This window comes from Polynucleobacter sp. VK25, assembly GCF_018687355.1.
Lineage (GTDB): Bacteria > Pseudomonadota > Gammaproteobacteria > Burkholderiales > Burkholderiaceae > Polynucleobacter.
The window spans coordinates 1,600,236-1,657,906 of the sequence record NZ_CP061288.1 but is presented as its reverse complement, the minus strand read 5'-3'; the positions used below and the strand labels follow the sequence as shown (position 1 = coordinate 1,657,906).

Annotated in this window: 50 protein-coding genes and 1 tRNA gene (2 of these 51 cut by a window edge); 28 read left to right on the top strand and 23 right to left on the bottom strand. The window is 46.3% G+C overall.

Annotated elements, in window-relative coordinates; translation table 11 throughout:
• Nucleotides 1–1,196: the beginning of an isoleucine--tRNA ligase gene (ileS, locus tag AOC21_RS08355; protein WP_371817818.1), read on the bottom strand. The gene continues 1,684 nt to the left of window position 1, outside the view; only the first 1,196 of its 2,880 coding nucleotides appear in the window; it begins with the start codon at nt 1,194–1,196; its stop codon lies beyond the left edge, outside the window.
• Nucleotides 1,171–2,121: a bifunctional riboflavin kinase/FAD synthetase gene (locus AOC21_RS08350; RefSeq protein ID WP_215391537.1), complete on the bottom strand. Its 951-nt coding sequence runs from the start codon at nt 2,119–2,121 to the stop codon at nt 1,171–1,173. The genes ileS and AOC21_RS08350 overlap by 26 nt, the downstream gene beginning before the upstream one ends.
• A 39-nt stretch (nt 2,122–2,160) precedes the next feature.
• Here AOC21_RS08350 and purN point away from each other — a divergent pair, with 39 nt between their 5' ends.
• Genes purN through AOC21_RS08335 form a run of 3 tightly spaced genes read left to right on the top strand, consistent with a single transcriptional unit; the run spans nt 2,161 to nt 5,568 of the window.
• On the top strand, nt 2,161–2,790 hold the full coding sequence (gene purN, locus AOC21_RS08345) for a phosphoribosylglycinamide formyltransferase (RefSeq protein WP_215391536.1): 630 nt from the start codon (nt 2,161–2,163) through the stop codon (nt 2,788–2,790).
• Nucleotides 2,787–4,346: an RsmB/NOP family class I SAM-dependent RNA methyltransferase gene (locus tag AOC21_RS08340; RefSeq protein WP_215391535.1), complete on the top strand. Its 1,560-nt coding sequence runs from the start codon at nt 2,787–2,789 to the stop codon at nt 4,344–4,346. The genes purN and AOC21_RS08340 overlap by 4 nt, the downstream gene beginning before the upstream one ends.
• Before the next feature lie 28 nt (nt 4,347–4,374).
• Nucleotides 4,375–5,568, top strand: coding sequence for an acyl-CoA desaturase (locus AOC21_RS08335; protein WP_215391534.1), 1,194 nt, complete (start codon nt 4,375–4,377; stop codon nt 5,566–5,568).
• 63 nt (nt 5,569–5,631) lie between these two features.
• On the opposite strand, the gene rpmG is transcribed toward AOC21_RS08335, so the two are convergent.
• The 3 genes from rpmG to radC form a co-directional block, all read right to left on the bottom strand.
• On the bottom strand, nt 5,632–5,799 hold the full coding sequence (rpmG, locus tag AOC21_RS08330; protein ID WP_015421876.1) for a 50S ribosomal protein L33: 168 nt from the start codon (nt 5,797–5,799) through the stop codon (nt 5,632–5,634).
• A gap of 11 nt (nt 5,800–5,810) precedes the next feature.
• Complete coding sequence (gene rpmB, locus AOC21_RS08325; protein ID WP_011903570.1) at nt 5,811–6,044, bottom strand: 50S ribosomal protein L28; 234 nt, start codon at nt 6,042–6,044, stop codon at nt 5,811–5,813.
• 141 nt (nt 6,045–6,185) lie between these two features.
• Complete coding sequence (gene radC / locus AOC21_RS08320) at nt 6,186–6,884, bottom strand: DNA repair protein RadC (protein WP_251371494.1); 699 nt, start codon at nt 6,882–6,884, stop codon at nt 6,186–6,188.
• Nucleotides 6,885–6,914: 30 nt separating this feature from the next.
• Between radC and AOC21_RS08315 the strand changes: the two genes are divergently transcribed.
• Both AOC21_RS08315 and ispH read left to right on the top strand, forming a co-directional pair.
• Entirely contained in the window at nt 6,915–7,361 is a 447-nt protein-coding gene (locus tag AOC21_RS08315; protein WP_215391532.1) for a peptidylprolyl isomerase, read from the top strand.
• 3 nt (nt 7,362–7,364) lie between these two features.
• Nucleotides 7,365–8,306 (top strand): 4-hydroxy-3-methylbut-2-enyl diphosphate reductase, encoded by a 942-nt coding sequence (gene ispH / locus AOC21_RS08310; protein ID WP_215391531.1) that lies wholly within the window; start codon nt 7,365–7,367, stop codon nt 8,304–8,306.
• 3 nt (nt 8,307–8,309) lie between these two features.
• On the opposite strand, the gene AOC21_RS08305 is transcribed toward ispH, so the two are convergent.
• Entirely contained in the window at nt 8,310–9,503 is a 1,194-nt protein-coding gene (locus AOC21_RS08305; RefSeq protein ID WP_215391530.1) for an acetylornithine transaminase, read from the bottom strand.
• 71 nt (nt 9,504–9,574) lie between these two features.
• Nucleotides 9,575–10,615 carry a CDP-6-deoxy-delta-3,4-glucoseen reductase gene (locus tag AOC21_RS08300; RefSeq protein WP_215391529.1) on the bottom strand — a complete coding sequence of 347 codons (1,041 nt, stop codon included), beginning with the start codon at nt 10,613–10,615 and terminating at the stop codon, nt 9,575–9,577.
• Nucleotides 10,616–10,642: 27 nt separating this feature from the next.
• On the opposite strand from AOC21_RS08300, the gene AOC21_RS08295 reads away from it, so the two are divergent.
• A complete protein-coding gene (locus AOC21_RS08295) occupies nt 10,643–11,539 on the top strand; it encodes an SDR family oxidoreductase (protein ID WP_251371493.1) in 897 nt (298 codons plus the stop codon).
• On the opposite strand, the gene AOC21_RS08290 is transcribed toward AOC21_RS08295, so the two are convergent.
• From AOC21_RS08290 to AOC21_RS08280, 3 genes are all read right to left on the bottom strand, one after another.
• Nucleotides 11,520–13,292, bottom strand: coding sequence for a glutamine--tRNA ligase/YqeY domain fusion protein (locus AOC21_RS08290; protein WP_215391528.1), 1,773 nt, complete (start codon nt 13,290–13,292; stop codon nt 11,520–11,522). The two genes, AOC21_RS08295 and AOC21_RS08290, sit on opposite strands and share 20 nt — an antisense overlap.
• Before the next feature lie 84 nt (nt 13,293–13,376).
• Nucleotides 13,377–14,879: a tripartite tricarboxylate transporter permease gene (locus AOC21_RS08285; protein ID WP_215391527.1), complete on the bottom strand. Its 1,503-nt coding sequence runs from the start codon at nt 14,877–14,879 to the stop codon at nt 13,377–13,379.
• Between the two features lie 19 nt (nt 14,880–14,898).
• Nucleotides 14,899–15,360: a tripartite tricarboxylate transporter TctB family protein gene (locus AOC21_RS08280; protein ID WP_215391526.1), complete on the bottom strand. Its 462-nt coding sequence runs from the start codon at nt 15,358–15,360 to the stop codon at nt 14,899–14,901.
• A 121-nt stretch (nt 15,361–15,481) separates the two neighbouring features.
• On the opposite strand from AOC21_RS08280, the gene alaS reads away from it, so the two are divergent.
• Together alaS and AOC21_RS08270 are read left to right on the top strand one after the other, a co-directional pair.
• Entirely contained in the window at nt 15,482–18,106 is a 2,625-nt protein-coding gene (gene alaS, locus AOC21_RS08275; RefSeq protein ID WP_215391525.1) for an alanine--tRNA ligase, read from the top strand.
• Complete coding sequence (locus AOC21_RS08270) at nt 18,103–18,348, top strand: sulfurtransferase TusA family protein (RefSeq protein ID WP_216859952.1); 246 nt, start codon at nt 18,103–18,105, stop codon at nt 18,346–18,348. Before alaS ends, AOC21_RS08270 begins: the two co-directional genes overlap by 4 nt.
• 65 nt (nt 18,349–18,413) lie before the next feature.
• Here the strand turns inward: AOC21_RS08270 and galU are convergent, their stop codons facing one another.
• Both galU and AOC21_RS08260 read right to left on the bottom strand, forming a co-directional pair.
• Nucleotides 18,414–19,298, bottom strand: coding sequence for a UTP--glucose-1-phosphate uridylyltransferase GalU (gene galU / locus AOC21_RS08265; protein ID WP_215391524.1), 885 nt, complete (start codon nt 19,296–19,298; stop codon nt 18,414–18,416).
• A 30-nt stretch (nt 19,299–19,328) separates the two neighbouring features.
• The gene (locus tag AOC21_RS08260) at nt 19,329–22,220 is read right to left on the bottom strand and encodes a valine--tRNA ligase (protein ID WP_215391523.1); all 2,892 of its coding nucleotides are present in this window, start codon (nt 22,218–22,220) and stop codon (nt 19,329–19,331) included.
• A gap of 24 nt (nt 22,221–22,244) precedes the next feature.
• Between AOC21_RS08260 and AOC21_RS08255 the strand changes: the two genes are divergently transcribed.
• The gene (locus AOC21_RS08255; RefSeq protein WP_215391522.1) at nt 22,245–24,620 is read left to right on the top strand and encodes a UvrD-helicase domain-containing protein; all 2,376 of its coding nucleotides are present in this window, start codon (nt 22,245–22,247) and stop codon (nt 24,618–24,620) included.
• 8 nt (nt 24,621–24,628) lie between these two features.
• Here the strand turns inward: AOC21_RS08255 and AOC21_RS08250 are convergent, their stop codons facing one another.
• From AOC21_RS08250 to AOC21_RS08240, 3 genes are read right to left on the bottom strand one after another with little or no spacing between them, the layout of a single operon-like run.
• Nucleotides 24,629–25,405, bottom strand: coding sequence for a BPSS1780 family membrane protein (locus tag AOC21_RS08250; protein ID WP_215391521.1), 777 nt, complete (start codon nt 25,403–25,405; stop codon nt 24,629–24,631).
• Nucleotides 25,402–26,376 carry a homoserine kinase gene (locus tag AOC21_RS08245; RefSeq protein WP_215391520.1) on the bottom strand — a complete coding sequence of 325 codons (975 nt, stop codon included), beginning with the start codon at nt 26,374–26,376 and terminating at the stop codon, nt 25,402–25,404. The genes AOC21_RS08250 and AOC21_RS08245 overlap by 4 nt, the downstream gene beginning before the upstream one ends.
• Before the next feature lie 18 nt (nt 26,377–26,394).
• Nucleotides 26,395–26,769 carry a hypothetical protein gene (locus AOC21_RS08240; RefSeq protein WP_251371492.1) on the bottom strand — a complete coding sequence of 125 codons (375 nt, stop codon included), beginning with the start codon at nt 26,767–26,769 and terminating at the stop codon, nt 26,395–26,397.
• A gap of 116 nt (nt 26,770–26,885) precedes the next feature.
• Between AOC21_RS08240 and polA the strand changes: the two genes are divergently transcribed.
• The 3 genes from polA to AOC21_RS08225 are packed head-to-tail and all read left to right on the top strand — an operon-like array spanning nt 26,886 to nt 31,408.
• Nucleotides 26,886–29,717 carry a DNA polymerase I gene (polA, locus tag AOC21_RS08235; protein ID WP_215391518.1) on the top strand — a complete coding sequence of 944 codons (2,832 nt, stop codon included), beginning with the start codon at nt 26,886–26,888 and terminating at the stop codon, nt 29,715–29,717.
• A gap of 36 nt (nt 29,718–29,753) precedes the next feature.
• Nucleotides 29,754–30,629, top strand: coding sequence for a dienelactone hydrolase family protein (locus AOC21_RS08230; protein ID WP_215391517.1), 876 nt, complete (start codon nt 29,754–29,756; stop codon nt 30,627–30,629).
• Nucleotides 30,630–30,634: 5 nt separating this feature from the next.
• A complete protein-coding gene (locus AOC21_RS08225) occupies nt 30,635–31,408 on the top strand; it encodes a ZIP family metal transporter (RefSeq protein WP_215391516.1) in 774 nt (257 codons plus the stop codon).
• A 16-nt stretch (nt 31,409–31,424) separates the two neighbouring features.
• Here the strand turns inward: AOC21_RS08225 and AOC21_RS08220 are convergent, their stop codons facing one another.
• Both AOC21_RS08220 and AOC21_RS08215 read right to left on the bottom strand, forming a co-directional pair.
• Complete coding sequence (locus AOC21_RS08220; RefSeq protein ID WP_215391515.1) at nt 31,425–32,255, bottom strand: sulfurtransferase; 831 nt, start codon at nt 32,253–32,255, stop codon at nt 31,425–31,427.
• Between the two features lie 58 nt (nt 32,256–32,313).
• Entirely contained in the window at nt 32,314–33,420 is a 1,107-nt protein-coding gene (locus AOC21_RS08215; protein WP_215391514.1) for an SRPBCC family protein, read from the bottom strand.
• A gap of 162 nt (nt 33,421–33,582) precedes the next feature.
• Here AOC21_RS08215 and xseB point away from each other — a divergent pair, with 162 nt between their 5' ends.
• From xseB to folE2, 4 genes are all read left to right on the top strand, one after another.
• Nucleotides 33,583–33,816: an exodeoxyribonuclease VII small subunit gene (gene xseB, locus AOC21_RS08210; protein ID WP_072582862.1), complete on the top strand. Its 234-nt coding sequence runs from the start codon at nt 33,583–33,585 to the stop codon at nt 33,814–33,816.
• Nucleotides 33,817–34,713: a polyprenyl synthetase family protein gene (locus tag AOC21_RS08205; protein WP_251371491.1), complete on the top strand. Its 897-nt coding sequence runs from the start codon at nt 33,817–33,819 to the stop codon at nt 34,711–34,713.
• Between the two features lie 66 nt (nt 34,714–34,779).
• Nucleotides 34,780–36,681, top strand: coding sequence for a 1-deoxy-D-xylulose-5-phosphate synthase (gene dxs / locus AOC21_RS08200; protein ID WP_215391513.1), 1,902 nt, complete (start codon nt 34,780–34,782; stop codon nt 36,679–36,681).
• A 25-nt stretch (nt 36,682–36,706) separates the two neighbouring features.
• Nucleotides 36,707–37,534 (top strand): GTP cyclohydrolase FolE2, encoded by an 828-nt coding sequence (folE2, locus tag AOC21_RS08195; protein ID WP_215391512.1) that lies wholly within the window; start codon nt 36,707–36,709, stop codon nt 37,532–37,534.
• A gap of 23 nt (nt 37,535–37,557) precedes the next feature.
• Here folE2 and tsaD read toward each other — a convergent pair whose 3' ends face one another.
• On the bottom strand, nt 37,558–38,631 hold the full coding sequence (gene tsaD, locus AOC21_RS08190) for a tRNA (adenosine(37)-N6)-threonylcarbamoyltransferase complex transferase subunit TsaD (RefSeq protein ID WP_215391511.1): 1,074 nt from the start codon (nt 38,629–38,631) through the stop codon (nt 37,558–37,560).
• 77 nt (nt 38,632–38,708) lie between these two features.
• On the opposite strand from tsaD, the gene rpsU reads away from it, so the two are divergent.
• The 8 genes from rpsU to AOC21_RS08150 all read left to right on the top strand — a co-directional run bounded on the left by rpsU (nt 38,709) and on the right by AOC21_RS08150 (nt 47,828).
• Entirely contained in the window at nt 38,709–38,921 is a 213-nt protein-coding gene (gene rpsU / locus AOC21_RS08185) for a 30S ribosomal protein S21 (RefSeq protein ID WP_011903537.1), read from the top strand.
• A gap of 121 nt (nt 38,922–39,042) precedes the next feature.
• Entirely contained in the window at nt 39,043–39,489 is a 447-nt protein-coding gene (locus tag AOC21_RS08180; protein ID WP_215391510.1) for a GatB/YqeY domain-containing protein, read from the top strand.
• 49 nt (nt 39,490–39,538) lie between these two features.
• On the top strand, nt 39,539–41,503 hold the full coding sequence (dnaG, locus tag AOC21_RS08175; RefSeq protein ID WP_215391509.1) for a DNA primase: 1,965 nt from the start codon (nt 39,539–39,541) through the stop codon (nt 41,501–41,503).
• A gap of 234 nt (nt 41,504–41,737) precedes the next feature.
• Entirely contained in the window at nt 41,738–44,317 is a 2,580-nt protein-coding gene (gene rpoD / locus AOC21_RS08170; RefSeq protein ID WP_215391508.1) for an RNA polymerase sigma factor RpoD, read from the top strand.
• Between the two features lie 12 nt (nt 44,318–44,329).
• Nucleotides 44,330–44,406: transfer RNA gene (locus AOC21_RS08165), tRNA-Ile, on the top strand.
• Nucleotides 44,407–44,554: 148 nt separating this feature from the next.
• Entirely contained in the window at nt 44,555–45,553 is a 999-nt protein-coding gene (locus AOC21_RS08160; RefSeq protein ID WP_256437818.1) for a calcium:proton antiporter, read from the top strand.
• A gap of 232 nt (nt 45,554–45,785) precedes the next feature.
• A complete protein-coding gene (locus AOC21_RS08155) occupies nt 45,786–46,754 on the top strand; it encodes a tripartite tricarboxylate transporter substrate binding protein (RefSeq protein ID WP_251371489.1) in 969 nt (322 codons plus the stop codon).
• A 3-nt stretch (nt 46,755–46,757) separates the two neighbouring features.
• Nucleotides 46,758–47,828, top strand: a complete 1,071-nt coding sequence (locus AOC21_RS08150) for an isocitrate/isopropylmalate dehydrogenase family protein (protein ID WP_215391505.1) — start codon at nt 46,758–46,760, stop codon at nt 47,826–47,828.
• Nucleotides 47,829–48,053: 225 nt separating this feature from the next.
• Here the strand turns inward: AOC21_RS08150 and AOC21_RS08145 are convergent, their stop codons facing one another.
• From AOC21_RS08145 to AOC21_RS08135, 3 genes are read right to left on the bottom strand one after another with little or no spacing between them, the layout of a single operon-like run.
• Nucleotides 48,054–48,818, bottom strand: a complete 765-nt coding sequence (locus AOC21_RS08145) for an enoyl-CoA hydratase/isomerase family protein (RefSeq protein WP_215391504.1) — start codon at nt 48,816–48,818, stop codon at nt 48,054–48,056.
• A 27-nt stretch (nt 48,819–48,845) separates the two neighbouring features.
• Complete coding sequence (locus AOC21_RS08140; protein ID WP_215391503.1) at nt 48,846–49,805, bottom strand: tripartite tricarboxylate transporter substrate binding protein; 960 nt, start codon at nt 49,803–49,805, stop codon at nt 48,846–48,848.
• 36 nt (nt 49,806–49,841) lie between these two features.
• Nucleotides 49,842–50,753 (bottom strand): SMP-30/gluconolactonase/LRE family protein, encoded by a 912-nt coding sequence (locus tag AOC21_RS08135; RefSeq protein ID WP_215391502.1) that lies wholly within the window; start codon nt 50,751–50,753, stop codon nt 49,842–49,844.
• Nucleotides 50,754–50,856: 103 nt separating this feature from the next.
• Between AOC21_RS08135 and AOC21_RS08130 the strand changes: the two genes are divergently transcribed.
• From AOC21_RS08130 to AOC21_RS08120, 3 genes are all read left to right on the top strand, one after another.
• On the top strand, nt 50,857–51,810 hold the full coding sequence (locus AOC21_RS08130) for a tripartite tricarboxylate transporter substrate binding protein (RefSeq protein ID WP_215391501.1): 954 nt from the start codon (nt 50,857–50,859) through the stop codon (nt 51,808–51,810).
• A 312-nt stretch (nt 51,811–52,122) separates the two neighbouring features.
• Nucleotides 52,123–53,100 (top strand): tripartite tricarboxylate transporter substrate binding protein, encoded by a 978-nt coding sequence (locus AOC21_RS08125; protein ID WP_215391500.1) that lies wholly within the window; start codon nt 52,123–52,125, stop codon nt 53,098–53,100.
• Nucleotides 53,101–53,107: 7 nt separating this feature from the next.
• The gene (locus AOC21_RS08120; protein ID WP_215391499.1) at nt 53,108–53,866 is read left to right on the top strand and encodes a class II aldolase/adducin family protein; all 759 of its coding nucleotides are present in this window, start codon (nt 53,108–53,110) and stop codon (nt 53,864–53,866) included.
• 18 nt (nt 53,867–53,884) lie between these two features.
• Here the strand turns inward: AOC21_RS08120 and AOC21_RS08115 are convergent, their stop codons facing one another.
• Entirely contained in the window at nt 53,885–54,892 is a 1,008-nt protein-coding gene (locus tag AOC21_RS08115) for a 2-hydroxyacid dehydrogenase (RefSeq protein WP_215391498.1), read from the bottom strand.
• A gap of 224 nt (nt 54,893–55,116) precedes the next feature.
• On the opposite strand from AOC21_RS08115, the gene AOC21_RS08110 reads away from it, so the two are divergent.
• Nucleotides 55,117–56,385, top strand: a complete 1,269-nt coding sequence (locus tag AOC21_RS08110; RefSeq protein ID WP_215391497.1) for an amidohydrolase family protein — start codon at nt 55,117–55,119, stop codon at nt 56,383–56,385.
• A gap of 106 nt (nt 56,386–56,491) precedes the next feature.
• On the opposite strand, the gene AOC21_RS08105 is transcribed toward AOC21_RS08110, so the two are convergent.
• A protein-coding gene (locus AOC21_RS08105; RefSeq protein WP_215391496.1) for a CaiB/BaiF CoA-transferase family protein crosses the window boundary here: on the bottom strand, nt 56,492–57,671 show its 3' portion. Its footprint extends 47 nt past the window's final position; only the last 1,180 of its 1,227 coding nucleotides appear in the window; the start codon falls outside the window, past its right edge; the stop codon is at nt 56,492–56,494.

Genomic DNA, 57,671 nt, shown 5'->3' with positions numbered 1-57,671 from the left:
ACAATTTTAGGATTGGCTTTCCAAATATATTCGTTGGCGAAGAGTGGTAGCCAGGATGCATACACACCATTACCCATCACTGGATTCAGAATATCTTTGTCAGCAAGCTTGTTGGCTTTGCAGGATTTAAAGTCTTCCTCACCGTAAGCTGGTGCTGAGTGAACAATGCCTGTGCCAGTATCAAGCGTGACGTATTCAGCGGGATAGATTGGTGAGAGGCGTTTGTAGCCTTCATGCAATGAAGCAAGCGGATGCCAGAAGGAGATATTCGCTAATTGAGCACCTTGGCAAGCGGCAATTACCTTGCCCTCCAAGCCGTAATCTTGCAAGCAAGTTTCAACGCGATCTTTTGCCAGAATCAGCAACTTATCACCAACATCCACCAGTGCATAAGCTAGTTCTGGATGAACGTTCATTGCCTGATTGGCAGGAATAGTCCATGGAGTAGTTGTCCAGATGACAATTTGACCTGGCTTGTTTGGAAGCTCGGTAAGGTTGAATGCTTTAGCTAATTGTGGGCGCTGCGCATCATCGAATGCAAAACCAACGTCCACAGTTGGATCAGTCTTGTCCTGGTATTCCACTTCAGCTTCTGCAAGTGCAGAGCCACAATCAAAGCACCAGTTCACCGGCTTTAAGCCACGGAATACATAACCTTTTTCCCAGATCTTCCCAAGGGCGCGGATTTCATCGGCCTCGTTACGGAAGTTCATGGTGAGATAGGGGTTATTCCAATCTCCCAGTACACCCAAGCGCTCAAAATCTTTCTTCTGTTTTTCTACCTGAACATGAGCATAAGCACGCGCCTTCGACTGCACTTCGGCAGTAGGTAAATTTTTGCCGAACTCTTTTTCAATCTGAATTTCAATTGGCATGCCATGGCAATCCCAGCCAGGTACATACACAGAATCAAAACCCATGAGCCAGCGAGACTTGACGATCATGTCTTTCAGAATCTTATTGACTGCATGACCAATATGAATATCGCCGTTGGCATATGGAGGACCATCATGCAAGATGAACTTCGGTTGATTGGCATGAGCAGCACGAATTTTTTCGTAGAGCTTATTTTTCTGCCATCCAGCAACCCACTGTGGCTCGCGCTTAGCTAGATCTCCTCGCATGGGGAAGGAGGTGTCTAGAAGATTGACGGGATATGAGTTTTCTTTTTCAGACATAAGCTTTTTTCTGGAAATAATTTCTGGCATGCGCTGCATCTGCTGCAATCGCTTGTGTAAGGGTTTCGAGGTCGGGATACTTTGCCTCGTCACGGATTTTTTCTAAGAGTTCTACGGTAATAATTTTTCCGTAAACATCCGCGTTGTAATCAAAAATATGGGTCTCTAGCAAGACTCTGCCTTCATCCTCTACTGTGGGCCTTACGCCCAAGCTGGCAACCGCAGGCAGGGGCTGATCACCCAAGCCTAAAACCTGCGCAGTAAAGATTCCAGTTGTTGCTAGTTTGCGATGGTGTAGATGATTGGCAACCGCTAAGTTGAGGGTAGGGAAGCCAAGTTGACGTCCAAGTTGCTGACCATGAATAACATGACCAGAAATTCCGTAAGGACGACCCAATAACTTTTCAGCTAGCTCCATGTCTCCATTTGCAAGCGCAGCTCGCAATGCCGAGCTGGAGATGCGTTCGCCATTTTCTTGAATGGTTTGGATGCTAGATACTTCAAAACCATATTTTTCACCAGCAGCTTTTAAGCTAGCAAAGTTGCCGGCGCGTTTCGCCCCATAGCAAAAATCATCGCCAATCAAAATCCATTTGGCATTCAGTCGCTTGACAATAATTTCTGAAACAAATTCTTCGGGTGAAAGCTTGGCAAATGCAGAATTGAAATGTTCGACAACAACACGATCAATTCCAAGGTCGGCAAGCGCAGCCAATTTATCGCGCAAATTCAGAATGCGTGGTGGCGCCTGCTCTGGGGAGAAGAATTCTTTTGGATGCGGCTCAAAGGTCATGACGCAAGTGACGAGCCCCCGCTCTTTGGCGCCATCAACGAGCTCTTTCAGCAGGGCGCGATGACCCCTGTGCACGCCATCGAAATTACCGATGCTGAGGGCACAAGCTGGTCCTGCAGAAAACTGGGTGGGGCCACGGAATACGTTCACAAAATCGCTTTCAGGGTAGCCATCAATTATATTGTGGGCATGCCTTCTATCGTCACCTTAATCTCCGGCCGCGGATCTAATTTCGAGGCCATTGTTAAAACTGCCCAAAAAGAGCAATGGCCGGTCACATTTGCTGGGGTCATAGCGAATCACTCTGCGGCTAAGGGCCTTGATTTTGCTCGTTCGCAGGGTATTCCGGCCTTTGCCATTGACCATAAGGCACACGCCACTCGCGAAGCCTTTGATGCCGCCTTAATTGAGCAGATTGATGCTTTGGGGGCTGATTTAGTCGTATTGGCCGGCTTTATGAGAATTCTGACCCCAGGCTTTATTCGCCATTTTGAGGGCCGATTGATCAATATTCACCCTGCTTTATTGCCTGCCTTCCCTGGTTTGCATACCCACGAGCGAGCTCTGGAGGCCGGGGTCAAGGAGCACGGTGCCACCGTTCACTTTGTGAATGAAGGCGTAGATGAGGGGCCGATTATTTGTCAGGCCTCCGTTCCGGTGCTTGAGGATGATGATCCTGACACTCTAGCTGCCCGTGTTTTAGCTGCTGAGCATCAAATTTACCCGCGGGCCGTAAAATGGTTCCTCGATGGACGATTGCGAATAGAAGGTAATCAAGTGAAGTTACAACCCCCGGAGTCGCAATTTTTTAAATTATGAGTGCAGAACGTCCACCCCGCAGATCTGGCAGCAGACTAGCCCCCCACAAAAGTTACGCAACGAAATCGAAAGATCCGCTGCGTCGTCCTGAGCGTCGTAATGCCAGTGGCAACTTGATTGCACCTGAAGGTCAAAAGAATTTCTCTAATGCAAAAGCATTGCCACAGCATGCAATTCATCTAGAGCGCTTGCTTCCTGAATTGCTGAGTTTTGAACAGCCGGCTGACCGAGTTGTCAGTCGTTATTTCAGAGAAGAGAAACAGCTTGGAAATCGTGATCGTGCATTGATTGCGGAGAGTGCTTTTGCAATCTTGCGTCGTAAAAATGAGTTCTCTCAGTTTGCCTCTAGTGGTGAAGGGTCACAGCCCAGACGCTTAGCCCTATTGGGCTTGCTGTCCGCTTTATCTGAAGGTGGATTGGGTTCTGCCAATCGTGCAGAGAGTGCCATTGCTGACTTAGCACATGTACTCAAGCCTGGCGAATACGAATGGTTGCAACGTTTTGCGACGGTAGATCCTGCTGCATTAAATCCCCTCGTTCGTAATAATTTGCCAGAGTGGTTGTGGGATGCGTTTGGTCAATATCCCGGTGAAGATACTCGTGAAGAGCTTGCGAAATCTTTAATGTATCCAGCGCTGTTGGACCTCCGTGCAAACACCATGAAAACCAATCGCGAAGAATTGCTCGCGCAAATGAATGCATTGGGTGGTCGCTACCAAGCAATCCCAACTCCATACGCGCCTGATGGTGTTCGTATCATGGGTAAACCTGCTTTACAAAACACTCCAGGCTTTAAAGCGGGTATGTTTGAGGTCCAGGATGAAGGTAGTCAACTCTTGGCGTACTTGCTTGCACCAAAGCGTGGTGAGATGGTTGTGGACTTTTGTGCCGGAGCCGGCGGCAAGACTTTGGCAATTGGAGCGATCATGCGCTCCACAGGCCGTTTGTATGCCTTAGATACATCAGAGCGTCGCTTGGCCAATTTAAAGCCGCGACAGGCCCGCAGTGGGCTCTCAAACGTGCATCCCGTGTGGATTGATAGTGAGAATGACGCCAAGATCAAACGCTTGGCTGGCAAGATTGATCGCGTTTTAGTTGATGCCCCTTGTAGTGGCATGGGTACTTTACGACGCAATCCTGACCTAAAGTGGCGCCAAACCCCAGCAGGGGTGCTGGAACTTAACCAAAAGCAGAGAAGTATCTTGGCCTCTGCAGCCCGTTTATTAAAACCAGGCGGACGCTTGGTGTATGCCACCTGCAGCTTATTGCCTCAAGAAAACCAGGCCATTGCAGAGGAATTTTTGGCAAACCATCCGCAATTTGAGGCTGTTCCAGCCGCAGAAGTTCTTAAGCCATTGTTTCCAAAGGAAAAATTACCTTTAGGGTGCAGTCTAGATAATCCTTGGTGGCAATTGTGGCCACATATTCATGGCACTGACGGTTTCTTTGGCGCAGTGTTCCAAAAGAAAGCCGCCGCCCCAGTTCCTGAGTCTGAAAAAGACGATCAAAAAGAGACTAAGGTCAAAAACAAGAAGACCCCTAAAGAACTAAAATAGAGTTTTAGACCTCTTTAGGGATTCCCTTTTGAATACAGCTTCAGGTTTTGATTTATTCCTCCATTGGATCGCGAATGGATATTTAGATTGGTCGTGGTGGCAGATTCTTGTTTTCACTCTGATCGTCACTCACATCACGATTGCAGCAGTAACTATTTTCTTGCACCGTTGCCAAGCTCATCGTGCTTTAGATCTGCATCCCATCGTTTCTCATTTTTTCCGCTTTTGGCTTTGGCTAACTACAGGCATGGTTACCAAAGAATGGGCTGCGATTCATCGCAAGCATCATGCCAAATGTGAAACGGTTGACGATCCACATAGCCCACAAGTTTTAGGAATCAATACCGTGCTCTCTCGTGGTGCTGAGCTCTATAAAAAGGAAGCCGCCAACCAGGAGACTTTAGATAAGTTTGGTCACGGCACTCCAGATGACTGGGTCGAGCACAACATTTACTCTAAGTTCTCTTGGCAGGGTGTTGCCATCATGCTCATCATTGATGTGTTTTTGTTTGGCGCAATTGGCTTGACCGTATGGGCGGTGCAAATGCTGTGGATCCCCATTACTGCTGCTGGAGTAATTAACGGCATCGGCCACTATTGGGGCTATCGCAATTTTGATAACGAAGATGCATCCAGAAATATTGTGCCTTGGGGTATTTTGATTGGTGGCGAAGAGTTGCACAATAATCACCACACTTTTGCAACCAGTGCGAAGCTATCTAATAAATGGTACGAGTTTGATATTGGTTGGATGTATATCCAAATCATGAGCGCGGTTGGCTTGGCAACTGTGAAGAAGACTCCACCTAAGCCAGTGTTAAGCGACTTGCGTCCTGCCGATCAAAATACTCTTGAAGCCATTATTGCGAACCGCTATGAAATTATGGCGCGCTATAGCAAGACATTGCGCAGTTTTTTCAATAATGAAGTGCAGCACATGCAGGTGTTGGCATCCCATTTAAGTGATGCTCGCACATGGTTAGCTAAAGATGAAACTCGTTTAACTGAGCAAGAAAAAGCAAAGCTAGAAGAGTTAATGGCAAGCAATGCGCAGTTACGCAAGATGATTGAGATGCGCCGTGATCTACAAGCTATCTGGGGTCGCTCTAATGCCACCAAAGAGCAATTGCTCTCTCAGTTGCATACATGGTGTCAGCATGCAGAAGAAAGTGGTTTAACGAGTCTGCGTGAGTTCTCTTTGAGATTGCGTCGTTACGCTTAAGGAATTTCTAGATAATAAAAAACCCGCTGATGTAGCGGGTTTTTTATTTGCTGAAAGAAGTAATTACTTCAGCTTTGTTTCTTTGTAAGCAACGTGCTTGCGAATGGTTGGATCAAACTTCATGATCTCCATTTTCTCAGGCTTAGTACGCTTGTTTTTTGAAGTTGTGTAGAAGTGACCAGTACCTGCTGATGACTCTAACTTGATTTTTTCTCTGCCGCCTTTAGCCATTTATGCGCTCCTTAAATTTCGCCACGTGCACGTAGATCAGACAACACAGCATCGATGCCGTTCTTGTCGATAACGCGCAAACCAGCATTGGTTAAGCGCAAGCTAATCCAGCGGTTTTCAGATTCAACCCAAAAACGGCGATTTTGCAAATTCGGCAAAAAGCGACGCTTCGTTTTATTGTTTGCATGGGATACATTGTTGCCAACCATCGGCTTCTTCCCAGTGACTTGGCAAACTTTTGCCATGACATAACTCCATTAATTGCGAAAAAAGAAGATTGTATCAGTCCCAGCCTATTTTGGGCTAGCTCTAATTCGCTTTGTTGGCCGAGATGTTGATATAACAAGTAGATCGGGGGGTGAAATAAGCAAATAAGTTAGTAATTACTATCGTTTATTGGCATTATTCATAAGACCAGAGTCTGAAAAAGAGAAAAAACCACTGCCACTGACAATGCAGTGGTCTAGGAGCTGAATATCTACCATTTGCAAGGCGTTTTCTAGCACCTTGGTAAGTTCTTGGTCTGCATCGCTAGGTAATGGGTTGCCGCTGGGATGGTTGTGAGCCACGATCAAGGCGCTAGCATTCTTGGCCAGAGCTTCTTTCAGGATTTCGCGGGGGTAGATCGCCGTCTGGGTAATGGAGCCCCTAAAAAGCTCCTCGCATTCGATGAGATGGAGGCGTGAGTCTAGGTAGAGGCATAGAAAGACCTCGTGCGGCAGGCGGCCAATTTTGGCCTGTAAGAACTCCCTAACGTGGTTCGGTGATGAAAAGATGGGGTCCTGGCTAAGACCATCCTCCAGGCTGCGTTTAACCAGCTCATATGCCGCTTGAATTTGAGACCATTTAGATAGCCCCATGCCATGAATGCGGGTGAGCTCTTCAGGAGTGCTGGCTAACAGTCGAGGCAGGCTTCCAAAGTGATGTAGTAGATCCTTAGCTAGGGCAACGGCACTTTTACCCTTTACCCCAACACGTAAAAAGATGGCAAGAAGTTCAGCGTCAGAAAGTGCTGCGGCGCCTTTTAAACGAAGCTTCTCCCTGGGCTGTTCATTTTTTGGCCAGTTCGTAATGGGGGAGTGCACAGCAGGCGCAGGCCTAGATACAATCACCTTATGACTAAGCTTACCGTTTTGCCTAATTCCTTTCTGACTCTCAACTATCGGCTTACCTTGCCTAGCGGGGATGATTACATCAACACATTTATCGATCGTCCTGCGACGGTTTTGATGGGATCTGGACAATTTGCTCCTTGCTTTGAAAAGGTCTTGCTGGGTTTGGGTGTGGGTGAGAAAAAAAGTGCGCTGCTTGCGCCTGAAGAAAGTTTTGGGGAGCGTAAAGAAGATTTAGTGCAATGGGTTTCTCTGCAAGCGCTCAAAGAGGGTCGCGATGATGATGCGGAATTTAATCCAGGTGATGTGATTGAGTTCAATGCGCCAGGCGGTGCTCAATATGCCGGTGTACTGCAATCGATTAATGATGAGGGTGCTTGGTTCGACTTTAATCACCCCTTGGCAGGTAGGCCCGTAACATTCGAAGCAGAGATTGTGGCGATTCTGTAAAACATGGGTACTTCTAATAACGCAGAAATTTTGATGGCTCAACCGCGTGGCTTTTGCGCGGGGGTTGATCGTGCGATTAATATCGTCAATGAGGCACTCATTCGTTTTGGTGCCCCTATATATGTACGTCATGAAATTGTTCATAACGCTTATGTGGTGAATGAGTTGCGCGATAAAGGCGCAGTATTTGTCGATGAACTGCACGAGGTTCCTAAAGGGGGCATCGTTGTATTCAGTGCTCACGGCGTTTCTCAGGAAGTGCGCAAAGACGCTGAAGCAAGGGGTTTGCAGGTGTATGACGCTACCTGCCCCTTGGTTACCAAGGTTCACCTCGAAGTTGTCAAAATGTGTAAGGACGGCTTTACTGTATTGATGATTGGACATGCGGGTCACCCTGAGGTTGAGGGGACTATGGGGCAGGTCAAGGAAGGCGTGTTCTTAATTGAAAAGATTGGTGATGTGAGCTCTTTGCCATTCCCGTCTGATGAGAAGATCGCATTTGTTACCCAGACGACACTCTCAGTAGATGAGACGAAAGAAATTGTCGAAGCATTAACTAAAAAGTTTCCCAATATTGTTCAGCCTCGCAAACAAGATATTTGTTATGCCACTCAGAATCGTCAAGATGCTGTGAAATTTATGGCGCCTCAGGTTGAGGTGGTCATTGTGGTGGGAAGTGCGACGAGCTCGAACTCTAATCGTTTGCGTGAGCTTTCTGAAAAGCTGGGCGTACCGTCTTACATGGTAGATGCCCCAGAGCAACTCAAGCCGGAATGGTTTGCTGGAAAAAAACGGGTTGGTTTAACTGCCGGCGCATCAGCGCCAGAGAGTCTAGCCCAATCTATTGTTAATCGAATTCAGGAGTTTGGTCCGAGACAGGTTCGGGCGCTTGATGGAGTGGTAGAGGAGGTTACTTTTTCTCTACCAAAAAACTTGGTTGGATAGAAATTAGCTAGCCTGCTTCAAGAGTTCACGCAGCATGCCACACATCTGACGAATTTCATCATCAGACACATTTAAGGCTGGCATAAAGCGTAATAAGTTTGGTCTAGGCGAGTTAATCAACAAGCCTTCAGGGCTGCGGTCACGTGCAAGTTCAACGAGTTTTGGGCCAATGTCTTTTCCAAGCATCAATGCGCGCAATAAGCCTTCACCACGCTCACCTTCGAGGTTAAATTCTGCACAAAGCTTGAGTAATTCAGACTTCAGTAACTCGCCTTTGGCTTTGACACTATCCAAAAAGCCTGGGGCTAACAGTTGCTCAATCACGCTAATGCCAACAGCAGTCATGAGAGGATTGCCGTTATAGGTTCCACCTTGATCACCCGGCACAAAGCAAGCCACTGCATCGGTTGCCAATAGTGCTGCCAGAGGCACGCCACCACCAATACCTTTACCCAAGGTCATGATGTCTGGCTCAATGCCGTAGTTTTGATAAGCAAAGAGTGTGCCGGTGCGCCCACAACCAGCTTGCACTTCATCGGCAATTAACAGAATATTATTTTCTTTGGTGAACTTACGTAGCTCACGCATAAATTCTTGAGTAGCTGGAATGACGCCGCCTTCGCCCTGAACAGGCTCAAGCATTACCGCAACCGTTTTATCGGTCACCAGTTTTTTAACTGACTCCAAATCATTTAAATCTGCCTTAGGAAAGCCCGCTACTTGTGGAGCAAACATCGTATCCCAGTTAGGTTTGCCGGAAGCGCTCATCGTTGCCAATGTGCGCCCGTGAAAGCTGTGATCAAAGGTAATGATTTCAAAAGCACCAGATTTATTAATCTGACCCCATTTGCGAGCGAGCTTAATCGCGCCTTCGTTTGCTTCTGCTCCACTATTGGCAAAGAAGACTTTGTCAAAGCAGCTATTTTGTGTGAGTAGATTGGATAAACCAATCATGGGGTCGTTATAAAACGCCGGGCTTGGATTAATGAGCTTTTTTGCTTGCGCATTAAGTGCCTCAATCATTCCTGGATTGCCGTGACCCAAGCAATTAACTGCCCAACCTTGCAGGAAATCCAGATAGCGTTTGCCATTGTTGTCTGTCAGCCATGAGCCATTGCCTTCGACCATGATCACTTCAGGGCGTGGGGTAATGAACATCACTGAATGATGATCGATGGCTTGAGTTGGCTTATTCATGCTGATTTAGTGGTCAATAAGGTCAAATGAGGTGTCTATTATCCAACTGAATGGGATTTATGGCGCAGGACTTATACAGTCGCCAAATCAGCTGCACTGGTGAAGGAGTCGGCAAAGAACTCTTCTTCTGGCAATTGACACTTAGCTGAGAAGTCATTTCTGGCGGCATTGACCATTACTGGGGCGCCGCAGGCATAAACCTGAAAGCTCTTCATATCCGGATGATCCGTCATTACGGCTTGGTGCACAAATCCTGTGCGACCCTGCCAAGCATCTTCCGGTAAGGCATCAGAAATCACGGGGATGTACTTAAAGTCAGGTATTTCTGTTTCCCAGGATTTACACAAATCTTCTAAATACAAATCGCTTGGGCGACGACCACCCCAGTACAGATGAATAGGTCGATGAATTTTCTTTGCCTGCATTTGTTCAATGATGGATTTGATTGGTGCAAAGCCTGTGCCAGCAGCGACAAAGATGATGGGTTTTTTAGAATCTTCTCTTAAGAAGAAGCTTCCCAATGGACCCTCAAAGCGAAGAATATCTTTTTCTTTAAGGGCTGGTGTAACAGAACCAAATACGAAGTCGGTGAATAGGCCGCCAGGCAAATGACGGATATGCAATTCGAGAGGGCCCTCTTGCTCAGGCGCATTGGCAATCGAGTAAGCACGGCGTTGACCATCTTTGAGTAGAAACTCTAAATATTGCCCAGCTAGGAATTGGAAGCGTTCGGCAGCGGGCAATTGCAGTTTCAGGATAGCAACATCGCTGCTAGGCTTGCTAATCGTGTTGACGCGACAGGGCACCTTCCGAATCGCAATATCGCCCGCACCTTGGACTTCACGCGCTTCAATCAAAAGGTCTGATTGGGGATGGGAGCAGCAAAATAGAATGCCACCTGCAGTCTCTTCAGCTTTACCCAGAGCACTTTCACTATGCTGGCCATGAGTCACTTGACCCTCTAAAACCTTACCCTTGCAGGAGCCGCAGGCACCATTTTTACAGCCATAAGGCAGATTAATGCCTTGACGAAGAGCGGCCTCCAGGAGATTTTCATCTGGATTAACGGTAAATTGTTTGCCGCTCGTTTTGAGCGTGACTTGGTAGGACACTCTCATTCCTTTCAATAAATCGTTACGATGTCACTTATGCAATCTTTTGGTAAACCTTCAATCCTGATTATTGGCTGCGGAGATATTGGTCTTCGGGTAGCTAAACAGCTTTCTCGAAGTCATCGTGTATTTGCACTCACTTCTCAACAGAATCGCTTTCAGGAGTTGAGGGAGGTTGGCGCGATTCCTGTTTTGGGTAATCTGGATCATCCAGAGTCTTTGTGGCGCCTCAGTGGTTTAGCTCAAACCGTGATTCATCTGGCGCCACCTCAAAATGGTGGAAATCGTGATTGCCGAACCCGCAACCTAATGCGAATTTTAGCCCAAGGATCCAATGCCGTCAGGCGCCTAATCTACATCAGCACCACAGGCGTCTATGGTGACCATAGGGGCGGCAAGGTGAGTGAAGCAACCCCAGTGAGCCCCCAAAGTGAGCGTGCTCAAAGAAGGGTTGATGCAGAGCGGGCGCTCCGTTTGTGGGCGCCAGCCCATGGGGTGGCTTTAACGATTCTGCGTGTCCCAGGGATTTACGCTGCTGACCGTCTGCCAATTGAACGACTACAGGCCAAAACACCGGCGCTACTCCCTGCAGAGGATGCTTACTCAAACCATATCCATAGTGAAGATTTGGCGAGGCTAGTATGCGCTGCGGTCTATCACGGCAAACCCCAGCGCATCATTAATACCTGTGATGGTGGTGAAACCAAAATGGGTGATTACTTCGATGAAGTGGCAGATGCTTTTGGGCTGGAAAGACCGGCTCGCTTGCCTGGTAATGAGTTGCAAAAAATCGTTAGCCCGATGCTGTGGTCTTTTATGCGCGAGTCACGCAGAGTGACTAATAGTCGCTTGCATGAACTCAAAACACCACTTCGCTATCCCAGCGTGGGACATTTTCTGAAAACTATTTCCAGGAATCCTTAAGGCCAACAGTACGGTTAAACACCGGCTTGCCAGGTTTGGAATCATTCTTATCAGCAACAAAGTATCCATGTCTCTCAAACTGAAGACGATCTTCAGCTTTGATATCTTTCATGCAAGGCTCTAAATAAGCGTCAATGGTTTGCATGGAGTTTGGATTGATTGCGTCCAAGAAATTCTTATCACCGCTATCTGGATGCGGGTCCGTAAAGAGGTGATCGTATAAGCGCACTTCAGCTGGAATCGCTTCAGCAGCGCTGATCCAATGAATATTGCCCTTAACCTTGTAATTGTTGGAGCCGGCGGTACCGCTTTTACTGTCAGGGAAGTGAGTCACATTGACTTGGGTCACATTACCTTGTGCATCAGTTTCAAAACCAGTGCACTCAACTACAAATCCATGGCGTAAGCGGACGCGGCTACCAGGCTGATCGCCAATAGGTGGATACAGTCTGAAGAATCCTTTAATAGGCTCTTGCATAAAGTCATCCGCTTCAATCCACAGTTCACGCGTGAAATTAAATTCGCGATTGCCCCACTCTGGATGGTTAGGGTGGCGCGGAGCAGAACAAGCTTCTTTTGCTGAGGCATCAAAGTTTTCCACAACGAGCTTGAGTGGTTTGAGTACTGCAGTAGCGCGCGGCGCTCTTGCCTCTAGATCGTCACGCAAGGCCTGATCTAAGGTGCTCATATCAATCCAGCTATCTGCTTTAGAAACACCGATACGCTCGCAGAACAAACGAATACTCTCCGGGGTGTAGCCGCGACGACGAATACCAACGATCGTTGGCATGCGTGGATCATCCCAGCCATCTACATGTTTTTCTTCAACCAGCTGCAAGAGTTTGCGCTTGCTGGTGATGGTGTAAGTCAGATTGAGACGAGCGAATTCATATTGATGCGGCACTGGGTCTTTAAAGACACCAAGTTCCTTTAGGGAATTCACAATCCAATCATAGAGTGGACGGTTATTCTCAAACTCTAGGGTGCATATGGAATGAGAGACGTTTTCTAGGGCATCTGAGATGCAATGGGTAAAGTCATAAAGCGGGTAAATACACCATTTGCTACCGGTACGATGGTGATCAGTATGGCGAATGCGATAAACCACAGGGTCGCGCATCACGATGTTCGGGTGCGCCATATCAATCTTCAGGCGCAGAACATGTTCGCCATCTTTGAACTTGCCATCACGCATGTCACGGAACAGTTGTAGATTTTCTTCTGGGCTGCGATCACGATAAGGACTATTTTTCCCTGCTTGACCAAAGTTGCCGCGATTAGTGTGGATGTCATCCGCGCTTTGGCTATCAACATATGCTTTGCCATTCTGAATCAGGATCTCGGCAAGCTCATACAGTTTGTCAAAGTAGTCACTTGCGTGATAAAGATGGGTTCCCCAATCAAAGCCTAACCATTTCACTGCATCCAAAATACTGTCAGCGTACTCAACATCCTCTTTTACCGGATTAGTGTCATCCAGGCGCATATTGCAACGAGCGCCGCCAGCTTGATTGTTGTAATCAGCGGCTAAACCAAAGTTCAGGCAAATACTTTTGGCGTGACCAATATGCAGGTAGCCATTTGGCTCAGGCGGAAAACGGGTAATGATGGATGGAATAGCTTCCCCAGCCAAATTCGTGCGCTGTGAAAAGGCTCCGCTTGCCAAGTCATGGTCAATGATCTGGCGTAAGAAGTTAGACGGTTCGGCTACAGCGCCGGTATTTGCTTTGGAGGGCTTGCTATCTTGGGACATAGCCACATTGTAGAGAAAACCCCTGGCCCATAAAGAAAAAGCCCGCAAACTGCTGCGGGCTCATTTTTGGAGAGGTGCGGGGAATTATTCCTCCACAAACGCCTCTTCACGAGTTTTCTTCACTGCTGGCAGAGCCACGATCACTACCAAGAGGGCTGCTGCAATCAGCAAACCTAAAGAAAGTGGGCGGGTTACGAAGGTAGTGAAGTCACCGCGAGATAACAATAGTGCGCGACGGAAGTTTTCTTCCATCATTGGTCCAAGTACGAAGCCCAACAGCAATGGAGGAGGTTCGCAACCGAGCTTGAAGAACAGGTAACCAATCAAACCAAAGCCTGCGGTTACATAAACGTCAAACACAGTGTTGTTTACGGTGTACACGCCGATACAGCAGAACACCAAGATAGCTGGATAAAGGAAACGATAAGGAATCTTCAAGAGCTTGACCCAAATACCAATCAAAGGCAAGTTCAAGAGGATCAACATTACGTTACCGATCCACATGGAAGCAATCAGACCCCAGAAGAGTGCTGGGTTGCTAGTCATTACTTGTGGGCCTGGCTGAATGTTATGAATGGTCATCGCGCCAACCATCAAAGCCATCACAGCATTTGGTGGGATACCTAATGTGAGCAATGGAATGAATGAGGTTTGAGCAGCAGCATTGTTTGCCGCTTCTGGACCAGCAACGCCTTCAATTGCACCCTTACCAAACTCGTGGCTGTACTTGGAGGATTTTTTCTCAACAGAGTAAGCGCCAAACGCTGCCAAAGCTGCGCCGCCGCCTGGCAAGATACCCAAGATAGAACCAATCGTTGTGCCACGCAAGATTGAAGGAATCATGCGCTTGATATCGGTCTTGGTTGGCATCATGGTGGTGAGCTTGTTGAGGAAGCCTTCGTCATCGCCAGTCTTTTCAAGGTTACCCATGATTTCTGCGAAACCGAACACGCCCATCGCAACAGCTACGAAGCCAATACCGTCGCTTAATTCAGGAATATCAAACGCATAGCGCGATACACCAGAGTTCACGTCAGTACCAATCAAGCCCATCAAGAGACCCAAGATGATCATGCCAATCGCTTTGATCAAAGAGCCGGATGCCAATACAACTGCACCGATCAAACCTAAGACCATCAAGGAGAAGTATTCAGCAGGACCAAACTTAAATGCGAGTTGAGAGAGTGGGGCGGCAAATGCAGCCAATACTAAAGTTGCTACGCAACCTGCAAAGAATGAGCCCATACCTGCAGTAAAGAGTGCAACACCAGCGCGACCATTTCGGGCCATTTGATAGCCGTCGATCGCCGTCACCACCGAGGACGTCTCCCCCGGAATGTTCAGAAGAATCGCTGTTGTAGAGCCGCCGTACTGTGAGCCGTAGTAAATACCAGCCAACATAATCAATGCTGCAATTGGAGGCAATGCATAGGTTGCTGGCAATAACATCGCGATCGTTGCGATCGGGCCAAGGCCTGGCAATACGCCAATCAAGGTTCCTAGAATACAGCCGATAAGACAGTACAGAAGGTTTTGTAATGTGAACGCGGTATCAAAACCGAGAGCTAAGTTAGCAAATAAATCCATTTTTCAGAGTCCCGGTTCGTTATTGTTGTAGGAATACAGGCAGGAGTGGGAACTGAAGTTTCAGACCCAACACAAACACTGAATAAGTAAATGCAACGAGGAAGCCAGCATTAATTAATGAGCCCTTCCAAGTGAATTCTTTGCTGGCGCTTGCAGATACCAATACCAAGACAACCACAGCAATTAAGAAGCCCATGCGCGGTAAGAGTAGTCCATATAGCACTACAGAGCCAGTAATCTGGGCAATGATGCGCCAATTGAATTTTGGAATACTTTCAATCGCTGCTTTTGCATTTAGTGACTGCAGTAATACCAGTACGCCTAATAAAGCCATTAGGATCCCAAGGAAGAATGGGAAATAACCTGGGCCCATTTTGGCAGCAGTTCCCATGGGGTACTGGGTAGCCATAATGGCGAAGAAGAGGCCAATAATCATATACATGATTCCGGCCCCAAAATCCCGTTGATTGCGAATTTTCAAGATGCTCTCCTTATTGTCGACTTAAAGCCGATTTTTATTGATGTTGTCGGATTGTAAGGCAGGTTTGGAGCTTCCTGCCTAGCGTTTGCCCTAGGCTAGTGCCAATGCGATAATTATTGACATGAAAGTCTCCCAAATTCGCCAGGCTTACCTGGACTTCTTCGCCCAAAAAGGCCACCAAATTGTCCCATCCAGCCCTGTAGTGCCGGGGGATGACCCTACCCTGCTATTTACCAATGCCGGTATGAATCAGTTCAAGGACGTGTTTTTAGGGTTCGATAAGCGCCCTTATAACCGCGCTACAACTGCTCAAAAGTGCATTCGGGCGGGTGGAAAACACAACGACTTGGATAACGTAGGCTATACAGCCCGTCACCATACTTTTTTTGAAATGCTCGGAAATTTCTCCTTTGGTGACTATTTCAAGAAGGATGCAATTCAGTTTGCCTGGGACTTATTGACCCAGACATTTAAATTGCCCAAGGAAAAGCTCTTGGTAACGGTGTACGCCGAAGACGATGAGGCTTTTGAGATTTGGAATAAGCAAATTGGCGTGCCTGCAGATCGCATTATTCGGATTGGCGATAACAAGGGAGCGCGTTACGCATCAGATAATTTTTGGATGATGGGTGACACAGGCCCATGCGGTCCTTGCACCGAAATTTTTTATGATCACGGCGATCATATTCCCGGCGGACCTCCTGGTAGCCCTGATGAAGATGGTGATCGTTATATTGAAATTTGGAATAACGTTTTTATGCAGTTCAACCGCGATGAAGCGGGGGTAATGCATCCACTGCCTAAGCCTAGTGTTGACACTGGCATGGGTCTTGAGCGTATTGCAGCTGTTCTACAGCACGTTCACTCTAATTATGAAATCGACCTCTTCGTCAATCTCCTCAAGGCTTCCAAGGAAGCGGTTGATGCGGCTGGTGGCGAGAGCTGCGATGCAGAGAGCCCATCATTGAAGGTCATCGCTGACCACATTCGCGCATGTAGCTTCATTGTCGTTGATGGCGTGATTCCAGGTAACGCAGGTCGTGGTTATGTATTGCGTCGGATTGCTCGTCGTGCGATTCGTCACGGTTATAAACTCGGTGCTCGCAAACCATTCTTCTATCAGTTGGTACCTGCGCTCGTAAAAGAAATGGGTGAAGCTTATCCAGAGTTGCGCGCTGCACAAGACAAAGTTGGCGAAGTGATTAAGCAGGAAGAAGAGCGCTTCTTCCAAACGATTGCTAACGGCATGGAAATTTTGGATGGTGCTTTAGCCGGCGGTGCAAAAGTAGTCGATGGTGAAACTGCTTTCCGTTTACACGACACATTTGGCTTTCCTTTGGATTTAACAGCAGACGTTTGTCGTGAGCGCGGAGTGACTGTTGATGCTGATGGTTTTGAAGTGGCGATGCAAAAGCAACGCGACCAAGCCAGGGCTGCCGGTAAGTTCAAAGTAGCCCAAGGATTGGATTACAAGGGCAAACCAACCCAGTTTCATGGCTATGACACCCTAAAACATGAGGGTGCGAAAGTCACCGCCCTTTATGTAGATGGTTCGGCTGTTCCGTCCGTCAAGGCAGGCGATGCAGCCGTAATTGTTTTGGATAACACCCCGTTTTATGCTGAATCTGGCGGTCAAGTTGGCGACAAGGGCGAACTCCGTAATGAAAGCATTCGTTTTGCGGTTGAAGATACCTTCAAGATCCAGGCTGATGTATTTGGTCATCAGGGTGAAGTCCTTGAGGGCGAGCTCAAGGTGGGTGATGCAATCAGTGCCTTAGTGGATACCCAGCAGCGAACTGACACCATGCGCAATCACAGCGCTACTCATATTTTGCATAAAGCATTGCGTGAGGTATTAGGTGATCACGTGCAGCAAAAGGGCTCTTTGGTTGATGCTACCAAGACCCGTTTTGACTTTACGCACAATGCACCTATCACTGCAGAACAAATTCGCCGCATTGAAGATATTGTGAATCAAGAGATTCTGGACAACACTGCCACTTCTGGCAAAGTCATGTCATTAGATGATGCACAAAAGACTGGCGCCATGATGCTCTTCGGTGAGAAGTATGGGGATGAGGTGCGAGTCCTTGAGATCGGTAGCTCTAAAGAGCTGTGTGGCGGTACGCATGTATCTCGCACTGGCGATATCGGTAGCCTGAAGATTGTCTCTGAGGGTGGCGTTGCCGCTGGTATCCGCCGTGTTGAGGCGGTAACTGGAAACAATGCGTTGCACTTCTTGCAAGGTTTGGAAGATAAGATTAATGAAGCGGCAGCGATTCTGAAAACTCACCCAGGGGATTTGGTAAATCGCGTTGCACAACTTCAAGACAGCCTGCGCCAAGCTGAGCGTGAATTAGAGAAAGTGAACTCTAAGTTAGCCGCAAGTCAGGGTGACGAATTGGCTGGACAGGCAATTGATGTGAATGGCATCAAAGTACTTGCTGCACGTCTTGATGGTGCTGATGCTGGCGTTCTGCGTGAAACCATGGACGCCCTCAAGGCCAAGCTTAAAACTGCTGCCATTGTGTTGGCCTCAGTTCAGGGTGATAAGGTGAGTTTGATTGCCGGCGTAACTGCTGACTCGATTGGCAAGGTTAAAGCAGGTGATCTCGTGAACTTCGTGGCTCAGCAAGTGGGTGGTAAAGGTGGCGGCAAGCCGGAGATGGCGATGGCCGGCGGAACCGATCCAAGCAAGCTGGGCGCTGCTTTGGCAGGTGTTAAAGATTGGGTAGCAAGCAAATGAGTGAGTCAGTAAATATTGCTTTCAATGCAGAAGTAGATGCCATCGGCATGAACTGCCCTTTGCCGATCTTGCGTACCAAAAAGGCCTTGGCAACCATGCAGTCAGGTGAAGTCTTAAAGATTAAGGCAACCGATGCGGGGGCAGCACATGACTTCCCGGCTTTCGCTAAGCAAACCGGCAATGAGTTGCTTGCAAGCACTACTGAAGGTGATGTGTTGGTGTTTTTCATGAAGCGCAGGTAGTAGCTCTCAATCACAATAAAAAAGGCAGAGATCTCTCTGCCTTTTTTATTTCAGCCAAAAGCGAATTAAGTCAATGAGCGGCTCTTGAGATAAGCAGCAAAGTCAGCAGAGACTTCAGGGTGGCGCAGGGCAAACTCCACGGATGCCTTGAGGTAGCCCAGCTTGCTGCCGCAGTCATAGCGCACTCCATCGTATTCATACGCAAATACTGGCTCTTCTTTAAGTAAAGAGGCGATCGCATCGGTGAGTTGGATCTCGCCGCCTGCTCCAGGCTTGAGGTTGCGAATATGGCTAAAGATATCTGAAGAAAGAACGTAGCGTCCTACAACGGCCAAATTAGATGGGGCATCTTTAGGTTGAGGCTTTTCTACGATACCGTTCAAGCGGTAAATACCTTTTGTAACCTCGGAGCCTGAAACAATGCCGTAGGAGCTGCTCTTTGCCGGATCGATTTTTTCCACAGCAACTACAGAGCCATTTTGCTCGTCAAATACTTTGAGCATTTGCTTAAGTACAGGAGGCTGACCATCTAATAAGTCATCAGCCAAAATAATGGCAAATGGCTCATCACGCACTAACTTTTCTGCGCATAAAACTGCGTGACCTAAACCGAGTGCTTCAGGTTGACGTACATAAATACAATCAACGTGACTAGGTTTAACGCTACGAACGATATCTAAAAGGGCTTGCTTGTTTTTAGCCTCAAGCTCAGCCTCTAATTCATAGGCTTTATCAAAGTGATCTTCAATAGCGCGTTTACTGCGACCGGTAACGAAAATCATTTCGGTAATGCCTGCGGCAATTGCTTCTTCAACAGCATATTGAATGAGTGGTTTATCGACCACATTGAGCATCTCTTTTGGGCTTGCCTTGGTAGCTGGCAAGAAGCGCGTCCCTAATCCTGCGACTGGGAAAACCGCTTTTGTGACCGCTTTAGTTTTTAATGGCATATAACTTCCAATCGCATTATTTAACCGCTTTTATTTAATACGCTCTAATTGTGCAACAAGCTTCTCATGATTCTGCTCAAAGCCGGCAAGACGTTGTTTTTCTTGGGCAACAACCTCAGCTGGAGCGCGAGCTACAAAGCTTTCATTGGTCAGTTTGCCTTTGGCCTTATTAATTTCGTTGGCTAAACGCTCAATTTCCTTGCCAAGACGAATCCGCTCAGCAGCAACGTCCACTTCAATCTTCAGTAGGAGTTTGATATCGCCCACTAGAGCGATTGGTGCGCCAGGAGCATCTTTTTCTAAGGCGGATTCATCGCTATAGATTTTGACTTCCGCCAACTTCGCTAGCGCCATCAAATACGGCGTTGCCTTCTCTAAAAATGATTGTGGCCCAAAAATCCAGAGTGGCACTTTTTGGCCTGGAGGCACTTGCATCTCGCCGCGCAGGTTGCGGCAAGCATCCACAATCGCTTTGATCTGTGCAACCCAAGCTTCACTCTGTTCATCAATCTTTTCAGGCTGAGCAACAGGGTAGGGTTGAAGCGCAATCGTTTGTTTGGTTTGTTTGGCAAGCTCTTTTCCAGACTTCGGGCCAACGGTTTGCCAAAGCGTTTCAGTGATGAACGGAATCAATGGATGCGCCATACGCAAGATCGTTTCCAAAACACGCAATAGGGTACGGCGTGTAGCGCGTTGCTGAGCTGGCGTTCCAGTTTGTAGCTGCACTTTAGCGAGCTCTAAATACCAATCGCAATACTCATCCCAGACAAATTGGTAAATGCTGCTTGCAATATTGTCAAAGCGATAGTTCTCAAAGCCTTTGGCAACATCAGCCTCGGTTCTTTGGAGCTGGGAAACAATCCATTTGTCTGCAGGCGAAAAGTCTAAATAGCCTTCTGGACCGCATTGGTTGTCACATGGTGCTAAACCATTGTCCTCATCACTGCCAGAGCAGTTCATCAATACAAAGCGAGTAGCGTTCCAAAGTTTGTTGCAGAAATTGCGATAGCCTTCGCAACGCTTTTGATCAAAATTAATATTGCGACCAAGTGAGGCTAATGAGGCAAAGGTGAAGCGTAAGGCATCTGTACCAAACGCTGGAATACCATCTGGAAACTCTTTTTTGGTTTTCTTGCTAATACTCTCTGCCTGCTTTGGATTCATGAGGCCAGTAGTTCGCTTGCCTACTAATTCCTCAATCTTGATGCCATCAATTAAATCAATTGGATCCAAAGTATTACCTTTGGATTTACTCATCTTTTGACCTTCGGCATCACGCACTAGGCCGTGGACATAAACAGTATGGAATGGCACTTTGCCAGTGAAGTGGCAGGTCATCATGACCATCCGCGCCACCCAGAAGAAGATGATGTCAAAGCCAGTTACCAAGACCGAGGAAGGTAGGAAGTGATTTAATGCAGGCGTTTCTTCGGGCCAACCTAAGGAGCTAAATGGGACGAGAGCGGAACTAAACCAGGTATCTAGGACATCGGGGTCGCGATTGAGTTTGCCGGTATAACCCGCAGCAGCAGCTTTCGCTTTAGCCTCTTCCTCGGAGCGCCCTACGAAAATTTGTCCATCATCGCCATACCAAGCGGGTATTTGATGACCCCACCAAAGTTGGCGAGAGATGCACCAGTCCTGAATATTCTCCAACCACTGGGTGTAGGTATTAATCCAATTCTCTGGGACAAGTTTGATATCGCCCTTAGTCACGGCATCTAATGCTGCGCCCGCAATAGATGAGCCGGGTTGATATTTGTTATCTGGACTTGGCTTGGACATCGCCACAAACCATTGGTCCGTCAACATCGGCTCAATAATCGTTTGAGTGCGATCACCACGAGGCACCATCAATTTATGGGGCTGCACTTTATCTAGTAAGCCAGCCGCATCTAAATCGGCAACCACTTGTTTGCGTGCTGCAAAACGTTCCATGCCTTGATAAGTAGCCGGAGCATTTTCATTAATTTTGGCATCCAAAGTGAGGATGTTGATCATTGGTAGTTGATGGCGTTGGCCTACGGCATAGTCATTAAAGTCATGTGCAGGAGTTACCTTTACAACGCCAGTACCAAAGTTCAAGTCAACGTAGTCATCTGCAACGATCGGAATTTGACGATCACATAAAGGCAGATTTACTGACTTACCAATGAGGTGTTTGTAACGTTCATCTTCTGGGTTCACCATGACGGCAACGTCACCCAGTAGGGTCTCTGGGCGTGTTGTAGCAACCGTGAGATGGCCAGAGCCATCAGTTAATGGATAGCGAATGTGCCACATCGACCCATCTTCTTCTTCGCTCACCACTTCTAAATCTGAAACTGCGGTACCTAGAACAGGATCCCAGTTCACTAAACGTTTGCCGCGATAAATCAAACCTTGCTCATGTAGGCGTACAAAAACTTCCACCACTGCTTTGGACATCTTGCTGTCCATTGTGAAATATTCTTTACCCCAATCGATCGAAGCACCTAGGCGACGAATTTGCCTAGTAATTGTGTTGCCAGAAGCTTCTTTCCACTCCCACACTTTTTCTAAAAACTTTTCACGACCCAAATCGTGACGAGACACTTTCTGTCCATCAAGTTGGCGCTCAACAACAATTTGAGTGGCGATACCAGCGTGATCGGTGCCAGGTACCCATAAAGTGTTTTTGCCCGACATCCGAGCATGACGAATCAAGCCATCCATGATGGTTTGATTGAAGGCATGACCCATGTGAAGGGTGCCGGTCACGTTTGGAGGTGGCAGTTGAATAGAAAAATCACCCTTACCCTCATCCATGGTGGAATCGGCAATTCCTCGGCGTTCCCACTCTGGACCCCAGTAGGCCTCGATCGGGGCGGGTTCGTAGGATTTGGCGAGCTCGTCTGCTGAGCTGGCCGCTGGTGAATTAGGGGTATTTGAGGCATTTGGCATAAGAGGCAAATTATAATTGGGCTGATGTACTCAGACTTGCTCGCGAACCTCAACCCAGAACAGCGCGAGGCAGTGACCCTCCCGCCCGTAAATGAAAATGGCCAAGCCCAATCAGCCATGATTTTGGCTGGGGCAGGGAGCGGCAAGACCCGTGTCCTCACCACCCGTATAGCCTGGTTGATTCAGACCGGCCAGGTATCCCCAATTGGTGTCCTAGCGGTGACCTTTACCAATAAGGCCGCTAAAGAGATGATGCTCCGCCTGAGCGCTATGTTGCCGATTAATACGCGCGGGATGTGGATTGGCACCTTTCATGGACTTTGTAACCGTTTATTGCGAGCTCACCATAAAGAAGCGGGTTTGCCATCTACTTTCCAAATTCTGGACACCCAAGACCAACTTTCTGCGATTAAGCGTCTGTTAAAGGGTTTAAAGGTTGATGATGAAAAGTATCCCGCAAAGCAACTGCAGTACTTCATTGCTCATGCCAAAGAGCGCGGTCAGCGCGCAAAAGATTTAGCACTTGGCGATGATTTTCAAGCCAAGATGGCGCAACTCTATGCTGCTTATGATGAGCAGTGTCAGCGCGAAGGCGTAGTTGATTTTGCTGAGCTCTTATTGCGCAGCTACGAATTACTGAAACATAGTGAAGCGATTCGTACGCATTACCAAGAACGCTTCCGTCACATCTTGATTGACGAGTTTCAAGATACCAATGCTTTGCAATATGCATGGCTTAAATTGTTATCGGGTCATGACGCAAGTCGCATCAATGTCAGCGGCATGGGTAGTAGTTCAGTATTTGCGGTCGGGGATGATGACCAAAGTATTTATGCTTTCCGTGGCGCTGATGTTGAAAACATGCGCCTTTATGAGAAGCAATATCACCCTTTGATGGTCAAGCTAGAGCAGAACTATCGCTCGCACGGCCATATTTTGGATACTGCAAATCACCTGATTGCGAACAACTCTGAGCGTCTTGGCAAGAACCTACGAACCGATGCTGGACATGGCGAGCCAGTCCGTATCTATGAGGCGCCAAGCGATCATGCCGAAGCCGCTTGGCTGGTAGATGAGATTAAGGCTCTAGTAAATAGCGGTATCAAACGTACAGAGATCGCATTGCTCTATCGCAGTAACGCCCAGTCACGCATTATTGAGCACGCATTATTTTCTGCAGCTATTCCGTACCGTGTTTATGGTGGCTTGCGATTCTTTGAGCGCGCTGAAATTAAACATGCACTAGCTTATTTGCGCTTGCTCGAGAATCCGAATGACGACACCTCGTTCTCTAGGGTGGTGAATTTTCCAACTCGCGGAATTGGTGCCAGATCAATCGAGGCATTACAAGATGCTGCTCGAGCACAGCAATGCTCTTTGTATTTGGCTGCCTCTTCTTTAGAGGGTAAAGCCGGTGCAGCTTTGGGTGGATTTGTACGCTTGGTAGACCATATGCGTGAAGCCACTCGCCACAATACTTTGCCTGAAACAGTCGAATTTGTGATTCAGAACAGCGGCTTGATTCAGCATTACCTCTCAGAGCGTGAAGGGCAAGATCGCGTCGAGAACTTACAAGAATTGATTAATGCTGCCACGGCATTTATTGCCGAAGAAGGTTATGGTCAGGATGCTGCGGCTGCCATGTTGCCGGGTGAGAATGCTCCAGGCGTAGTTGAGGTATCGCCCTTGGCTGCCTTCCTATCCCATGCTTCACTGGAGGCGGGTGATAACCAAGCTCAAGCTGGTCAAGATGCCGTGCAGTTAATGACAGTGCACTCCGCTAAAGGTTTGGAGTTCACTTCTGTCTTCATTACTGGCCTTGAGGAGGGTTTATTTCCTCATGAGAATAGTGTGAATGAACAAAATGGCTTGGAAGAAGAGCGTCGCTTGATGTACGTAGCGATAACACGTGCCAAGGAGCGTTTATATCTCTCGCACACCCAATCACGCATGCTGCATGGCCAAGTCCGCTACAACATGCCATCCCGCTTCTTAGAAGAACTTCCCTCGGATTCATTGAAATGGCTCACCCCTAAAGCAAGAGATGCGCGCTGGGGCGGTAGTGGTAACAGTAACTCAAGATCGGGATCTACCTGGCAAGATGGCTATACCCGTCAACGCGAATACGAATCCAATGACTTTTTTGATTCAGGCTCTGAGCGTCAAAGGCCGGCCAAGAGAGTTGGCTCTGCCTCAATGGAAGTGAAGAGGTTGGCTTCACCCCCACGTGGAAATTATCCATTCACTATCGGACAAAATGTGTTCCATACTAAGTTTGGTGAAGGGCGTGTAACTGGGCTTGAAGGTGTAGATGCTGACGCCCGTGCGCAAGTGAACTTCAAGCGCCACGGCATTAAGTGGTTACAACTCAGTATTGCGAAACTTGCTGCGATCGACTGATACGTCAGTTAGGTTGGCAATACTTCGTCTTCAGTGAAGCAAGCCTTCCAGGTGGCGTAGAAAGAACAGTGCATCACTGTCAATCCCGCCATGGAGATGGGCGCGATGATGAAGGAGGCCGCTTGGCCCAAATCGAGCGCATCAAAAATCATTCCGACAGTAAGTGGAATAGCAATCAGAATGGCACTCCAAATCGAGAGATACAAACAGAATGCGGCTTTGTTAGCCCAACATGCCAAGCAGCTAGAGAAGAGTGCTTGGGGTACAGGCATATCAGCCCATGCCACTAAGACTGGTGAGAACCACATCAGCATCGCCACTGGCACGTAGAGCATTGCGCCAAAGAAAAGTACCATGTAAACCTGACGCAATGCTTCGGGGGTGATCGGCTTTTCGCTTGTCATTAAGGGAAGCAGCAATTCAAAGTCAACCAAGAGACTTAAGATAAAGCTCAGTAGCAAAATCATGCCCGCATATACCAATCCCAATTGCAGAATTCTTTTACGCACGATAGGGCTGGACCGAAGCGCCACTAAATACACCATTGGTTTAATGCGCTCTTTTTGAATTGCTTGACGACAGGCGGTCATGAAGCCAACAGAGAGAGTTGGCGTGAGAAGTAGCACAGCAAAAACACCAATCACTGGAATGATCACTGCTAATTGCGCAGCAAAGACATACATAAAGACCAGCATCAAGAAGCCCAAAGGATTTTGTTTGAAGAGCCAGATACCTTGCCTAATCCAGGTGTAGCCATCTTTTGGTGCTACGGAATTGAGTTTCATAGTGAGCGACGACTTAAAAGAATACGTTCAAAGTGCGTGGGGTCATGAGGAGTCAGCATCTGCGCATCCCGTGGCAAATAAAAGTCCCATAGCCTAGAGACCCAGAAGCGCAAGGCTGCTGCACGTAACATTAGCGGCCAGCTAGCTTGCTCTTCTTTGGTGAGGGGGCGAACCGACTGGTAGGCCTTCATAAATGCATCCAAGCGCGCAGGATCTAAATCTTCTTTATTTTCAGCAAGACACCAATCATTTGCGGTTACAGCGACATCAAACAACCATTTATCAGTGCCAGCAAAATAGAAATCAAAGAAGCCGCCTAATTGATCTTGGGCTACATTTGATCCCTTTGGATCAAATAAGACGTTGTCACGAAACAAATCGCAATGACTAGCGCCCTGCGGCATGCCATCATAAGCGCCTGACGAGAAGAATTCTTCTTGAGTTTTTAGCTCATGGGTAATGAGTTCTTTTTGAGATGTATTGAGATGCGCTAGCACTTGAGGGATCGTTTTTTGCCACCAAACAAGACTGCGAAGATTTTCTTGTGACTTAGAAAAATCTTTTCCAGCTAGGTGCATCTTGGCAAGCATCTCACCTACGAGGGCGCAATGGTTTGCTTCTGGCTGGAGTCTAGAGAGGCCGGGCAGCTTTGTCACAATGGCTGCCGGCTTACCTTTGAGGGTAAATAGAATCTCACCTTGCTTGTTCTCAAGCGGTTTTGGAACAGGAACCCCTTTATTGGCTAGATGGCGCATGAGCTCTAGATAAAACGGGAGCTGTTCTGCTGACAATCTTTCAAAGATGGTTAAAACATATTCCTGTTTCTTGCCATCCTTAGTGGTATCTAAAAAGAAATTAGAGTTCTCAATACCGCCATGAATGCCGCGAATTTCACTCGCCTGACCAATGTCAAAGTCTTGAGTAATCCATTGAGAAATATCCTCAAGCTCGATTGGAGTAAATACAGCCATAAACTATGTCAACAGATCTTATTGGAAGGGAATGCTGATACTAGGAACGCTAATCAGATCTGTTTCTTTTGGAGGTCCTGGCATTACTGATGTAGGCGGCGCCATTTCATAGCTGGTGTATGGTGTTTTTACGTCGACTTGAGTTGGTGAATTAACGTCTTTGTATTCTGTAATGGTGGTGCCATTTTTATCTTTGTACTGATAATTCGGCTTGCGTTGTTCTGGCGCATTCAAGCCGCCAGCTGCACTCACTGTTGGAGCAAGTGGTTGATTATTGATACGGTTTAATTCCGAAGGGCTGAGTGCCTGGCTGTTATTCTGAGCTTGGGCTGAAGAAAGGCCAAAAAGACCAAAAACCACTAAAACGCTCATTAGGGCTAGGCTTTGACTCATTGCGTGGCTAATTAAGTTCGTTAAATAATGCATTTTTTCACCTTTTTAAACCTACTCTCGGACGGTTCCTTAACCAGACCTGTAGGCAATTCACAACTAGATTGTACGATTGCGGTATGACTAAACATAGACTCTTGTTGGTAGACGGCTCAAGTTACCTCTATCGCGCCTTCCACGCCATGCCAGACCTCAGAAATGGGGCTGGAGAGCCCACTGGGGCTATCTATGGGATGGTGAATATGATGCGCCGGGCCCGCTCAGAGCTCAAGGCTGACCATATAGCCTGTGTTTTTGATGCCAAAGGTAAGACTTTTCGTGACGAGATGTATTCGGAGTACAAGGCGCATCGCTCGCCGATGCCAGAGGATTTGGTTAAGCAGATCGAACCTATTCATGCCATGGTCAAGGCTTTGGGCTGGCCAGTATTAATGGTTTCGGGTGTGGAAGCGGACGATGTTATTGGAACTTTAGCCTGCCAAGCAACTCAAGCGGGTTGGGAAACCATCATCTCTACTGGCGATAAAGATTTGGCTCAATTGGTAAATCCTTCGGTCACCCTGATTAATACGATGACGAATGAAAAGTTAGACATCGAAGGTGTGAAGGAAAAGTTTGGTGTGCCCCCAGAATTGATCGTAGATTATTTGTCCATCATTGGCGATACGGTTGACAACGTTCCAGGCGTTCCTAAGGCGGGACCAAAGACCGCAAATAAATGGTTGGCAGAATTTGGCAATCTAGATAACTTGATGGCAAATGCCGATCAGGTTAAAGGCGTGGTCGGCGAAAACTTACGAGCTACACTTCCTTGGTTACCGCAAGCGCGTCAACTCATTACTGTAAAAACAGATTGTGATTTATCGCCGCATTTACCTAGCTTAGATGATTTGCATGCCAAATCTGAAGACGCGCCCTTACTGCGTGAGTTGTTTGATCGTTATGCGTTTAAGACTTGGTTACGTGATGTAGAAAAACAGCTCACAAGCCCAGATAATCAGGGGTCTGAGACGGTTTCCTTTGATCTGGCGGGTAGCCCTATTGCAAATGGTTCAGAAGAAAATTTAGATGGAGCAAGGAAGGCGCGCGTGATTGCCAGCTCGCCAACTAGAGACTTGTCACAAGCAACTCGCGATTCTCAAGATTCAATTGAGCGTCATTACGAATGTGTGGTTGATGAGGTCGGTTTAGAGAAGTGGCTAAAGAAGATTGAGTCTTCTGCACTAACGGCAGTCGACACTGAAACCACTAGTCTGGATGCGCTTGCTGCAGAATTGGTTGGCATTTCTTTATCAGTAAAGCCAGGTGAAGCTTGTTACATTCCAGTTGCGCATCGCAATGGTGAAGTTCAGCTTGATCGTGATTTGGTGCTAGCGCGCATGAAGCCTTGGTTAGAAAGCACGACAAATCTAAAAGTAGGACAAAACTTAAAGTACGACACCCATATTTTTGCAAACTATGGCATTACTTTAAAAGGCGTTGCATTCGATACCTTGCTCGAATCGTATGTGCTCGAATCACACATGCCGCACAACATGGATAGCTTGGCTGAGCGTCATCTGGGCATGAAAACCATTCGCTATGAAGAAGTCTGCGGTAAAGGCGTTCACCAGATTGGCTTTGATCAAGTTGATCTCAAGATTGCTACGGATTACGCCGCTGAGGATGCTGACATTACCCTGCGTCTCCATCTGGAGCTGTGGCCACAGATTCAGGAAAGCCCAGGATTGCTCTATATCTACGAAAACGTCGAGATGCCGGCTATGCGAGTGCTCGGTATTATGGAGCGCAATGGTATTCGGATTGATTCCGCACTACTGGCGAAACAAGGGCAGCAAGTAGGTAAGCGCCTGCTTGAGCTGGAAGGGGAGATACATCAGTTAGCGGGTCAGCCTTTTAATATTCAGTCACCCAAACAAATCGCAGAAATCTTATTTGGACAGCTAGAGCTGCCAGTGATTAAAAAGACACCATCGGGTGCGCCATCTACTGATGAGGAAGTGTTGCAGAAGTTGGCGGAAGACTATCCGCTGCCAGCACGCATCTTGGACTACCGCAGTTTGGCGAAGTTGATGTCGACTTATATTGAGAAACTCCCGCGCATGGCCGATCCTAAGACGGGACGTGTGCATACTAACTTTTCTCAGGCTACAGCAGTTACTGGTCGCCTGGCATCAAGCGATCCCAATATACAAAATATCCCTGTACGTACAGAAGAGGGTCGTCGCATTCGGGAAGCATTTGTTCCGGCTGAAGGATGTAAGTTGTTGTCTGCGGATTACTCACAAATTGAGTTGCGCATCATGGCGCATATCGCAGAAGATGAAAATCTATTAACCGCATTTAGAGAAGGTAAAGACGTTCACCAAGCTACTGCAGCAGAGATCTTTGGCATTCCTTTGGATGACGTCAATTCTGAACAACGTCGTTATGCCAAAGTGATTAACTTTGGTCTTATTTACGGCATGAGTGCATTTGGTTTGGCTGGTAACTTGGGTATTGAGCGTTCAGCTGCGCAAAACTACATCGCCAAATACTTTGATCGTTATCCAGGGGTCGCTCAATATATGGAGCGCACCCGTCTCGAAGCAAGAGAGAATGGCTATGTGGAAACGGTTTTCGGTAGACGTCTTTGGTTGCCGGAAATCAAGGGGTCGAATGGTCCCCGCCGCCAAGGCGCCGAACGTGCAGCAATTAATGCACCCATGCAAGGTACTGCGGCAGATTTAATTAAGTTGGCGATGATTGCTGTGGAGAATTGGCTAGAAAAAGAGCAGTTAAAAACCAAAATGCTGCTTCAAGTCCATGATGAATTGGTATTTGACGTGCCCTTGGACGAAATTGAGCTACTGCAGGCAAAGTTACCGGATTTAATGTGTCATGTTGCCGATCTCAAGGTGCCTTTGGTGGTTAGTATTGGGATTGGCGATAATTGGGAAGAAGCGCATTAAGTATTCAACGAGAAAGAAAAGCTGGGAGACAAGGTCATGAGCAACGATATTCAAAATAGTCGACGCAGTTTCATAAAGACATCTGCACTGACTGCAACTGCTATTGGGGTCGGATTTGTGGCTGCGTCTGAACCTGTCATGGCTGCGGCTATCGAAACCGATTTCAAGGGCCTCAAAGCCGGAGAGCAGATGATTCCGGTAGGTAGTTTTCAGATGCCTGCATATGTCTCTCGTCCTGAAAAGGCGAAAGGCTCCCTGCCCATCATTATTGTCGCCAGCGAAATCTTTGGCGTACATGAATATATTGCCGACGTCACAAGACGCTTTGCCAAGCTAGGTTATCTTGCGATTGCCCCAGAATTCTTTACTCGCGCTGGTGATCCAAATACCTATGGAACGATTGCGGAGATTCAGCAAAACATCGTTGCTAAAACGACGGATGCGCAAGTATTAAATGATTTGCAAGCTGCTTTGGTGTGGGCGGGTAAAAATGGCGGCGATCTTAAACGAGTTGGCGTTACTGGCTTTTGTTGGGGTGGTCGAATTACATGGCTCTCAGCAACCTTGCCACAAGTGCGTGCAGGTGTAGCTTGGTATGGTCGTCTCATTGGAGAAAAGACCGAAGGTAGCCCACGTCATCCAGTAGATATTGCTATGGACTTAAAGGCCCCAGTCCTTGGTTTATATGGTGCAGCAGATACCGGCATCTCCTTGGAGAGTGTTGATCAGATGCGTACCGCATTGGCGCAAGCAGCCCCAAAAAATCCAGCAGCCAAGGCTTGTCAGTTTGAAGTGTATCCAGATGCTCCGCACGCTTTCCATGCGGACTATCGCGCCACATATCGCGAAGGCCCTGCCAAAGATGGCTGGGAAAAATGTCTTGCCTGGTTTAAGAAAATGGGAGTGGTGTAAACGCAATGACGGTTTTACAAACTATTCTCTTAGTCACTGCCCTAGCAGGCACTGCTAGCGTCCTGGTTGCTGCAAGCTGCTCCTTGGCCATGCTGTCGAAAATGGTCAACAATATGGTGAGCTTGTCCGTTGGAATTTTGTTAGCTACCGCCTTGCTTCACTCATTGCCTGAGGCATTTAGTATGGAGGGTGCAAATCCCCAGTTCTTATTTGCTACTTTGCTGGCTGGATTATTGGGCTTCTTCTTGTTAGAGAAAATCGCTTTACTGCGTCACGATCACCATCATGAAGGTGATGGTCACCAGCACCACCATGGCCATGATGCGGAAAATGCTGGGCGTAGTGGCTGGATGATTTTGGTTGGGGATGGCATTCACAATTTTGTTGATGGTATTTTGATCGCTGCGGCCTTTATGGCTGATTATCAGGTGGGCATCTTTACTGCCATCGCAATCATTGCTCATGAGATTCCACAAGAAATCGGTGATTTCATTGTGCTACTCAATGCCGGCTTCTCACGTGCACGGGCTTTGTTATACAACTTTATTTGCGGCTTATCAGCGGTAGTAGGCGGCGTGCTTGCCTATTTCTTTCTTGAACGTGCGCACGCAGCGATGCCTTACTTGCTGGTGATTGCATCTAGTAGTTTTATTTACATTGCAGTGAGTGATTTGATCCCACAAATGCACCGTCGCCCACACTGGGTGGAGTCTTTGCGTCAAACGGTATTGATTGCTTGTGGCGTAGGGTTTGTAATTCTGTTATCCCTGTCGCACTAATTTAGACTCAATAAAATTAGAGCTCTACGGGCCTAGCAGGATCTGCACACCATTCGCTCCAGCTACCCGCATAAAGGCGGGAGCCTTTAAATCCAGCAAGCTCCATTGCTAAAAGATTATGGCAAGCAGTGACACCAGATCCACATTGATGAATGATTTCAGACGCCTTGATAGGACCAAGAAATTCTGAAAACTCTTTGAACAATTGTTCTGGAGTTTTGAATGCAGTTGCGTTGAGATTATTTTTAAAGAAGCGATTCATTGCGCCGGGAATGTGTCCGCCAACTGGATCTAGCGTTTCATTTTGACCATGAAAACGTTCTTCTGTACGCGCATCAATAATTTTGTTCTTCTGGGTTTGCAGGTTGCCTACAACTTCATCAACCAGAACGAGTCCTGCAAAAGGCATTATTCCAACAGCTTGAGTACAGGGGGTAGGTGATCTAGGAATATTGCCCATAGGCCCATTCCAGGCATCTAATCCTCCATCCAACACCTGTACATTGGCATGACCAGTGGCTTTGAGCATCCACCATAAGCGGCTGGCATAGACGGAGCCTTGTTTGTCGTAGGCGACTACTAAAGTGTTTGGGCTGATGCCCAGGCGGGTCTTGGTTTGTGCCCAGGCCTCTGGACTAGGTAAGGGGTGACGACCGTTACCACCTGTTTTTGTACCTGACATATCTTTATCAAGGTCAACATAGATGGCGCCAGGAATATGACTTTCTTCATAAGACTTTTTGCCAATCAGTGGATCAACTAAATCAAAGCGGCAGTCACAGAGTAATACATTCTCGCCACTATTAATAATTTCTTCTAACTGGTTTGCTGAGATTAGAGGGCTCATGATGCTTCCTATTAGTGGTGGTGGGAATTACTAGTTGTATGAATAAAACCTTGTTTGATTATGCGCCTTCAAAATTCATAACGCGGCGATACCATTCGTGGAAATGTTGCATGCCGTCTTCCATGGGGCTTTGATACGGGCCCACTTCATTGATGCCGCGTGCTAAAAGTGCTGCGCGTCCTTGGTCCATGCGCTCGGCGATTTCATCATCTTCGATACAGGTTTCCATGTAAGCAGCACGCTCTGCTTCAACAAACTCACGTTCAAATAAAGCAATCTCTTCTGGGTAGTAAAACTCCACAATATTGCGTGTTTTGCCAGGACCCATTGGATGTAATGTTGATACGCATAGAACGCCTGGATACCACTCCACCATGACATTAGGGTAGTAGGTCAGCCAGATAGCCCCATGGCGTGGGGCTTTGCCGTCAAATTGACGTAACACCGCTTCATGCCAATTGCGATAGGTTGGTGAACCGGGAGTTTGCAGATCTTTATGAATGCCTACCGTTTGTACGCTATGCCAATCACCAAATTCCCAGTGCAGATCTTCACAAGAAACAAATTTACCTAAGCCTGGATGAAATGGAACAACGTGATAGTCCTCGAGATATACCTCGATAAATGTTTTCCAGTTGTAATTACACTCATGCACTTCAACATGATCGAGTACATAACCGTCAAACTTGAGGTCTTCAGTAACGCCTAGTTTGGCGAGATCACTGCGTACATCGCGTGGACCTTCGAATAGGAGTCCTTGCCAATTTTGTAAGGGTGACTTGCCAAGGTTTAAACAAGGCTTATCTTCAAAGTGTGGAGCGCCTAATAAGTTGCCGCCCAAGTCATAGGTCCAACGATGTAATGGGCAAACAATATTGTCGGCCTTGCCTTTGCCATTGAGCATGAGTGCTTGACGATGCCGGCAAACATTCGAAAGTAGTTCTACACCAGATTCATTGCGAACGAGGATGCGACCTTCGTTTTCAGCACTTAAGGTTTGATAGGAGCCTATTTCAGGCACCATGAGTTCGTGGCCAACATAGCCAGGGCCCTGCTTAAAAAGCAGTTCAATTTCCCGCTGATATAAATCAGCGTCAAAATAAGCCGAAACCGGCAGTTGTAGATTGGACGGCGCAAGTTTCTGCGCGGTAGCCAGATTAGTCATTCTCCCCACCCCCGAAAACGTCAGCCGAAGCTAAGCGGAATAACCAATCCAACCATCGACGGATCGATATTGGAAAGGAAGGGTTGGATTATACCCATCCAAGGGGTTTCTCGCTTTAATATGTAGGGCTATCCGTGTGCGAAATACGAAGGAAACCAGCTTATGCCAGCCAAGAAGTCAGAGAGTCAAAAACCCGGTCTTGAGGTCCAAATTGACCCCGATTTACGCTATGAACAGGCCGTAAAAGAGCTTGAGAAGCTTATTTCTGACATGGAGTCCGGAAAATTTTCTCTTGAAGAAACCTTGCTCGCCTATCAACGTGGCGCGGCATTACTCAAGCACTGCCAAGGTATGTTGGCTCAGGTTGAACAACAAGTTCGCGTTTTCGAGGCTTAATTGAGCGCTGCTTTTCAATTTCAGGAGTGGATTCATTCTCACTCTGAGCGTACTGAGCGAGCTTTGGATCGCATGCTCGATTCTGCACAAACCATTCCTCATCGCTTGCATGAGGCAATGCGTTATGCGGCGCAAGGTGGCGGCAAGCGTATACGTCCACTATTGGTTTACGCAGCCGGTGAACTGGGTGATGATCAAGATTGCAGTGAGGCATTGGATGCTGCTGCTGTAGCAATTGAATGCATTCATGCTTACTCATTAGTGCACGATGATTTGCCTTGCATGGATGATGATGATTTACGTCGTGGTCGTCCAACGGTGCATAAAGCCTTTGATGAAGCTACTGCGCTGTTGGTTGGTGACGCCTTACAAACTCGTGCGTTTGAAATCTTGGCTAATGCAAATTGTGACGCACAAGTCCGTCTCAACATGATTTCTGCTTTAGCCGCTGCGTCTGGCTCTCGCGGTATGGCCGGTGGGCAGGCCATTGATTTGGAGAGTGTGGGCAAGACATTAGATCTTGCAGGATTAAAGCAAATGCATGCCATGAAGACAGGGGCTCTGTTGTCATGCGCGGTTGAATTAGGCGGTATTGCTGCACAACTCAACCAAACGCAAATGGCGCATCTGGAGAGTTATTCAAAATCCCTGGGCTTGGCATTTCAGGTTGTGGACGATGTACTCGATGCCACTGCCGATAGCCAAACTTTGGGCAAAACAGCTGGTAAAGATGCGGCAGCGAATAAGCCGACCTATGTAACCTTGATGGGTTTAGACTATGCAAAGAGTCAGGCTAAAGAGTTGCAAGAGGCAGCAATCGCTAGTTTGGATAGTTTTGGTACTCAGGCACAAGCATTAAAAGATTTAGCTCTCTTGGTCGTTAATCGCGGTAAATAAGAGAGTAATTAGAGAGCAGCAAGAAAACAGCAAAAGAAATACATCAGCATAGATTACTTAGGTTCAATGACTTTACATTCAATTAACTCTCCTGACGATCTTAAAAAACTCACACGTGAAGAGCTACCTGCTCTAGCTGATGAGTTACGCGAGTTTGTTTTAGATTCCGTCTCTAAGACGGGCGGACACCTATCGTCAAATTTAGGAACAGTTGAGCTGTCTATTGCCTTGCATTATGTATTTGATACGCCTGACGATCGCATCGTTTGGGATGTTGGACATCAAAGCTATCCCCACAAGATTCTGACTGGTCGTCGTGAGCGCATGAATACTTTGCGCCAGTACCAGGGCTTATCAGGCTTCCCACATCGCTCTGAGAGTGATTTCGATGCTTTTGGAACTGGTCACTCATCCACCAGTATTTCTGCGGCGATGGGTATGGCACGTGCGTTTCAAACTAAAGGTGAGCGACATGTTGCAGTAGCGGTTATTGGCGATAGCGCTATGACCGGTGGAATGGCTTTTGAAGCCATGAACAATGCTGGTGTATACGACGACTTACCTCTTGTAGTGATTCTGAATGACAACGACATGTCGATCTCTCCTGCGGTGGGTGCACTCAATCGCCACCTCGCTAGATTGCTCAGCGGCAATATTTATTCAGCGACTAAAAAAGGGATTGATAGCGTTTTATCAATTGCTCCTCCGTTACGTGAGTTCGCAAAACGCCTCGAAGATCATGCCAAAGGCATGGTTTCGCCATCAACGATATTCCAAGAGTTTGGCTTTAACTATTTCGGTCCGATTGATGGACATGATTTAGATGCTTTGATTCCGATGCTGCAGAACGTGCGTCGCTTGGCTTTAGAAGGTCGCGGCCCTCAGTTCTTGCACGTCGTTACCAAAAAGGGTCAGGGCTATGAGTTGGCTGAGGCGGATCCCGTGCTGTATCACGGCCCTAGTAAATTTAATCCTGAAGAGGGTGTCAAAAAAGCAGTTGCTAGCAAGAAAACATTTACTCAGGTATTTGGTGAATGGTTGTGCGATATGGCGCACGCAGATCCTTTGTTAGTTGGTATTACGCCAGCGATGCGTGAAGGCTCGGGCTTAGTGGAGTTTGAAAAGAATTTTCCTAAGCGTTACTACGACGTCGGTATTGCTGAGCAGCATGCTGTCACTTTTGCGGCTGGTATGGCTTGCGAAGGTATGAAGCCAGTAGTAGCGATTTACTCTACTTTCTTACAGCGCGCGTATGACCAACTCATTCACGACGTAGCATTACAGGACTTGCCTGTTTTATTCGCATTAGATCGCGCTGGGCTAGTGGGCGCCGATGGCGCTACGCATGCTGGCGCATATGACATTCCATTCTTACGTTGCATTCCTAATATGTTGGTGATGACACCAGCAGATGAATCCGAGTGCCGTGATTTATTAACAACCGCTTTTCATCAGCCGCATCCAAGTGCCGTGCGCTATCCGCGCGGTGCAGGTATAGGCGCGATTCCCTCTAAAGAATTGCGCACGCTACCTATGGGTAAGGCGGAGATTCGTCGCAAATCAACGGCTCCCGCCGGTCAACGTGTGGCGATTTTGGTATTTGGTACTTTGCTATATCCCGCACTTGAAGTGGCTGAAGGCATTAATGCAACAGTTGCCAATATGCGTTTTGTTAAACCGCTGGATGTTGATTTAATTCAATCACTAGCTGCTGAGCATGATTATTTTGTGACGATTGAGGATGGGGCTATTGCCGGTGGCGCTGGCAGTGCTTGCTTAGAGGCGCTATCGAAGCTCGGTATTAATAAACCCCTCTTGCAATTAGGTCTTCCTGATGAGTTCATTGAGCATGGTGACTACAGCTTGTTGATGACCAAGTGTGGCTTGGACGTAGAAGGCATTGCCAACTCAATCAAACAACGATTTCCGACAATATTGACCATAAATTCAGCGCTTTCAGGCAAATAAGCCAGTTTTGCCTGAAAATAGAGTAATGAATGACATGAATCCCGCTTTTCTGAAAGCCAGCGCAATGCCTGACGTGCAATCCACCTTGGATGAGCGCGCATTGCCAATCGAGCAGGTAGGTATTCGCGGCGTACGTCATCCACTCACCATTCGCAGCAAGACCGGCAACTTTCCATCAGTCGGCACTTTTGAGATGGATGTTGCACTACCTGCACATGTAAAGGGTACTCACATGTCCCGTTTCATGGCGCTTCTGCAAAAGCAAGGTGAGGCTGTCGATAGCACTACCGTTGTAGCGCTAGTGCGCGAGATGCTGCCTTTGCTTGATGCCAAAGAAGGTCATGTGCAATTTACTTACACACACTTTGTCAAAAAAGCTGCCCCAGTTTCTGGTGTAGAAAGTTTGATGGATTACGAAGTGACTTGGATGGCGACTGCTAAGCAAAATGCAGCCGGTAGTTCCGATGTTGAATTAGGCTTGCGTGCGCAAGTTCCTGTAATGAGTTTGTGCCCTTGCTCAAAAGAGATTTCAGAATTTGGTGCTCACAACCAACGTTCACATGTCACGATGACAGTGATCTTGGATTCAGAAACACAGATGACTGTGGAGGATTTGGTTGCTGCGGCAGAAAGTGAAGCCTCTAGCGAATTATGGGGATTATTGAAGCGTCCTGATGAGAAGTGGGTTACTGAGCATTCTTATAGCAACCCTAAATTCGTAGAAGACTTAGTGCGTGATGTAGCCGGCAACCTCAAGGCAGATCAGCGTATCCAGTCTTTTGTGGTTGAGGCTGAGAACTTTGAGTCGATTCATAACCATAGTGCGTTCGCCAGAATCAGTCACAAGAAATAAGCAGCTGCAGGTAAGCAATACATTTATTTCAGATTATTGCTTTGCAAATCCCAGCGGGGTTTGATATCAAAGGCTCCAGAAGTTGTGGAGCCATTATTTTTTTCAATTAAACGTAATGCTCCAGCAAAAGCAATCATCACGCCGTTGTCGGTACAAAGTTCTAGTGGTGGGTAATGCACTTCAAAACTATTGCGTTTCGCTTTGTCATTAAGCGCAGCACGTAATTGCAAATTAGCACCAACGCCACCTGCAAGTACCAAGTGTTTACAACCGGTTTGCTTGAGTGCTTTTTCTGACTTGCTCACCAATACCGCAACAATCGAATCGACAAAACTTCTAGCGAGGTCCGCATGAAATTGTGCAACCTCATTCGTATCAAGAATATTTTTCTCGGTAAACTTTTTCGTTTGATTGAGTACGGCGGTCTTTAGGCCTGAGAAAGAAAAATCTAAATCGCCAGAATGCAGCATAGGTTTTGGCAAATCAAAAATACCTGGACGACCTTGCTCTGCTAATTTAGAAATCGCTGCGCCACCGGGGTAGTCTAGGCCGAGTAATTTGGCCGTCTTATCAAACGCTTCTCCTGCGGCGTCATCCAAAGTTTCACCAAGGAGCTCATATTGGCCAATGCCGGAGACTTTCATGAGCTGGGTATGCCCTCCCGATACTAGGAGGGCAATAAATGGAAATTGGGGGGCTGTTTGACCCAAAAGCGGGGAAAGTAGGTGTCCTTCGAGGTGATGAACCCCAATAGAGGGTAAGTTCAGCCCCTGGGCTAGGGATTTGGCAAAAGCGCTACCCACAAGGAGGGCGCCAGCCAGTCCCGGGCCTTGGGTGAAGGCAACCGCATCAATATCAGCTAATTGAAGGCCAGATTGGGCTAAAGACTGGTCTAAAAGGGGTAAAACACGGCGAATATGGTCACGAGAGGCTAATTCCGGGACAACGCCCCCATAGTCCCGGTGCATGGCGATTTGGGAGTGCAGGCCCTGGCCCAGTATGCCCTGGAAGGCCGGTTTACCCTCTTCCCAAGGCGTGGTGTTGTATAAAGCCACCCCGGTCTCGTCACAAGAAGTTTCTATTCCTAAAACAATCATTTTTTTACTTAGCCGTGCTAGAATCGCAATTCAGTTAATTTTTCGATATCTATCGAGCATATACGAGTTAAATAAGTATGACTACAGTCCGCCTCCGCGAAAACGAACCATTTGAAGTGGCATTGCGCCGTTTCAAGCGCACCATTGAAAAAAATGGCCTTTTGACAGACTTGCGTGCACGCGAGTTCTACGAGAAGCCAACGGCTGAGCGTAAGCGCAAGAAGGCTGCAGCTGCTAAGCGCCATTACAAGCGTATTCGCAGCCAAATGTTGCCTAAGAAGCTTTACTAATAGAATTTAAAAGCTCTCTTCACCGAGAAGCTTTGAAACCCGCTGACGGTGAAACGCAGCGGGTTTTTGCTTTTTGAATTGCTCAATACAGCTAGATATATTCAACACTAGGAATAAAGCCATGACTCTAAAAGATCAAATTACCGAAGATATGAAAAACGCAATGCGCGCTAAAGAAGTTGAGCGCCTAGGAACGATTCGTCTTTTGTTGGCAGCGATTAAACAACGCGAAGTGGATGAGCGCATTGTGGTTGATGATGCTGGCGTGATTGCTACTGTTGAGAAAATGATTAAGCAACGCAAAGATTCTATCTCTCAGTTTGAAAAAGCCAATCGCGATGATTTAGTTGCAATTGAAGCTGCAGAAATGGTCATTTTGCAAACGTATTTGCCTGCGCAGTTATCTGACGCTGAAGTAGAGGCTGCAGTGGCTGCCGCCGTTGCTTCTACTGGTGCTACAGGCCCGCAGGATATGGGCAAGGTCATTGGCGTTCTTAAAGGTCAATTGGCTGGTAAAGCAGATATGGGCAAGGTTTCTGGCTTGGTAAAAGCCGCACTGGCGAAATAAGTAATTTCAGCAGCTACCCAAGAAAGCAAAATCCTTTCATACTGGCCATATGGCACTCATCCCACAATCCTTCATTGCCGATCTTTTAAATCGGGTTGATATCGTTGATGTGGTTGGGCAGCACGTTAAGTTAAAAAAAGCGGGCGCAAACTTTCAAGGTTTGTGCCCCTTCCATTCAGAGAAATCCCCTTCATTTTCGGTATCGCCTACTAAACAGTTTTATCACTGCTTTGGATGTGGTGCGCACGGCTCTGCGATTAGTTTCTTGATGGAGTACTCGGGGCTTGGTTATGTAGATGCCATTGAAGACTTAGCGCGTTCTGCAGGTTTAGACGTACCCCGTGAAGAGCGTACTGCGAATGATGTGGCGAGGCAGCAGCAAGCAATGGCATTGAGCGAGGTCATGAGTTCCGCGGCCGATTGGTATCGCCAGCAACTTAAAGGCAACACTAGAGCGGTTGAATATTTAAAAGGCCGTGGACTTACCGGCGAGATTGCGAAGCGTTATGCCTTAGGCTATGCGCCGGATGGTTGGCAAGGCCTGGAAGCGGTATTTGGAACCTACTCCAATGATGAAATAGCCAAGACCTTGGTTGAGGGCGGCTTGTTGATTCAGGGTGAGCAAGCGGAAGGCGGTCAACCCATTAAACGCTACGATCGTTTCCGTGATCGTGTCATGTTTCCTATTCGTAATCCCAAGGGTCAAACGATTGGTTTTGGTGGTCGCATTTTGGATCAGGGCGAGCCAAAGTATTTAAATTCCCCTGAGACGCCATTATTTTCTAAAGGCAATACGCTGTATGGATTATTCGAAGCAAGACAAGCAATTCGCGCGCAAGAATATGTCCTAGTTTGTGAAGGTTATATGGATGTCGTTGCCTTAGCGCAATTAGGCTTCCCCAATGCCGTTGCAACTTTGGGTACAGCTTGTACAGCGAATCATGTGCGCATGCTCTTACGCCAGACTGACAAAGTGGTGTTTTCATTTGACGGCGACTCTGCTGGTCAACGTGCAGCACAGCGTGCACTAGAAGCCTGCTTGCCTTTAATGTCAGACGATAAAGAAATTCGTTTCTTATTTCTGCCGACAGAACATGACCCAGATAGTTATGTGCGTGCTTATGGTGCGCCCGCTTTTGAGAAGGTGATTAAAGAAGCGATGTCTATTTCTAGCTTCTTCTTTAAAGTGGTTAGTGAAGGCCATGAGCAAACCACCCCTGAGGGTCGAGCCCATACCCATCATGCCGCCAAGCCACTCTTACTATCAATGCCCCCAATTGCACTGCGCACGCAAATCTTGCGTGAGTTAGCAATTCGTACTAATACAACTCCAGCAGAGCTTGAGGCATTTTGTGGGTTAACCGTAGCGCCAACACCAGTAAGACAAACTACTTATCAGCCAATGCAGGCACGAGCTCAAACTGGCCAAGGCAACCAAGGCAATCAAAATAATTTCTCAAGCAATCGACAGGGTGCTCCATGGCAAGCATCCAAAGGATCTGCAAAACGAGTTGCCAATCAAAATATTGAACCACCTAAAGCGCCAACCGATTTGGCCGAGCAAATGTTGCGAGTCATGATTCAGTTTCCGCATTTGGGAAAAGCATTGGATGAAAATAAGCGCGCACTTGCATTAAAAGCAGCAGAGCAGAGATCTGAAAAAGCTCTCGCTTTGATGAAAGACCTTTTGTCACAGTGTGATTTGGTTGAGTTGATTCCCGGTGAGGGGAGTAAGCCAGCAATCGCAGGCGCCGGTGCTTTTGCAATGTTTCAGGACCAACTCTCTCGTAGTGAGTTGGCTCCTTTATATGAAGTTTTGAGAAATCGGGTGATGGGTTCTGATTTGGAGTTGGAGGGCGCAGCTGCTGACCTTGATGGGGCATTCAAAAAGCTGGAACTAACCCATCTCAAGCAAGAAATGACTGATATTGCTCAAAAGATCGCTGGAAGCACTGCTTCCGAGCAAGATAAAGCCCGTTACCGGGAATTAGGTGAAAAGCTGAAATTCTCCTAAGAATTTTCTGAAAAACCCCTAGAAATTCCCTGAAATTACCCCATATTTTTAGGTAATGCGGGGGCAAAAAAGTCGCAATCGACTATAATCCTCTGTTCCCAAGAAAAAACCGATTTAATTCAGCCACTTGCGCTTTATTTTGATGAAATTTGGGGTAAGTGAGTAAATGAGTTACTACGGGGCTGTGTTTCTTCAGTCGATATCAATAACAGTAATGTGAGTAAGTGCTAATAAATGCCTAATACCAAGACCAAAAAACCAGCTCCAAAAGCAAAAACTCCTGCGAAACCAGTAAAAGCTGCAGCAAAACCGGCCCCAAAAGCAAAAGCTCCGGCCAAGCCAGTGAAAGCTGCTGCAAAACCAGCAGCCAAAGCTAAGGCTCCAGCAAAACCAGCCCCAAAAGCAAAGACACCCGCCAAGCCAGTGAAAGCTGCTGCAAAACCAGCAGCCAAAGCTAAGGCTCCAGCAAAACCAGTCCCAAAAGCAAAAGCGCCTGCCAAGCCAGTAAAGGCTGCTGCTAAGCCGACTCCAAAGGCACCAGCTAAAGCTCCAGCTAAACCAGTAAAGGCTGCTACAAAACCAGCGGTAAAAGTAATGGCAAAAGCACCTGCTAAGCCAGTTGCTAAAGCACCTGTGAAAGTTGCAAAAGCAGAAGTCAAAGTTGAACCAGTAAAAAAAGGTAAGGCTGCACCTGCACCCAAAGCTGAACCAGCTAAAGCGGTAAAGGAAGCAAAAGAAACTAAAGAAGCCAAAGGTAAAAAAGCCCAGGTTGCTGAAGTTGAAGTTCCCGTTGTTGAGGAAGAAAAGAAACGTGGCCGCAAGGCGAAGGCGGATGCTCCCGCAGAAAATGTTGAACCAGTATTAACGGATCGTCAGAAAGCTCGTGAGCGTAAGGCTAAAGAGAAGGCGCTCTTAAAAGAATTCGCAGCACAGCAGTTGGGTACTGAAGAGCAACAAGAGTTACGCCGTGCTCGCTTGAAGACTTTGATCAAGATGGGTATGTCCAAGGGTTACTTAACCCATGGCGAGATGAATGACGTAATGTCTGACGAGTTATCTGATGCAGATGCATTGGAGACTTTGATCAGCTTGCTCAATGACATCGGTATTACTGTTTACGAACAAGCTCCTGATGCTGAAACCTTAATCCTGTCTGACAACACAGAAGCTGCAGCTTCCGAAGAAGAGGCTGAAGAAAAGGCTGAAGCAGCCCTCTCTACAGTGGACTCAGAGTTTGGTCGCACAACCGATCCAGTGCGTATGTATATGCGTGAGATGGGTACAGTAGATTTGCTGACTCGCGAAGGCGAGATCGTGATTGCTAAGAAGATCGAAGCTGGCCTTAAAGATATGGTCATGGCTTTGGCTGCATGTCCTGTAACGATTGCTGAGATTCTGAGTAACGTTGACAAGATTGCTAGTGGCGAGATGGAGATTGACCAATTTGTTGATGGCTTGGTTGATCCAAACGCAGAAGATATTAAGCTTGGGCCTGAAGAGCCTGAAGTTGACCCAGATGCCGAAGAAGGCGAAGAGGGCGAAGAAGATGAAGGCGGCGGTGGTGGTGGCGGAGCTGCAACGGCTAACGCTAAGCAATTAGAAGAGCTAAAGCAGATTTCTTTAGAGAAGTTTGCAATCGTTCGTTCCCAAGCCGACAAGATGCGTCGTGCGTTTGATAAGGATGGTTATAACTGTCCCGCATATCTCAAAGCGCAGGAAGCAATTCGTGCTGAACTGCTTGGTTTCCGCTTAACTGCCAAGAGTGTTGAGAAGTTATGCGACACCATGCGCTCACAAGTAGATCAAGTATGGAAACTAGAGCGCGGTATCGTTAGCTTGCTAGTAGATAAAGTAGGCGTTAATCGCGGTGAGGTATTAAAAGACTTCCCTAAGATGTCTATGAATTTGACTTGGACCGAAAAGTTGCTCAAAGAGAACAAGCCTTACAGCGCACTCTTGCAGCGTAACGTTCCAGCAATTCAAGAATTGCAACAGAAGTTGATTGATATTCAAAAGAATGTCGTTATTCCACTTCCAGAGCTAAAAGAAGTAAATAAACAGATGATCGCTGGTGAGAAGCGTGCCCGCGAAGCAAAACGCGAGATGACTGTAGCCAACTTACGTTTGGTAATCTCGATTGCTAAGAAATACACCAACCGTGGTTTGCAATTCTTGGATCTGATTCAAGAAGGCAATATCGGTTTGATGAAAGCGGTAGACAAGTTTGAATACCGTCGTGGCTATAAGTTCTCCACCTATGCAACATGGTGGATTCGTCAGGCGATCACTCGCTCTATCGCTGACCAGGCGCGTACGATCCGTATCCCTGTTCACATGATCGAGACCATCAATAAGATGAACCGTATCAGCCGTCAAATCTTGCAAGAAACTGGTCATGAGCCAGATGCTGCAACTTTGGCTCTGAAGATGGAGATTCCTGAAGACAAGATTCGCAAGATTATGAAGATTGCTAAAGAGCCTATCTCCATGGAGACACCAATTGGTGACGATGAAGATTCTCATTTAGGTGATTTCATTGAGGATGGCAATACTTTGGCTCCAGCTGAGGCTGCATTGCATGACTCTATGCGTGATGTGGTGAAAGATGTTTTAGACTCATTGACACCACGTGAAGCAAAAGTATTGCGTATGCGTTTCGGTGTTGAGATGAGCACAGACCACACCCTTGAGGAAGTTGGTAAGCAGTTTGACGTAACGCGTGAGCGTATTCGTCAGATTGAAGCCAAGGCTCTGCGCAAGATGCGTCATCCAAGCCGTAGCGACAAACTCAAGACCTTCCTCGAAGAAGATTGATCCAAGACTAACGGGCCCATAGCTCAGTTGGTTAGAGCAGAGGACTCATAATCCTTTGGTCCCAGGTTCAAGTCCTGGTGGGCCCACCAGAAAAAACCCTCATCAGCAATGGTGAGGGTTTAGTCTTTTCAGTTCAGTTGAAGTTTTTCTTAAGAACGTTGATTGCCTTGCTTGTTGTTTGTTATATGAGTGGTTGGCATTAACCCATTAGTAATTTGAATGGCATAATAATTCACAATGTTAATACCTCTTATTCTTATAGCCGCTTTGGTAGTTTGTATTTTGGTTTCGGTGCATTTTGCTGAGGTAATTGCATTAAGGGTTGGTCAGCCCTATGGCTCCCTTTTATTGGCCCTTGCTGTAACAATTATTGAGGTCGCCTTAATTTCAAGTATTTTGCTTTCCAAATCCCCAGGAAGCGAAGCAATTGTTCGAGATTCAATTTTTGCAACCATCATGATTGTTTGTAATGGTTTGGTTGGGGTTTGTTTAATTATTGGCGCACTCAAATATAACGAGACAATTTTTAAGGTCGACGGAACAAATATCACTCTCGGAATGTTGATCACTACTTCGGTTTTGGTTTTCGTTTTGCCAATGTATACAACCTCCATGCCTGGCCCGCATTACAATGCTGACCAGATGCGCGGAGCCGCAATAGCTTGCTTTGTTCTGTATGCTGTTTATGTTTACGCGCAAACCATCAAACATAGAGATCTTTTTTTACCGCCTAGAATATTTGGCACCGCCTTGGAGCGAAGTAATCATGAGAAGCCTACCTTAAAGGCAGCAATTTATAGTGGCATTGCGATTATTTTTTCATTGACCGCCGTCGTTCTGCTTTCTAAAGCATTGGCTCCTTATATCGAGAATTTTGTCGATAAAATTGGCGCACCAAAGGAATTTGTTGGCGTCATGATTGCCGGCCTTGTTCTTTTGCCAGAATCTATTTCGGCCATTCGCCAAGCATCCAACAATAAGATGCAGAACAGTTTTAATTTGGCTTTAGGGTCAGGCTTAGCAAGTGTCGGACTAACAATCCCTGTAGCCGCCCTTATTTCAATATTGACCGGCATCACGTTAACGCTGGGTCTGGATGCAAAATCTCAAGTATTTTTGTTGTTAACTTTTATTATCAGCATCATGACTATCTCAACCGGAAGAGCTACTTTTTCTCAGGGGATGATGCATATTGTGATTTTTTTAGCCTATATAAGGCTAACTATTACCCCTTAATTTTTTAGCAAACGGTTTTTACCGTGCCAGGTTCAAGTCCTGGTGGGCCCACCAGAAAAGCAAACCCTCATCAGAAATGGTGAGGGTTTTGTCTTTTGAGTGTTGCTTTAAGTAACACTTGTCTACTATGGTGAAATTATAAGAAAATCAATATACCCAATTTTAGGGTTGCTCAACTTTTGTAGAGATTTCAGTTATTCTGATTGCTTAATTTTTCCTAAGGGAGATGCGCATGACTAATCGACGTCAGTTCATTGGGGCCACAGCCTCTTTGCTGCTTCCTTTGCCTTCATGGGCACAGTCATTCCCCACAAAACCAATACGCTACATTGTCCCGGTAGCCGCTGGTGGTGGTAATGACATGATTGCGCGGGTGGTTACTGAGCGTTGGGGTCGTTTTCTTGGACAAACTTTTGTAGTCGAGAACCAAAGTGGTGGTGGCGGAGTGATTGCCTCTCAGTCCACTATGAGGGCCGCGCCAGATGGATACACTCTAATGCAGGGGTATGTCGCTACGCATGGTACGAATCCAGCAACCAGAAAAGTTCCCTATGACCCCATTAAAGACTTCACGCCAATTGGAATGATTGGCGCTACCCCGAATGTTTTGGTTGTGAATAGCCAAGTTCCCGTTAAAAACATGAAGGAATTTATAGACTATGCACGAAAGAACCCTGGCAAGTTAAGTTATGGAACTGCTGGTCAGGGGTCTCTGACCCATATGACAATGGAATTATTTAAACAAGAAACTGGCCTCTTCATTCTTCATATCCCTTATCGAGGTATCGCTCCTGCATTTAATGATTTACTTGGGGGGCAGACTCAAACTATGTTTCCTGGTTTAGCGGCTGCACTTCAGTATATTCAGTCTGGTAGGATGCGTGCATTGGCAGTGACTGGACCTAAACGTAGCCCTGTATTGAAAGATGTGCCGACGATGGAGGAGTTGGGTTTTAAGGGCTTTGATGCTATGCAGTGGTATGGCACCGTTGGTCCCGCAGGAATTCCTGTAGATATCGTTAAACGTTTAAATGAAACTCAGGTTGCTACACTGAAGCTACCTGAGATGCGTGAGAAATTATCGATTGAAGCAGTTGAACCAATGCCAATGTCTCCTGAACAATTTAGCCAATTTATTAAGAATGAAGTGAAGCGGTGGACTGCATTAGCCAAAGCAAGAAATATACAACTGGAAGATTAGGGTATGAAAAAAAAATTACGTGTAGGAATTCTGGAGGGTGATGATATTGGTCACGAGATTGTGCCAGTTGCGGTAGAGGTTGCTAAAGCAGCAGCGAAGATTCACCAGGTTGATATTGAGTGGGTACCATTACCAGTCGGGCGTCGTGCACTTGATACCCATGGCCATACTCTGCCACCAGAAACTTTAGAAACATTGCATACTTTAGATGGCTGGATCTTGGGTCCCATTGGACATCGCGCTTATCCAAAGCAAGCGAATGCAATTAATCCCCATCCTATTTTGCGTAAGCAATTTAATTTATTTGCAAACGTAAGGCCAACACGCTCGTATCCAGATATAGGCTGTCTTCGTGATGATATTGATTTGATTATTGTTCGTGAAAACAATGAGGGCTTTCAGCCAGACCGGAATATGCTAGTTGGAAATGCAGAGTTTCGTCCTAGCGATGAAATGACGCTGTCCATGCGTGTGATTACAAGAACGGGGAGTCGTCGAGTAGCGCAAGCAGCATATGAGTTAGCGCGTCAACGCAAGAAGCATTTAACTTATGTACATAAAGATACCGTCTTTAAGTTGGGTTGCGGGATGTTTGTTGAGGAATGCAAAAAATTAGCACCCGAATATCCGGATGTGCTGGTTGATGATGTAATTGTTGACACGATGGCAATGCGCTTAGTACGTGACCCGCAAAACTTTGACGTGATTGTTACTACGAATATGTTTGGCGATATCTTGTCAGATGAGGCTGCTGGCCTTGTTGGGGGTTTAGGAATGGCTCCTGGGTTGTGTATTGGCGATGGCGATGTAGTCATGGCGCAAGCTACTCATGGATCGGCCCCAGATATTGCTGGTAAGGGTATTGCTAACCCATACTCTATGATTGAATCAACCCGCATGATGTTCGATTGGCTCGGACATAGTAGAAATATCCCTGAGGCTGTGGCGATGGCAAGATCAATGTCAGAGGCAACCACAATAGCCCTAAAAAATCCGAATGCTAGAACCGGTGATATTAATGGCAAAGGCAATACTGCCTCAATGGCAAAAGCAGTCTTAGAGGCTTTGAAGTAATGCAATAAAGTGCTTGGAATTCATCTGGCTTAAAAAGATAAAAATGAAGGAGACGTGAGTAATAGTTAAGACCGGGATGAACAACGCAGGCAACTTTTAACTTGGCTGGCGGCCGGCCCATAGCTCAGTTGGTTAGAGCAGGGCACTCACAATCCTTTGGATCCGCCAGCAATAAAAATGCCAACCTTCGGGTTGGCATTTTTATTATTTCTAAGGAGTTCTTATTTAGATCGATTTATGGGAGGCTGCTAGTCCTTCAAGCGCTAATCCGTAACCAAGTAGGTTGTGCATTTTTTGTTTGAGTTCTTGAGTTAGAAGCGTTCTTGCATATCTTCTAAGTAGGGGAGAGCGTTGCATTAAAAAGTGGGCATGTTCATAAGCTCGATCCATTAATTTATCTGCTGGTAATATTTCGCTAATTAAGCCAACATCTTTTGCTTCTTGCGCATTAAGAGTTTGACCAGTTAGAAGAAAATATCTACCGCGATTAGCCCCCATTAGATGCGGAAAAACAATATGTACGCCATCACCAGGAACTAATCCGCCGGCAAAATGCGCAGAATCTTGAATCGTGGTGTTATCGCTAGCAATCACAATATCGGAGAGCAGTGGAATTTCTGAATGACGCAACGCTGGACCATTAATGGCTCCGATAATCGGGATCTCTATATTCAAAAGATTCATTAGTAGATGCTTTCCCTCCCAATATATTTTGTCCCACTCCATTGCGGTGACTGGATGGCTGACATGGTTGTGGCCATTTGGTGGGCAGGGAGGACCGCTAAAAGCATCGCCCGAACCAGTAAGGATCATTACCTCGTTTTCTGGATCATGACCAATTTCATAAAAAGCTTTTTCAAGTTCTCCATGAGGCAATAGACTCCAATGCAGGGGGCCATCATTTGTATGTAATTTAACCTCAATAATTCCATCCTTACGCTTCATTTTGATGGTTTGATATTTATCAGCGTACTCACTTAATTTAGTCATGGTTTCTTTCTGTCTTTCTATTGGTGGTTATGGCTTAATTCCAGTTGATTTGATGATTTCGCCCCATCGCGCTGTATCTGCTTTCATTAGCGCACTAAACTCAGCTCTTGAGTCGCCGCCTGGTATTAAAGCTTGAGGTGTTAACACTTCACTAATAAATGTATTATTTTTTAGGATTTCAGCTACGTCCTGATAAATTCTATTGAGCACTGGGGTTGGTGTTCCTGCAGTTGCAACCATTCCAAACCAAACACTAACTGAAAACCCGGGAATACCTGATTCTGATACGGTTACCAGCTCTGGTCTAAATGGCAAACGCTTTTCTGTAGCAGTTGCAAGTATTTTCACTTTGCCACTTTTCTCATGTTGCTCAAATGCGCCAAGAGTTCCCACATAAAGATCTACCTGACCCCCAATCATGTCGGTAATGATTTGCGCAGTTCCTTTGTAAGGAACATGCAGCAGCTTTGTGCCAGTTTGACTTTGAAATTCTTCCATTGCTACATGAGGATAAGATCCATTACCCAAAGAGGCATATGGAGTATCCGGATGGGACTTTAAATAGGCAATCAGCTCTTTAATATTGTTTGCTGGAATTTTATTGGATATAACAATAATAGGAGCTTGACGAGCAATTACAGTGATAGGGGCAAAGTCTTTTAGCGGGGCGTAATTCAAGTTAGGATAAAAGTTCGGCAGGATAACGTATGGCGCACTGTCTGAGATCATGAGCGTATATCCATCTGGCGGTGCTTTTGCTACAAACTCAGCGCCAATCATTCCTGAAGCACCACCGCGGTTATCAACAAGCACAGGCTTATTCCATTTCGTGCTTAACTGATTTGCAATGCTTCTGGCTAAAGTATCAGTTGCTCCCCCTGGGGTATAGGGCACTACTATTTTTACTGGCTTATCTGGAAATGTTTGGGCAGTAGCGTAGTTCAGGGAAATTAAATGCCAAACAATAATCACAAGAATTTTTTTCATCATTTCCCCTGCATAAAAGATTGGGTTTTAGTGGGTCTAGCCGAGAAATTCAGGTTCGGGCAATCCTTGAATACCAGGATTCACTGCTAATACACATCCTGCTAAAGGTTGTTGAGCTAATTCTTTATCTTGCATTCTTCGGCGTGCTGTAGTGATAAAGAGCGTATCCAAATTCGGTCCGCCGAAACACAGGCTTGAAACCCTTCTAGTGGGTAGATTAATGACGGTATCAATACGCCCGCGCGGGTCATAGCGAGTTACGCACCAACCATCCATATTAGCGCTCCAAAAACATCCATCAGCATCTACCGTTGAGCCGTCACAAATTCCCCTACCTAGGGGTACATCTGCGAAATGACGTCTGTTATAAATAGCGCCATCAGTAGAGTCATAATCAAAAACCTCAATGCGACAGCTGAATGAGTCAGTAAAGTACATCAAGCGATTATCTGGACTAAAGCTAATTCCATTGATGCAGGTAATACCCTCCATAATGAGGTTTGCCTTTAAGTCAGCGTCTAGCCTCCAGAGTCTGCCGCGTGGTGTGTAGGCGCTTGCTTGAACAGTACCGGTCCAAAAACGTCCATGGCGATCTACTTTGCCGTCGTTGAATCGGTTGCCTGTTCGATCAGAGTCTGGTTTAGTAATCTCGCTGAGTTGTCCGTTGTCAGGATTGAAAAAATATAAGCCTGATCTCATACCCACCACAAGGCCGCCTTTTTGCCTTAGTCCAATCGAGCCAATCTCTTCATCCAATTTCCAGCTTTGTTTTTGACCTGTACTTGGATCAAGACGATAGATGAACATTCCGATTCCATCTACCCACCACAGGAGGCCTTTATCTTTATCCCAGATAATTGACTCTCCGAGGATGTCGTGATTTGAATCAACCACATCAATCACTGACCCGACCATATCAATAGGTCGTGTCATCGAATTTACTGTCATTTTGCGTCTCCGAATTATTGCTATTATTTTTTTACTGTATATTAAAAACTTATTAAAAACAACTTTCTAGCTAAAGCTTTGTTAATAGATTTAGGGGTGATGAATGTTCTTAAAAGCGAATCTACAGAAATATTTAATTTGCTTGTGCGTATATCTTGTTGGTACAAGTTTGGCGATTGCACAAGCAGATAATTTCCCCTCTAAAAGCATTCGTTTAGTTGTTCCTTATCCTCCAGGCGGAGGGACAGATACCCTCATGCGTATTATTGTTCCGCCTCTAACTGAGATTTGGAAGCAATCCATCGTCATTGAAAATCGACCAGGTGCCTCTGGAGCTGTTGGAGCGGATGCAGTGATTCGATCACCTGCTGATGGTTATACCTGGTTAATTGCGACTCCAGCATTGCCGGATCAATTCGTCAATCAATTAGTACCAGTCAGTTTGGTATCCGCATCTCCTTATGTATTAACTGTAAGCCCATCTTTAAAAGTGAATACGGTGCAGCAACTAATCGCAGCCGCAAAATCAAATCCCCAGTTAATTCGTTTTGGTTCCTCTGGTTCAGGATCTGTATCGCATTTATCAGGGGAATTATTTAAATCGATGGCCGGCGTGGAGATGCTCCATGTTCCCTATAAGGGCTCAGGTCCAGCCCTGTCTGATTTATTGGGTGGACATATCAATGTAATGTTTTCCCCTGCTCAAACAGTAATGCCACAAATTCAGGCGGGAAATTTAAAGGCTCTAGCCGTTACCAGCCCCAAAAGATCGCAATCTGTTCCAGGGTTGCCAACCATCTCTGAGTCTGGCATACCTGGGTATAGCGCAGTTGGTTGGTTTGGTATTTTTGCGCCATCAAAGACTCCAAGTAATATTGTTTCAAAGATCAGCGCTGATATAGATAGAGTTTTAAAAACTCCCCAGGTACGCAAGGAAATGTTAGATCGTGGAATAGAGCCATCTGGCGGGACATCAGAAGAGTTTGCAGAGCTAATTAAGGCTGATCAACAGAAATGGTCAAAGCTAATACAAGATAAAAATATTAAGATCGATTAATAACAATGACGAGCCATCATAATCCCCAATCTTTGTAAGAGTGAGGGCATAGTCCAGGATGTAATGAAAACTACATAAACTGAAATCCATTGGTCCCAGACTCAAGTTCTGGTGGACCGCCCAGAAAAGCAAACCCTCATCAGAATTGGTGAGGGTTTTTTAATTGGGCTAGTAGCTGTCGTAAACCCTAATAAATCTTGCTTAAAAAGATATATGCATTGATGAGGCCCATAAAAAAATACCTCTGGTAATTATTTATACTAATATCGCATTGATCACTACTTATAAACTTTAAAAAATAATGGGGGCTTAGTGAAGCATCAATTCTTTATCAGAGTGCTGGGATTACTTGTCTTATTGGGAAGTCCTTTAGTTGCACTGGCAGCTTATCCGGATAGGCCAGTAACTATCATCATAGGCTTCCCTCCAGGCACAGGAACAGATACAGTCACGCGCATTATGGCTGATCGACTTTCTCAGAGAATGGGACAGCAATTTTTAGTGGACAACAAAGTTGGTGTCGCAGGGAGTATCGGAGCTGGAATTGCTGCTAAAGCTAAGCCTGATGGATATACCTTGTTGGTGAGTGCCTCTGCACCGATGTCTATTAATCCACATATTTATAAAGGACTTAGTTACAACCCATTGACGGATTTCACGCCAATTGGAATGCTTGTATTTCTACCCTATTTAATGGTGGTCAATACCAACGACCCAGCCAATACTTTGCAACAATTTCTTGCAAATGCACAAAAGAGCCCAACCCCAATTAGCTATGGATCTACTGGTAATGGCGCGACCAGCAACTTAGTGATGTCGGTGTTGGCTAAGCGTGCCAATATAGAAATGACCCAGATTCCATACAAGGGTAGCAGTCAGGCTCAGGCAGATGTGATTGGCGGGCAATTACCAGTCACTTTTGATACGTTATCGTCAAGTATTGCTATGGTGCGCGCAGGGAAGTTAAAGCCTTTGGCAGTTGCTACACTAAAGAGAACTGAGCTTGCGCCAGAAATCCCGACTGTAGTTGAGCAAGGTTTTCCTGGTTTTGAAATTGGAGCTTGGCTGGGATTTTTTGGGCCACTTGGGTTACCTCCAGCTATTCAGAAAACCTTATTTAATGAAATTAATCTGATATTACAAGAGCCAGAAACACGTGCAAAGTTGGCAAAGGTTGGGGCTGAGGTTCGCGCCTCCTCCTCTTCAGGTGAATTTATAGTGTTCTTAAAAAATGATTACGAGAATACCGGCAAGTTGATTCGTGATTTCAACATTAAGCCAATGGAATAAAAAGCTAATGGATAAAACCAATTATGTTGTAAGCGCTGCAGAGCGCCAAGCTCGCATTGATTTGGCAGCCTGTTATAGGCTAGTTGCCCATTTCGGAATGAGTGATTTGATTTACAACCATATTACCGCCAGAGTTCCTGAAGCCAAGGATGAGCTCATCCTAATTAATCCTTATGGCTTAATGTATAACGAAGTAACAGCTTCTAATCTCATCACCATTAATCTGGATGGTGAGATTGTCTATAACCCCAACCCAGATTTTGGAATTAATCAGGCTGGGTACGTTATTCATAGTGCGGTACATCGGGCCAGGGAGGATGTTGGCTGTGTGATTCATACTCATACGCGTGCTGGTATGGCTGTTTCTGCGATGGAATGCGGTCTATTACCAATTACACAAACCGCCATGAGATTTCATGGCATTAGTTATCACGCGTACGAAAGCGTTGCAATTGACTTGGATGAGCAATCACGTTTAGTTGCGGATTTGGGTAATGAGACTGCGATGATTTTAAGAAATCATGGCCTGCTTGCAGTAGGTCCAAGCGTGGCTCAGGCTTTTAATACATTGTATTGGTTGGAAATGGCATGCAAGGCTCAGGTAGATGCATTATCTTCTGGTGTGAAATTAACGATGCCGCCTGATGATGTGATTCAGAAGACCCATCACCTATATCAGCCTCATGTCAGAAGACCCTTTGGGGAAATGGAGTGGCCCTCAATGCTTCGTATTGTAGAAAAGCTTGACCCAACGTATAAAAATTAATTGATCAGTTTAATGAAGTTATTTATAAACAACTTCATCCAAAGGTTTTTGATTGATGAAGTTTTGTATATTTTTCACAACTGACTCGATTCGTCTTTTATCTAGTTGATCGGTCCAACTGGCTGTATGTGGGGTCATGATCACATTGTCTAGCTCATGGAATGGAAGCGCTGAAGGTCGCATTTCTAAATTATCAGTGCTTGCATATTGATACCAAACATCCAGAAGCGCTCCTCCAATCTCACGGTTTTTGAGAGCTTGATAGATTGCTACCTCGTTAATTATTGGACCTCTGGCTACATTAATAATGACGCCAGTCGACTTCATTTTCTTAAGTGAAGATTCATTAATTAAATCCCTGGTACTTTCGCTGAGTGGCGCAGTAATCAGAACGTAATCACTTTCAGCCAATAGCTCATCTAGATGTGAGCTGTCTTTCCACCATTTAAGTTTGGCATCCACTTTTGGATTTCGACTAATAGCTACAAAATCCATTCCAAAGGGGGTGGCAAGTTGGGTGACTCTCTTGGCTATATGACCAAAGCCAATGAAACCAATAGTTTTATGTTGAACCTCGCTGTGTTTTAACCCTCGCACGATGGATCCGCCATAAGTCCATTTCCCTTGGCGGAGTTCTCGGTCCATGTGGCGCATGCTAATAGCAAACTCTAGTATGCCTAGCATGACGTATTCAGCGATAGGTTCAGAGTGCTGATTCGTATTGCAAACGATGCAGCCAGTCGGTAACCATTCCTCTTGAAGCCAGTCCATTCCAGAAAAAGGCACTTGGATTAGTTGAAGTTGCTTGCCTGCTTTAATGAGGTCTTCTACAAGTTTTGGATCTTTTGAATAAGCTAGCTCAGCCGATACAACCAGAATGTCAGCCTTGGAGACAAGCTCTAGCAATTCGGACTTAGGCTGCTCAATAATGCAGTGTTGGACGGCCCAGGATTTTCCAAGGGCCTGAATCAGTGGAGTCAGAAATATTTTTCCATATTCCCCAACAACCAGAATGCTGTTCGCCATAATTTTCCTATGTGATTGATGGCCTAAATATACAGCTAATTTGGACCTGATCATCCTTTGGTTTAAGGTTCAAGTCCTGTTAGCCCCGCCAGAAATGAAGATACTAACCATAGGCCAGTATTTTTTGAGCTTAATTATTATTGGCCCGCATTCTTGTATACACTATGAATAATCAATCTATTAAAGATTGTCTATAACTATATTAGTGTTTACAGGAGACAGCCATGGATCATAAAAGACGCAAGTTATTGCAATATTCTCTTTACGCAACATCACTCCCGATTATTGGTGGGATTGGATCAAGTTTGGCCCAACAAGGGCTATCGGCCCCGGGTGGATATGATTTATTGGTGACTGGTGCAAGGGTGATAGATCCATCGCAAAACCTAGACGCAATTATGGATATTGGAATTCGTAATGGACGTATTGTTGATTTGCAAAGAGACCTGCCTAGAGATAAGGCTGCCCAGCAAATTAATGCCAGCGGAAAAATCATTACACCGGGATTGATTGATTTACATGCACACACCTATCCTCAAGCTTCTGCTATTGGTTTGCCTGCTGATGAGCTGGTGCCATTCACTGCCACAACCACCTATGTAAGCGCTGGCGATGCTGGTGGAAATAACTTTTCTGCTTTTAAGCATTACATACAAGCGCAAGCAAGAAGCCGTATGTTCGCATTTGTACACATATCCTCGATTGGACTGGCTGGTTACCCAGTTGGCGAAATGAAAAATATTGATTATGCAAATATCGATTTAGCAGCGCGAGTGGTCAATGAAAATCCTGATTTAGTTCTCGGAGTAAAGGTCAGGGAGACACTTGAAGTCGTTGGGGAGAATGGATTGGAACCTTTGCGAAGGGCAAGATTAGCTGCAGAGCGTTCGGGAGTAAAAGGCGCGCGTGTAATGTGTCACATCGGCAATGCCCCTGGTGATCTTGGAGTCTTATTAGACTTACTCAGGCCTGGAGATATCCTGACGCATGCATATAGTGGTGCAGGAAATAATACGGTTCAAAATGGGAAATTGATTGCCGCAGCATTAGAGGCTAAGAAACGCGGAGTCATTATTGATGTTGGACATGGTGGCGGAAGCTTTGATTTCACAATCGCAGAGCCTGCAATTCAGCAAGGACTGATTCCAGACACTATCTCTAGTGATTTACACGCGTATAGCGGTAACTCCCCAAGTATTCCATTTCTGCCAAATGTCATGAGTAAGTTTCTGACTTTAGGTTTTAGTCTTAATCAAGTTGTCGCAATGACAACCAATAGGCCTGGCACTATTATTAACAGAGATCCTTTGCTGGGAACCCTAAAGAAAAATGCTATTGCAGATATTTCGATATTAGACTTAGTTGAGAAGCCCGTTGAATGGTTGGATACACGTGGCAATAAACGGCCTGGTATGTATAGCCTCGTTCCTGTGCAAACAATACGTGCTGGACGTCCTTTTGGTAGGCCATTTGTGGCGCCATTTAGTTATTAATATTATTGGATGTAATCCTTAAATACAAAACATGGGCTCAACTCCCGGTGGCATGCCAAAAAACTAAACCCTCACCAAAAAAGTGGGGGTTTAGTTTTTTGAGGCGTTATTTAAGAACATTTGCAGCCAGCATTTTGGCTATTTGATCCTCGCTGATGCCAATGCTTTTTAGTAACTCATGGGTATGCTGCCCCAGCGTTGGGGTGATATTAGTTACTAATTGGATGCCGTTATCGAGAGTGAATCCTAGTCCAGCCGTTCGTATGGTTTTATTAGCCTGCTTAAAGCTCATAAAAGAGGTCATAATATTTTTCTCTTCTAAAAGCTCATCCAGGAACTCGGGAAGAGTTCGAACCTTGGCTGCAGGAACGCCCGCCTCATTCAGTTGAATCTCTAGCTCAACAGCAGAAGTTTTCTCAAATACCTTTTGAATTTTTTGCCTAACAAGATCGGGCTGTCTTGCTATAACAAAACCCTCGTTAATCGCATTAAATGCATCGAGATCTAGGAGATCTGGGTCAGTGCAAATTTCATCTAAATTAAGAAGATGCATCATTTTTTTAAATTGCGTTGGAGTATTCGCAGCTGTTGATATCCAGCCATCAATACACTGAAAAGTATCCGAAGCAGGGCTGCCACTATAGCCTTTGTTTCCAAGTCGTTTGGCTATTTTTTTATCGGTCAAATAGTCGGTAGTAAATGGATACATTAACATCAGAGCCGCCTGAATAAGAGACGTTTCAATGTATTGACCCACACCATATTTTTCTTGTCGATAGATGGCGGATGTAATTGAGAGAGCCCCCAACATTCCGACTGCAACATCAACTACTGGAAATCCTACTTTTGTCGGGCTTGAGTCGTGCTCGGGGCCAGACATCATCATCATGCCACTCAGCGCCTGAATAACTTGATCATACCCACCTCTGTTAGCCCAGCTTCCCTGTTGTCCATATCCCGAAATGGAACAATATACTATTTGAGGGTTAATTTTTTTAATAGACTCATAGTCTAGCCCATACTTTTTTACCACCCCAGGGCGAAAATTTTCAATGAATATGTTGGAATCTTTTGCAAGACTGCGAATAGCATCTGCGCCCTCAGCAGTTCGTATGTCAACAGCTAATGATTTCTTTCCAGCATTAAGACTTGAAAAGGCTGTAGGAGTATCTGTGGGCGTAGATTCTTTATTGGCCCTCATGACATCGCCAGATCCTGGCTTTTCTACTTTGATGACTTCCGCCCCTAACTGCGCTAGGTAATAGGAGGTTAATGGACCCGCTATG

What these genes read in the sequence shown, in the direction of transcription:
- purN (WP_215391536.1), top strand. Translation starts at nt 2,161, where the DNA reads ATGCCTTCTATCGTCACCTTAATCTCCGGCCGCGGATCTAATTTCGAG.
- AOC21_RS08340 (WP_215391535.1), top strand. Translation starts at nt 2,787, where the DNA reads ATGAGTGCAGAACGTCCACCCCGCAGATCTGGCAGCAGACTAGCCCCC.
- rpmG (WP_015421876.1), bottom strand. Translation starts at nt 5,799, where the DNA reads ATGGCTAAAGGCGGCAGAGAAAAAATCAAGTTAGAGTCATCAGCAGGT.
- rpmB (WP_011903570.1), bottom strand. Translation starts at nt 6,044, where the DNA reads ATGGCAAAAGTTTGCCAAGTCACTGGGAAGAAGCCGATGGTTGGCAAC.
- AOC21_RS08315 (WP_215391532.1), top strand. Translation starts at nt 6,915, where the DNA reads ATGACTAAGCTTACCGTTTTGCCTAATTCCTTTCTGACTCTCAACTAT.
- ispH (WP_215391531.1), top strand. Translation starts at nt 7,365, where the DNA reads ATGGGTACTTCTAATAACGCAGAAATTTTGATGGCTCAACCGCGTGGC.
- AOC21_RS08305 (WP_215391530.1), bottom strand. Translation starts at nt 9,503, where the DNA reads ATGAATAAGCCAACTCAAGCCATCGATCATCATTCAGTGATGTTCATT.
- AOC21_RS08295 (WP_251371493.1), top strand. Translation starts at nt 10,643, where the DNA reads ATGTCACTTATGCAATCTTTTGGTAAACCTTCAATCCTGATTATTGGC.
- AOC21_RS08290 (WP_215391528.1), bottom strand. Translation starts at nt 13,292, where the DNA reads ATGTCCCAAGATAGCAAGCCCTCCAAAGCAAATACCGGCGCTGTAGCC.
- AOC21_RS08285 (WP_215391527.1), bottom strand. Translation starts at nt 14,879, where the DNA reads ATGGATTTATTTGCTAACTTAGCTCTCGGTTTTGATACCGCGTTCACA.
- alaS (WP_215391525.1), top strand. Translation starts at nt 15,482, where the DNA reads ATGAAAGTCTCCCAAATTCGCCAGGCTTACCTGGACTTCTTCGCCCAA.
- AOC21_RS08270 (WP_216859952.1), top strand. Translation starts at nt 18,103, where the DNA reads ATGAGTGAGTCAGTAAATATTGCTTTCAATGCAGAAGTAGATGCCATC.
- galU (WP_215391524.1), bottom strand. Translation starts at nt 19,298, where the DNA reads ATGCCATTAAAAACTAAAGCGGTCACAAAAGCGGTTTTCCCAGTCGCA.
- AOC21_RS08260 (WP_215391523.1), bottom strand. Translation starts at nt 22,220, where the DNA reads ATGCCAAATGCCTCAAATACCCCTAATTCACCAGCGGCCAGCTCAGCA.
- AOC21_RS08255 (WP_215391522.1), top strand. Translation starts at nt 22,245, where the DNA reads ATGTACTCAGACTTGCTCGCGAACCTCAACCCAGAACAGCGCGAGGCA.
- AOC21_RS08250 (WP_215391521.1), bottom strand. Translation starts at nt 25,405, where the DNA reads ATGAAACTCAATTCCGTAGCACCAAAAGATGGCTACACCTGGATTAGG.
- AOC21_RS08245 (WP_215391520.1), bottom strand. Translation starts at nt 26,376, where the DNA reads ATGGCTGTATTTACTCCAATCGAGCTTGAGGATATTTCTCAATGGATT.
- AOC21_RS08240 (WP_251371492.1), bottom strand. Translation starts at nt 26,769, where the DNA reads ATGAGTCAAAGCCTAGCCCTAATGAGCGTTTTAGTGGTTTTTGGTCTT.
- polA (WP_215391518.1), top strand. Translation starts at nt 26,886, where the DNA reads ATGACTAAACATAGACTCTTGTTGGTAGACGGCTCAAGTTACCTCTAT.
- AOC21_RS08230 (WP_215391517.1), top strand. Translation starts at nt 29,754, where the DNA reads ATGAGCAACGATATTCAAAATAGTCGACGCAGTTTCATAAAGACATCT.
- AOC21_RS08225 (WP_215391516.1), top strand. Translation starts at nt 30,635, where the DNA reads ATGACGGTTTTACAAACTATTCTCTTAGTCACTGCCCTAGCAGGCACT.
- AOC21_RS08220 (WP_215391515.1), bottom strand. Translation starts at nt 32,255, where the DNA reads ATGAGCCCTCTAATCTCAGCAAACCAGTTAGAAGAAATTATTAATAGT.
- AOC21_RS08215 (WP_215391514.1), bottom strand. Translation starts at nt 33,420, where the DNA reads ATGACTAATCTGGCTACCGCGCAGAAACTTGCGCCGTCCAATCTACAA.
- xseB (WP_072582862.1), top strand. Translation starts at nt 33,583, where the DNA reads ATGCCAGCCAAGAAGTCAGAGAGTCAAAAACCCGGTCTTGAGGTCCAA.
- dxs (WP_215391513.1), top strand. Translation starts at nt 34,780, where the DNA reads ATGACTTTACATTCAATTAACTCTCCTGACGATCTTAAAAAACTCACA.
- folE2 (WP_215391512.1), top strand. Translation starts at nt 36,707, where the DNA reads ATGAATGACATGAATCCCGCTTTTCTGAAAGCCAGCGCAATGCCTGAC.
- tsaD (WP_215391511.1), bottom strand. Translation starts at nt 38,631, where the DNA reads ATGATTGTTTTAGGAATAGAAACTTCTTGTGACGAGACCGGGGTGGCT.
- rpsU (WP_011903537.1), top strand. Translation starts at nt 38,709, where the DNA reads ATGACTACAGTCCGCCTCCGCGAAAACGAACCATTTGAAGTGGCATTG.
- AOC21_RS08180 (WP_215391510.1), top strand. Translation starts at nt 39,043, where the DNA reads ATGACTCTAAAAGATCAAATTACCGAAGATATGAAAAACGCAATGCGC.
- dnaG (WP_215391509.1), top strand. Translation starts at nt 39,539, where the DNA reads ATGGCACTCATCCCACAATCCTTCATTGCCGATCTTTTAAATCGGGTT.
- rpoD (WP_215391508.1), top strand. Translation starts at nt 41,738, where the DNA reads ATGCCTAATACCAAGACCAAAAAACCAGCTCCAAAAGCAAAAACTCCT.
- AOC21_RS08160 (WP_256437818.1), top strand. Translation starts at nt 44,555, where the DNA reads ATGTTAATACCTCTTATTCTTATAGCCGCTTTGGTAGTTTGTATTTTG.
- AOC21_RS08155 (WP_251371489.1), top strand. Translation starts at nt 45,786, where the DNA reads ATGACTAATCGACGTCAGTTCATTGGGGCCACAGCCTCTTTGCTGCTT.
- AOC21_RS08150 (WP_215391505.1), top strand. Translation starts at nt 46,758, where the DNA reads ATGAAAAAAAAATTACGTGTAGGAATTCTGGAGGGTGATGATATTGGT.
- AOC21_RS08145 (WP_215391504.1), bottom strand. Translation starts at nt 48,818, where the DNA reads ATGACTAAATTAAGTGAGTACGCTGATAAATATCAAACCATCAAAATG.
- AOC21_RS08140 (WP_215391503.1), bottom strand. Translation starts at nt 49,805, where the DNA reads ATGAAAAAAATTCTTGTGATTATTGTTTGGCATTTAATTTCCCTGAAC.
- AOC21_RS08135 (WP_215391502.1), bottom strand. Translation starts at nt 50,753, where the DNA reads ATGACAGTAAATTCGATGACACGACCTATTGATATGGTCGGGTCAGTG.
- AOC21_RS08130 (WP_215391501.1), top strand. Translation starts at nt 50,857, where the DNA reads ATGTTCTTAAAAGCGAATCTACAGAAATATTTAATTTGCTTGTGCGTA.
- AOC21_RS08120 (WP_215391499.1), top strand. Translation starts at nt 53,108, where the DNA reads ATGGATAAAACCAATTATGTTGTAAGCGCTGCAGAGCGCCAAGCTCGC.
- AOC21_RS08115 (WP_215391498.1), bottom strand. Translation starts at nt 54,892, where the DNA reads ATGGCGAACAGCATTCTGGTTGTTGGGGAATATGGAAAAATATTTCTG.
- AOC21_RS08110 (WP_215391497.1), top strand. Translation starts at nt 55,117, where the DNA reads ATGGATCATAAAAGACGCAAGTTATTGCAATATTCTCTTTACGCAACA.